A 56,311-nucleotide genomic window follows, 5' to 3' on the forward strand; every position below is an offset into this window, starting at 1 on the left:
ATCCAATGGCGGTATTTCTGCCTTGCTCCGTGTTGCTTGGGGTGACCATGGCAATCACGGCGGCGACGTTCAAAAAATACATCTGACGCTGCAATGATGCGTGTTCAATAGTGAAAGACCCACTTTGATCGATAGGCTTCAGCAAAGCGTTGGTCACGCACTACCACCAGCAATGCTCCGAGCAGATTAGTTCCGAGCTTGAGTTTTGTAGGACGGTGGGGATCGGGTCTAGCACAATGTCATCTACGCCATTTTTACGGCTGAAGGTATAGATGTTCCGTCCTACGTATCTCGACGTCACCGATATCGGCCACCCAGTTGGCCCAATACTGCCCATATACGCTACCTAACTATAGATGTTGCTGGTGAACTCCTCTGAGGAACACTCCGTCGTCAGGTTGAAGCCCCCCTAGCTGGCTATTGGCTGGAGCCGCATCAGGTTTTGCTCTAGCTCTTCTTGCTGTGTGACAAGTTACAATAATTTGCCCCGCTCGCCGGTTCTCCCGTGACAACGTCGCGCACGTCCAATAGATTACTCGGCCCGAAAGGCTCAGTGCTTTTCGTGCCTCAAGCCTAGTTAATGAAATAGCGAAATTTCAATGCCTGATTCCCATACCGATGAAGCCGTAATCCCCTCGTCCTTCAAGGCCGAATACGAAAAAGCCATCAATCTTTCAAAGCATGTGCCTCAAGCCAAAACCATCAGCGAGATGGTCCTCGATACCTTCCACACTTCGAAAGAGAGCGACCAGATTCGCGAACTGCGCGCGGCGATTCGCCAGGCACATGACAGTTTTGACGACGACAAAGCCTACGAGCTCATGGGTGTGCTCAAGCGTCTCAAGGACGAAGAAGCCGCCGATATCGCAGCCTTGGAAGACCTGAGCACTAAATTCCCTATCAGCCGGATTCTGTCGAGCTATAAGGACGACCCAGCTTTCCAAGAGCTGGTCTACGGCCTGGCGCTCAAAGTGCTAAATCATACCCATCAAGCCATCAGCAACCCTAGTGCCGGCAAGGGCAAGGTCCTTCGCGCCAAGAAAGAGGTCGAAGTGTTCACCATCAGCAAGGACGGCGCGAGCGTCATTTTGCCAATGCGCACGCCGCGCTCGAAACCGAATATGGACCGTGAAGCGTATGAGTTCCTCGGCTTTGCATTCATGGGCCACGGTGACCTGGCCGAACTGCAAAGCGAAATTTTTGTGGATGGCGAAGGTGCAGAGCAAGCCGCCACTCGCAAGAACATCGTTACCGCCATTCAGCAACAGACAGCATTTGAAGGGTATAACATTACTCAGCAGTAATCGCTTGCGGAGTCTTTAGGGCTGCAGCTTCCCGAAGGGGCAGAGTTATTTCTGGTAGAGGCCATCGCCTCCTGCTCAAAAATTAATCTGTCCCTTTGCTTTTTTGCGTTGGCCATTCCCCGCGCTCATGATTACGCGTTCTCAATCAGCTACTGGTGAGAGCCGACGGTTTCAAGCTTCCTGGCAAATACCGTTGTCAGCAAATGTCATTGAGAGTGAAATACACCCAGCCTCAACTCTCTACGGCGGTCGAAGGCCAGATAGCTGTAAGTAAATTCTCCAGTAATTTTTCATAAAAGCGATTCATCACACCTCAGGTTTCTTACTGAAGAATTCGACCTCTAACTTGATTCTGTTCCCAGATCCATATGGGCCAGCATCATGCCAACTACCGTCTTTCGCTGCTTGTTACTACTCTCGGTGACTATCGTCCATAGCAATAGCTATGCCGCCTCCGCCCATGAGCAGGGTCAGTTCAGTCTGATTCTGCAGCAACTCGACACTATCGAACGCCTTGCAAGGCAAGCTGAGGCAGCCAGTACGGCTGAACCCGACGATCGCTATCGCTTCGACTATCCCCGGCTGACTCAGGACATCCGACGCATCCGCCAAGGTGTACAGGACTATCTGTCCCCCTCTCGTGCTCAACCTCGCGATCCTGGTGAGCTGGTCGGCGATTACCGCCTCGACACGCCGCACGCGAAGCCCTCGCCATGAGCATGACTGACGCGCAGAGCTCAGCGTTCCAAAACGCCTCGGGCTTCTCGCCGCAGAGCAGTTCGACGCTCTGGCTGTCCCTGGTTCTGGTCCTGGCTTTGCTGTGGTGTGCCTGGGTGATGTGGACGGCTTACCGGGGATGGGCAGCAGGCAGTGTGCGCTTCGGCGCGTTTGGCGGCAGCGCCGCGCGCGTGCTGCTCACATTGTTGGTCCTGATGTTCTTCACCCTTTCCTAACCCCGGAGATCGCCGTCATGCTCAAGTGCCTTGTCCCCCTGAAAAACAACCTGCGTGATCGTGCGAGCCAGCGCTTGATCGGTCTGCTGCTGGTGCTCGGTCCAAGCCTGGCTTTTGCCCAATTACCCACCATGGAAGCCCCTTCGCGCGGCGAAGGTTCCGGGTTGATCGAGACGATCAAGAACTACGCCTATGATGGCGGCATCCTGCTCGGCCTGCTGATCGCCCTGCTCGCGTTTCTCGGTGTGGCTTGGCACTCCCTAACCGTCTATGCCGACGTGCAGAACCAGCGTAAGACCTGGAAAGACCTCGGCGCCGTAGTCGGCATCGGCGCCCTGCTAGTGGTGATCATCATCTGGTTCCTGACCAAGGCTGCCGCGATTCTGTGAGGTGGGGATGAACGACGCTATCGAACACCTTGCCGACGGAACCTTGGTCTTTCTACCAGAGCGGCTCAATCGTGATCCTGCCGTATTACGCGGTTTGACCAATGATGAGATGTGGATTGCTTTAGGTACCGGCGCAGTACTTGGCCTGCTTCTGGGCGTTCCTCTAGCGATCGCCAGCACTTCCATTGCCGTGGCGCCGACCAGCATGATCGCAGGCATGGCCGTGGTGTTATTTGCCGGTGGCACGCTTTTGCGTCGGGCCAAACGGGCCCGCCCCGAGACTTGGCTGTACCGCAAACTCGAATGGGTACTCGCCAGCCGTTGGCGTCTAAACCGCGGGAGTTTAATCCTGCACTCCGGCGCCTGGACGGTCCGCCGTTCGCGTCGACTGCGCCCTGCCCTGTCCCCGTGGCAACCATGAGCCGATTTCGGAACAAGGTGGATGCCCAACAGGCCCATATCTTCAGCCTGCGTCTGGCGGTAATTATCCTCGCCCTGGTCTGTGCCGGACTCTGGTATGGCTGGCGCTCGGCACCGACCGATCTGACTGTGCATGTACCACCGGATCTGCGCTCGGGCAGCACTCGCAAGTGGTGGGATATCCCCTCAGAGAATGTCTATGCCTTTGCCCTGTACATCTTCGGTCAACTCAACCGCTGGCCCTTGGATGGCGAGCAGGATTATCGCCGCGCTATCTATGGCTTGCAGTCCTACCTGACACCCTCCTGCAAGGCCTTCCTCGATGGCGACTACGAGTACCGCAAAGCCGCCGGCGAACTGCGCCAGCGGGTGCGTGGCGTCTACGAAATTCTGGGCCGAGGCTACAGCGAAGATCCGGAACTCAGGGTCAAGCAACTAGATCGCGACAGCTGGCTGGTCAAGCTCGACCTCAACGCCGATGAGTATTACGCCGCCGAACCGGTGAAACGGGTGGTGGTGCGTTATCCATTACGCGTGGTGCGTTTTGATCTGGACCCCGAACGCAATAAGTGGGGGCTTGCACTGGATTGTTATCAGGGCACTCCGCAAAAAATCTCCCTGCCTGGAGTTGAGCCATGAAGCGGATTTTTACCCTGGGACTCATCGTTGCACTGATGCTATGGGGAGCTGCAGCGCAGGCCGTCGAGCTGATGCACTGGGAGCGCCTCCCCCTCGCGGTCCCGCTGGTAATCAATCAGGAGCGGGTGGTCTTTGTCGATGAGAATGTTCGAGTCGGTGTGCCCTCATCCCTGGCGGGCAAGCTGCGTGTGCAATCAACCGGCGGCTCACTGTACCTGCGCGCGTCGGAAGCCATTGCCCCGACCCGACTGCAACTGCAATCGGTCGCGACCGGCGAGATCATCCTGCTGGATATCGCGGCTACGCCTAGTGATCAACCGCTGGAGCCCGTGCGTATTCTCAAGAATGCTCCGGTGCAGGCTACCGAGACGGAATCTAGCACCGTCCCTGTTCCAGCGCGTACGCCGATCCCGGTCGCTTTGACGCGCTACGCCGCGCAAAGCCTGTATGCGCAGCTGCGCACCGTCGAGTCCCTACCCGGCATACGCCGCGTACCGCTCAAGCTGCGCACCGAACTGCCAACCCTGTTGCCGACCGAAAACGTGTCCAGCATACCCATCGCCGCCTGGCGACTCGGTGATTACTGGGTGACAGCGGTGAAGTTGCGCAATCATGGTTCGGAGACGGTGCAACTCGATCCTCGCCGACTTCAGGCAAAGCTGTTCGCCGCATCATTCCAGCATGTTTTCCTCGGGCCTGTTGGAACCGCTGAAGACACCACAGTCGCCTACCTCGTCACCCGCGGCGCAGGTCTCGAACAAGCAGTCCTATTGATCCCATCTGTTACGCAAGGTGGCGGCCATGAACGCTAACGCACTGCTCAAATGGCTGGTACCGGGTGCGCTACTGGCCGTGGTACTGATCATCCTGAAAACCTGGGTCGCGGATGGCACTGGCAGCATGCCGAAAATATCAGGCGACCAGCAAAATATTGCTCTGTCTTCCGAACAGGCCAAGTCTCTAGGCATCGCGGGTGATACCCCCCGCGACACTGTCGCCACTCTGGTCGGCCAAGTGAAGGCGATGCGCAGCGATATGCTCGGCCTGAAGAAACAAAATGATTCGCTACAAACCGAGAACAACCGCCTGCGAGAACGGGAAAACAGTGTCGATTCGCGCATTCAGACCGCGCTCGGCAGTGTGACCCAGCAGGTCGACGAGGGCCGCCGACAAGCCAACGAAGCCCGACTCAAAGCTGAACAAGACAGTCGTCAGGCCCATGGGCTGCTGACAAAGTTGCAGGATCAGTTGTCCGGGCTGACCGGCAAGGGTCAGGATCTGCCGATCGGACTGGGGCTTCAGCCGGGCGATGGCGCTCAGTTCGAGGGGCCCCATCCTGCCGGTGACACGATACAGTGGATTGAGCCCTCGGATGCTCTGGCCACCGACGCCCGAGGCAAAGCCAAGACCTCCTCCGCACTGAGCCTGCCTACCGCCTTCAACTCGCTGGAAGGCCTGAAAGACAACGCTATTGATCGCAGCCAGAAACAGTTGCGTGCGGTCACCAAGAGTGAGCGTGACCTGACGCGATCCGTTGACCGTACCGACGGCGCAAAACCGATCTACACCATTCCCGAAAATGCCACGCTGATGGGCTCGGTCGCCATGACCGCGCTGATCGGCAGAATTCCAGTGGACGGCACGGTGAATGATCCCTACCCCTTCAAGGTACTGGTCGGCTCCGAGAACCTGACTGCTAACGGTATCGACCTGCCAGACGTCGCGGGGGCCGTGATGAGTGGCACGGCGTCCGGTGACTGGACCCTGTCTTGCGTGCGCGGGCAAGTCGAGTCGATCACCTTTGTATTCATAGACGGCACCATCCGCACGGTGCCTCAGCCACAGGCAATAGCCAGCCGCAATGCCTCCGTCACCCAGAGTTCGAACACCGACAAGATCCGCGGTGGACTCGGCTACCTGTCCGATCCGTATGGCATTCCTTGCATCGCTGGCGAGCGCCGGTCGAACGCCCAGCAATACCTCGGCAGCCAGAGCCTGGTCACCGCAGCCGGTGCCGGTGTCGCCGCCCTACTTGGGCATGAGCAGAACAACAGCAGCGTGATCAGTTCGGGCGGCAGTACGCTCGGGGTCACCAATAGCACTGGTAACAGTGCACTGAATTCAATCCTCAGTGGTGGGGTCAGCGACATCCGCGAGTGGGTCAACAAGCTGTATGGCGAGGCCTTTGCCGCCGTGTACGTGCCACCCGCCGCACAAGTCGCACTGCACCTCGACCATGAGATCACCATCGACTACGAGCCCAAGGGCCGGAGTGTTCGCCATGAACAAAACCATGCCTCCCTGCCTGACCTGGATTAGCTTGCTCTGTTTGGTCTTGGCGGGGTGTTCCACCGACAAGGAGGCGCTGCTGCCCCATGGCGAGCAAACCATGCTGGACATCTGGAACGCCGCCGGTTCGCAAGGCACTCAGCAGCAACTGCTGGATGCCCGGCAGCAGTTACGACGACCGCTGGCTCAGGCAGACCTCTCCGCATATTTCCAGGAACCGTACACCCGCACAGTAGCGAATGAGATCCGCAGCCTATTTCCCCGCCTACCCAATCCCGATCTGGTGCTGTACGTATATCCCCACTTGAGTGGAACCGAGCAGGCGCCGGTCCCGGGTTACTCGACGGTCTTTCCGTTTTACCAACGCGTGCAGTACGCGCAGCCCGGTGAACGTCAGGAAGACTTGTAGTGCGTACCGGCGATTCGGGCAACCGCACTCCTGCGTGGAAAGCCTGGCGCAACCCATTGCGCCCTCGGGCCACCCTGGCCGATGAAGCCGCACTGTACGCGCACAACCCCAGCTTCACCGATCACCTGCCTTGGGTCGAATACCTCGACACCGAGCAGTGTTTTCTGCTCGATGACAATCGTTCGGTGGGTGCGGTGTTCGAGTTACTACCCATCGGCACCGAAGGGCGAGAGCCCGATTGGCTGATGGCAGCCCGTGATGCCCTTGAGGATGCCCTGCAGGATAGCTTTGACGAGCTGGATCAAGCGCCTTGGGTGGCGCAGTTTTTCTGCCAGGACGACAACGATTTCACCCCCTACCTGAACCGGCTCACTGGCTATGTTCAGGATAGCGCGCGAGGCACGGTCTTCACTGAGGCGTATTTGGAACTCAGCCGCCGTCATCTGAAGGCCATCGCCAAGCCTGGCGGTCTGTTTGAGGATAAAGTGGTGACACGCCTGCCCTGGCGTGGCAATAACCGCCGGGTGCGCCTGGTGGTCTATCGCTGGCTTGAGTCTGACGCTGAGGAGGCAGGACTCACCCCGGTGCAATCCCTGCATCAGGCTTGCGAACGTATCGCGGCTTCGTTGCAGGCGTGCGGGGTGCAATCGACGCGAGTCGATGGCCGAGGTCTGTATGCCTGGTTGTTGCCCTGGTTCAATCCCGCCCCCAGGCTCACCGATGAAGCGCCCGAGGAGTTCTACCGCCGCGTGGCCTATCCGGAGTCGGGCGACGGTGAGTCGCTGGATCTGCCCTTCGATCATGACTTTTCCGAGCGGCTGTTCTTCAATGAACCGCGTTCGGATGTGCAACACGGACTCTGGTACTTCGACGATCAGCCCCACCGGGTCATGGTGGTGGACAAACTGCGCCGGGCACCGTTGATTGGTCAACTCACCGGAGAAACCCGTAAGGGCGACGCAGTGAATGCGTTATTCGACCAGTTGCCTGAAGGTACGGTGATGAGCCTGACCCTGGTGGTCAAACCACAGGATGTACTCGAGGACCAGTTAAACCGCCTGGCGCGCAAAGCCATCGGTGAAAATCTGGCCTCGACCCAGACTCGTCAGGATGTTGAAGAAGCCCGAGCGATCATCGGCCGCCAGCACAAACTGTACCGGGGAACGCTGGCGTTCTATGTACGCGGTCGTGATCAACAGCAGTTGCACCAGTGCACGGTAAGCCTTGCCAACGCACTGTTGGGGGCGGGTCTGCAGCCAGTACGCGATGGTGACGAGGTCGCGGCCTGCAACAGCTACCTGCGATGGTTGCCGATGATCTATAACCCATCTCTCGACACACGCAACTGGTACACCCGCCTGATGTTCGCCCAGCACCTGGCGAATCTGGTGCCGGTCTGGGGTCGCAGCACAGGCACAGGCCATCCGGGCATCACCCTGTTCAACCGCGGCGGTTCGCCGCTGAGCTTCGATCCGTTGTCACGACTGGACCGGGCCATGAACGGCCATCTGCTGTTGTTCGGCCCGACCGGTGCCGGTAAGTCGGCCACCCTAGTCACCCTACTGATGCAGGTCATGGCGGTGTATCGCCCTCGCCTGTTTATCGTCGAAGCTGGCAATTCGTTTGGTTTGCAGGGTGACTACTTCGCGACGCTGGGATTGTCGGTCAACAAGATGCAGCTAAAACCTGGCGCCTCAGTCAGTCTCGCCCCCTTCGCCGATGCCTGGCGCCTGGTCGAGCAACCGGATCAGGTGGCGAGTCTGTCGATCGATGAGCTGGACGAAGAGGCGGTAACCAGTCGCGAAGACCAGCGCGATATTCTCGGCGAACTGGAAATCACCGCCCGACTGATGATCACGGGCGGCGAGGCCAAGGAAGAAGCCCGCCTGAGCCGGGCCGATCGCAGTTTAATCCGCGAGTGCATTCTCGATGCGGCGCAGACGTGTGTCTCGGCGGGCAGACAGGTACTGACCCGCGACGTGCGCGACGCCTTGCTGCGCGTCGCCGCCGACACGCACTTGCCGGAGAAGCGTCGTGAGCGGGCCCAGGAAATGGGCGAATCCATCGACCTGTTCTGCCAAGGTTTCGAGGGTGAACTGTTCGATCGCGCGGGCACGCCTTGGCCCGAGAGCGATGTGACCATTGTCGATCTCGCCACTTACGCTCGCGAAGGCTACGAGGCACAGATGTCCATTAGCTACATCAGCCTGATAAACAACGTGAACAACCTTGCCGAACGCGACCAGTACCTGGGCCGACCGATCATCATGGTCACCGATGAGGGCCATATCATCACCAAGAACCCATTGCTGGCGCCATTCGTGGTCAAAGGTACAAAAATGTGGCGCAAGCTCGGTGCCTGGTTCTGGTTGGCGACGCAGAACCTTGCCGACTTTCCAGCTGCCGCGCAGACCATGCTCAACATGATTGAGTGGTGGATTTGCTTGAACATGCCGCCAGCGGAGATCGAGGAGATCGCCCGTTTCAAGAAGCTCACGCCGGCGCAAAAAGCCTTGTTGCTCTCCGCCAGCAAGGAGCCAGGCAAATACACCGAGGGGGTCGTGCTGTCGAAAAAGCTCGAAACGTTATTCCGAGCGGTCCCACCGAGCCTCTACCTCGCCCTTGCCATGACTGAGCCCGAAGAAAAGGCAGAACGCTGGACATTGATGCAAGAACACGGCTGCTCGGAGTTGGAAGCTGCCTATCGGGTAGCTGAGCGCATTGATCAGGCCCGTGGAATAGAGCCAATATAAGGAGGAAAAGTGCATCCGGCGTTGGCCAACCCGGCAGCTAACCGTTGAGCACTTTTTCAACGTAGGCATCCATGAACCAGCCAGGGACCTCGTCAACCTTGAACTCAAGGTCAGTCCCATCCGTGACTTCGGCAAGCAGCACGAGGTCGGCACCGGAGTTATCAAATATGTAGGCCCGGTTCGAAGCGGCAATAGCCGCAGGCAGCAGGCTCAGGCAACGGCCATAACGCTGGACAATTTTCTCTATGGGAACTGGATGCCCACCTGCCGCAACACGGTTCCTGACCCTGTTGATATTGATGTCAGGGTCGTCAGTTGCCACAAAGTAGAGGTAGGTTCGGTATCCAGACTCTCTCGCCTTGAGCATAAAAGCGATTTTGTCGTCGCTGGACATCACCGTTTCGAAGGTGAAAGACAGCTGTTTTTCGAGAAGCTTGTTCCGAATGAAGTCAGAGAGCACCGAGGCAAAATAGGAGTTCATCGCGACCGTCTGGAAATTCAGACCGTTGCTGCTAAAGCCTATTTTGGCCACTTCCTCATCTAGCTGGGAGGACCTGACCAGTCGATGTTCCCTAAGGAAAGCGAGGACTTCATCGCCCTCAGCTTCCAATTGAAAATCACTGAACTCCAGACGGCCGCTCTCTTTGGCAGCCTTCTCGATTTCATCCGGGTTAATGTAGATGCCGATCAAGTGTGAAGGGATGGCACTTTTCATCGTGCTCTTGCCGGAGCCGTTGGGTCCAGCAAAGACCCTCAACCGAGGAACAGTCATGAGCAGAGGCGCACCTTGATTACGCCACCCAGAGTCACTTTGTGCCTGGGTTTGGCCACCCGAATGACCTTGTGCTGACCGTCGGCAGTCGTTTCAACAAGCATGCCGTTCACGACCTCCATCACACTGCGGCCGGCAGCCAGCGCGTTGATATAGGCGGTATTGATGGCGCCTTCAGCCATGACCGGGATCTTATCCTCTAGTCGGCTCACCAGATCGTCACTCAACACTCGTTTGGCTTTCATATCGCGCTCCACGTTCTCAGAGCGTGCAGAATCTGCACTGAATCAGAATCTTAGCTACGTAAACCTGTTTGTAACAGGGCGAAAGCTACTTCTGTCAGTCCCCATTCTAGAGGAATGGCGTCTGGAACCATACCTTTCAAGAGATTTTCCCGTTCGATGCGGGACCGGCTGCATTTGAGGCATGTACCGGTCTTCGTGCAACGCCCAAATAAGGGAAGCGAACTCCCCCACCAAGCATTTCAGCCGCTGGACAAAAATGCGCCTCCTAGACGCCCCCGGTCTAGGCCTGCAATCTGCTGGTTTGTGCGATGTGGTCAGGTTGAATGCAAGCGGGCGATCAAGTCGATCGTAACCGCCCATGACCATGAGCTACAAGGTTACTGTGTCACGCTCCGAAGCCGTTGCTGAATCCTCAATAAAAAACCTGCTTCAAAAGCGTCCTGGCAGTCCCCCATAGGAAAGGTCTTGCGAGCTTGCGCCAGTTCCCACCACAGCGGGACCTCACTGTTTGACTCAAGCCAAGCCTGAGCGCATTGCACGCCACGCTCGATCATCGGTGCAAATTCGCTGCCCCACGGAGTCAGAATGCTTGCGCAACCGTCTGCAGCCGGAATTGAAATGTAGTTTTCGTCCATACACACCCTGAGTTTCTAATTTTATTGTTAGATGCTGGATCAGCCTCGAAATCATAAAAACCAAATGAACGCTCGATAACAGGCATCAGCATGGAATCACCGAGATCAACGCAAATGTAGACTATATCCCGTGGATTGAGAGTCCCTCGAGGCGCAATTTGCGCGCATGACTCAAGACTACGAACAGCTTCGCCTGCAACTGGCGGAGAACATCCGCTTGATGCGGCGCGTGAAAAAACTTACCCAAGAGCAGTTGGCACTCATGGCCGAGGTCGATCGCACCTACGTCAGTCAAATCGAACGATGCACGGGCAATCCATCGCTGCTGGTACTGTGCAAGCTCGCCAATATTTTAGAAATAACCGCAGATCAACTGCTTACAGAACCAGACACCCTTCGCAACTCCATTCACGTCAAATAATAGTCTCACGTCTCACAAATCCGATACATCCACCTTCATTTTTTCCACTGACAGTCTTCCGCCCGCAACCGAACCTGCCCAGGCCATACACCAAGAGCCTGGATCATGCCTGTTGCCTGCTCGTCAATCCCGCCCACAAAGCTACGGCCCTTGGCGCTGAGCGTCCTGCTAGCGTGCGGCCCAAGCGTGGCGCTGGAAACCGGCAGCATCACGTCCTCCGTGCTTTCGCCAAATTGTCTTGACTACAGGGTCGTCGGCATTTGTTTCTGGCTCCTCTGCACGCCCTTCGGCTGCACAGTCAAAACCTCGACCAAGGTTCGTCATTTCATTCCTGAACTGGTGGTTTCGAGCTATGCCAACACCGGCAGTAACCCCTGGACCGAGATGGCCGCCCTCTCCAGCCCTATCAGCGGCGCGGAGGGTGGCGGCAACCTGATCACGCCGAACGCCCGCCGCGACAACCTGCCTCGCTTCAAGAACGTCGATGGCATCGGCCACCCCGGTGGCTGGATCGCAACGCAACTGGCTTCGCAATCCGGCTATGCCTGCACCAGCGGTGCAACTGCATTCATGCCTTACTATCTGAGTACCCTGGACTCACTGGCCTGGCGCCATGGCATCCCGGAAAGTGTCTACCCCGAGTCGCTCATGCCGGGGATCCGTGAAGTCGGTCGTCAGGCCTCGGGAAACATGTGGGGCAACGTTTATCCCCGGCAGGGCTTTCTGGTACAGCCCGACGATTTCAAGGCGGCCGCAGTCATGGCGCAACGGGCCGGCGATGTGATTACCCGCAACTGGCAGCCGCATGTGTACTTACCACTCACGCCCTCCAAACGCGACGGCTACTGGCCGCCTGGCCCGATCGTTGAAAACGACGCTTCGACCCACAAATGGCAATTGCTCTACCCTCAGGTTCAGCCCACGTGCGCCATCTTCCCCAGCGATCCGGTACAGAGCGCGGATGGCGGCTACGCCTGGTCGCTGTGGCGTCCCTATAGCTGCTGCAAACGTGAGGGACAGACCTTCCTGTTCAGCATCGACTTCGAAGGAGGTGCGTCATGAGTCGGTTTTTCACGCGACCATGGTTCGGCGTGATGAGTCTGTTGCTCTGTGGACTATTGGCCATGGCCACGCATGTCCCCGCCGCCGAGGGCGATTACCGCCTGGGTACCCAGGGCGAAGTACTCGACGACCGGGTGATGTACACCATTGGTGGCGGCTCGGCAGTCGGCTCACCGAGTTCGCTCTACCGACCCAGTGGCCTTGGCACCGGCGTATCCTGGCGAGCGAACATGATGTGCGGAAACATGAGCCTCACCAATACCCTGCAGAACCAGCTGAACGGCGTCACCGAAGGTTTCCAGCAGATCATGGGCAGCATCGTGCAGAACGCGACCCAAGCGGTGATGTCGCTACCGGCGTTGATCATCCAGCGCGCCAACCCCGGCCTCTACGAGTTGTTGAGCAACGGGGTGATGCAAGGCCGCATCGACTTCGATCGCTCCAAACTGACCTGCCAAGCCATGGCCGAGAAGATGGAGGACAAGGTCGGTCAAGCCGGCTGGGGTGCGCTGGCCAAGAACCAGGAGATGCAAGGCAATCTGGAGCAAACCGGCGGTGATGCGGTGGCTGCGGTGAAAAACACCGAGGCCCGTAACGGCAACAATGGGGTGTCCTGGGTCGGCGGCCAGAAGGCTGGAGGTAGCGGGCAGACACCCATCCGGGTGACTTCCGACGTGGTGCGCGCAGGCTACAACCTGCTGCATAACCGGTCGGTGGATGACAGCACCTCGATCAGTAGCAGCGACTGCTTAGGCGGGGCTATTTGCCAGGCATGGACCTCGCCCCAAGAGGAATCCGAATGGGCTGTTCGCGTGTTGGGCGAGAGCGAAGTCTCGACCTGCGACACCTGCGAAACCCTTCGTGCGACCGCTGGCGGCGGACTGACGCCGCTGATTCAGGAGGCCTACAGCGAGCGACTGAAAGCCTTGCAAGGGCTGCTGTCTGGCTCACTACCCCCCACCCCTGACAACCTGGCTAAAGCCTCCAGCCCTATGCTGCCGGTAACCCGTGGTGTGATTGAAGCCCTGCGCGACGATCCCGACCAGGATCTGTTGGCACGGCGCCTGGCCAGCGAGACGGCCCTGTCCAGCGTACTCGACAAGGCGCTCCTGCTACTGCGTACCCTGCTGGCGGGCAGTCACGAACCGAACATCGCCTCCGCCGAGCCCGCCCAAACCGCCTTGACGAAAAACATCGACGTCCTGGAGCGCGAAATACGCCTGCTGCAGACCGAACTGCAGGTCCGGCAGATGCTGGCCACCAACACCGCCAGCCTGGTGCTCGATCGGCATGCCGGCGGTGCTGATGCTTCGCGCACCGTCGAGCAAGGCGACCCTGAGCCGGGCCGACTCAATGATGCTGACGCCAGGCGCAAGTGAGCCATGAAACGCTCACCGTTTTTCACTCTGCTTTCAGGTCTGGTGATTGCTGCGGTGATGATTCTGACCGCAGCACTGGTCGCCTGGATCGGCCGCACTGCGCTGGGTAGTTTCGAGGTCTGGCAGCAGGCATTCGAATCCGCACGACCTTATCTGCGGTGGTGGCGCGCCCTGCTCTACGCCGCCCTCTTTGCGCTCTGGTGGGATCTGCTTCGGCGCTACCGACATCGACCACAGGATCGACTGCGCGTGAAACGCATCGGAGCATTAGGGCTCGTGCTCTTTACCTGCGTCGAACTCACCCGACTGTGAGGTCACCACCATGCTCATGAGCACAAACAGCTACCTGGAGTTTTACCTCTCTCTGCTGGCCTGGATCATCAACAACGGCCTCTGGAGTGTCCTGTCCGACACCGGGCTATTCGCCGCGCCCTTTGGTGCAATAATCTTGCAGGAATGGTTGTCTGCCCGCCAGCAAGGCGCGGATGAAGGCAACAAGGGACTGCTCTCGGTGCCGCGGATCGAGAACCGGTTGTGGCTGGCCTACATTGTCGTGTTGTTCGGTTGCGCGCCTGTGTTTCCGTTGAGCCTCTCGTCAATGACGTTCGATGATGCGGCGAGTCAGCGCTGCGGCGTGAGTGTGGCCAAACCGACGGAAACCGCCTGGGGGACGACCTTCAATACTATCGGCGAACGCTCCGCCAATGTACCTATCTGGTGGTTTCTGGTGCATGCCTTGAGTAAAGGTGTGACCGCGGCGGCCACGGCTACCATCCCCTGCGCACCGAATATCCGGCAGATGCGCATGGAGATCGACAGCTCGCGCATCGATAGCCAGGTACTGCTGCAGGAAGTCGCCGACTTCACCCGCGACTGCTATGGCTATTCCCGTTCTCGGCTGTTCACCAACCGCCCGCAGCTGGATAAGGCACAAAGTCATGATGCCTCCTGGATCGGCTCAAACTATTTTCTCGATACGCCCGGCTACTACGATACGGATCGTTCACGCACGCCGCGAGTCAGTTGGCCCTATGATGAAAGCCGCGATGTCTCCTTGCCTCGATTAGAGAATGGCGCGGGCTATCCCACCTGCAAGCAGTGGTGGAGCGATAGCGGTGTCGGGTTGCGCGAGCGCTTGACCCAGCAGGTCGATCCTTCGCTGCTGACTCAGCTGAAAGGTTGGTTGACTGGCCGTTCGAGCAACGAGATCGAGGATGCCACCCTGCGCGAGCTGGTCAGCCCGCGCCAGCAATCGATGTCCATGTCGCCCGGACAGGTGTACCAGGACTATGGCTCCAGTGCTCGCGGCGGGTCGATCAATCAGGGGCTCAATAACCTGGCCACCAACACCGGGCTAGCCCTCGGTTCCTTCAGTAATTTTCCCGCAATGAATGCGCTACATGCCGCCCTGCCGATGGTGCAGGCTTTCCTGATCATGGGCGTCATCATTAGCTTGCCGTTAATTCTGTTGGTCAGTACCTACCAGTTGAAGACCGTCATGACAGTGACATTCGCTCTGTTCACCTTGCATATGCTGAGCTTCTGGTGGGAGCTTGCTCGCTGGGTCGACTCCAGCATGCTTGATACCCTGTACAACCAGGTTTCGGCTTCCAATCAGGTACTGTTGTCGCTGCCCACATCCGGGTTTATGGAGGGGACGGTCACGGCACAGGTAATTGAGTATGTGATGGGAGCGATGTTTATCGTGTTGCCTATGGTCTTTCTAGCGGCAATGAGCTGGGCCGGATATAGCGTAGGTTCAGGGGTAGAGGGAATGCTCAGCCGGGGAACCCACTCTGCGCAGGCAGCGAGCTCTAGCGGGAGCTCTCAATTGATGAGCGGAGCAAGAATTATTTCAGGCAAATCGGGCTCAAAATAACCACGAGGCTACTTCAGAGAACCCCATTTATCGTACCGCTCAGGCCAAGACGTTCTATGCATTGGATCATCGAGATCGTCAATATCTGGAGTGTCTGAATCTTGAACTGGGATAGCTGCTAATGCGACGAATGTGCACATCAGCACAAACAACCAGAAGCTAACAAAAAGAAATGCTCCGAGCAGAGCCAACTGGGCAGTCAAAAAGCTCCCGCGAACAAGTAATTTAGCTGCGGGCATACCTGCCGTCTCCGCACGCTCAACCACGCGGGATTCAAACGTTTTCAACTTACGGTAACCACGCTTCACCGACATACCACAGGCGTACACCCAGCGGTGGGCACGTGAATCCTGAACAGGTTGCTGAGTCGGCATGGTCTCGCCCTCTTCTGAGCGTTTTCATGGTTGAGACAGGAGTAATAGCCTACTACTGAAAACGGCCCGTGCCTGACCGCTTATCAGTTTGCCCAGCCGAAAAATCTTCACTGGAAGTCAGAAGACAAGCCTCGTGAGCCAGCCTCTCGATAGTGATTGACCCGTATCAATTGTCCGGCTAAATACAAGGTACAGATCGCTGTTATCAACAGCACCTGCCCAGATAGCCAGAGCCTTCAAGGCTACGTCACTTCGGTGATGGTTCTCCCCAAGTGCGATTAGCGTTCGGTAGCTCGCACGGTGACCGCCACTGCGGTGATGAACGCCTACTGCTCTCCTGAGCGCCTTTCGAGCTCTGCTCATGAGGTAAGCCCTTTTGATTTTCTTCAACCCACTGCGGGGAAGTCTTTCCCCGCACGGGACAGGTTTCTTCGCGTTTTCAACGGAGAAATACCATGCCCGACTCACTTACACCGGAAACACTGAACACCCTTCGGTTGCCCATCGTGTTCACTCCTGGCGCGTGGCAACGTGCAGTACTGCTCGAGCGCTCCGATCACTCTGAGAAGCTGAAGGTCAATCGGCTGAGCAACGTATTGCGCGCAGCCTTCGAAGCCCACCTAGCCTATCCACACGACCCCTATGTGCTGTTCGATGTAGTCCACATTGAACCAACAGATCACTTAGACCACGACCCGTTGCTGCAATTGAGTCTGAGCCTACTCCAAGAACCTGGTCAGCCTGGCGCCTTGCTGATAGCGCTTGCAGGAGAACACCAGCGCTAAGCGCAATTAGCGGCGCCACCTCCACATTCGGACGGCATGCAAGACCTGCATCAATCCAGTACATCACCCAACCGGGGAACCCTCCCCAACGGGCACGGCGTTCCTCCGTTTTTCCCTCGAGGAAATTGCCATGCGCGATATCTACCAAGACGTAACTGACAAGATCGTTACCGCGTTAGACCAAGGCGTTGCTCCCTGGATCAAACCCTGGTCCTCAAGTGGCTCAGTTGACATCGGTCATCAACCCTACCCCATCAACGCCATCACGCGACGTCCGTATTCGGGCATCAATTTACCGCTGCTCTGGGCCGAGGCCAGGTTGCAGGGGTTCACTCAAGATCGTTGGCTGACTTTCAATCAAGCCAAAAAAGCTGGCGGGCACATCCGTAAGGGTGAGCACAGCACCCTGGCGGTGCTCTACAAGCCGATGGAGCGCGAGGAACAGACCGAGTCAGGCCAACCCGTACTCGATGAAAACGGTCAGCCCAAGGTCACTCATTTCGGCATTCTCAGGACACATTCTCTGTTCAGCATAGAACAAACGGAGGGGCTCGAAATGCTCAATGAAACCCTGCTCGAGACGGAACAAAGTGATCCCTTCCAGCCCAACAGCGCCGCGGAAAATCTGCTGTTAAGTTCAGGTGCACGCATCGTTCATCGGCCTGCCGACGAAGCCTTTTACCACCCGATCAGGGATCTCATCCAACTGCCGACAAAAGCACAATTTCACGATGAAGGCGGGTACTACGCCACGTCACTTCATGAGCTGACGCACTGGACCGGGCATCACTCTCGGTTGCAGCGCGAAGGCATGACGTCAGCCTGTCCGTTCGGCTCGCCAGGCTACGCGTTTGAGGAGTTGATCGCCGAGATGGGCGCTGCTTTTTTATGTGCCTACGCCGGTATACAGGGGGAGCTGCGACACGAGGGCTACATCGACTCCTGGCTCGGCCTGCTCAAGGCTGACAAACACGCGATCTTTCGCGCCAGTGGTCAGGCTCGAAGCGCCTCGGAGTATGTACTCAACCTGGAGCAGCAACTGAAGCGAGCGGTCTTGGACGACTCACTCTGCATGAACGATGGAGTTTGATCGTTACCTCACCGCTGCAATCGCATCACAGGGCCCAACGCGAGTTGGGCCCTTTTTTCTGCGCCCAGAAAACCCCATGCCGCGGGGCTCTGATGCAAAGAGTCAGGGATGGGCACACCCGCACCCTGTCATTCCGCATCCAGGTTCTGCACCAGAAAATCCACCAGCTCGAGCGGACCTCGGCTATCGATTACCTTGTAGATCAGATCACGCTTACTGCGCGGCAACTTCTTGACCACGCTCTTCGCCGAGGCCCGGACGGCTTCGTCGGTCCCATGGATACGTGCCGCGAGCAGCAGCACGAGCGTGGCGTCAGTGAGGTTCATGGCAAGACCCAAAAAATAGGCACCGCAGTGTACCGACTCTTGTCTTTGCCGTACTAGCCCCAACAAAACGATTCCTAGCCGTATCCATATTCCGATTGCCGCGCAAAGGGACACGCGCCAAAAGGACGGTAAGGGTTGGAAAGGAATGGGGGGGCAAGGGTAAGAGCCCTATCCGAAAAGGCTAAAAGGCCACTGACCCAGCCACTTCCCGGAGGTCACAATGCTCAGCCTGTTTCGCCGCAAAAGGCAGAAGCCCTCTCCGCCACTGACCGTCAACGTCGCCGAGGGTTACCTGCCCATCGAGTCGGCTCACAGCTTGTTAGCTGCGGAGCACCGCCGCCAGTTGCTCGATCGCATCTGGCAGTACACCGCCCTCTCCCACGCGCAGTTCATCCAGCTCTATTTAAATCCGATCCATCGCTACGCCGAACAGGTCCAGCAACTCCCGGCCAGCGAGACCCACCACCATGCGTATCTCGGCGGTATGCTCGACCATGGACTGGAACTGGTCGCTTGCAGTTTGAAACTGCGTCAGTCGTATCTGCTGCCCACCGGCGCTGCGCCCGAAGACCAGGCCGCCCAAACTGACGCCTGGTCGGCGGGTATTGCTTATGGCGCCCTGCTGCATGACGTCGGCAAGATCGCCGTGGACCTGCTGGTCGAGCGCCAGGATGGCCGTCTTTGGCACCCTTGGCAGGGTCCGCTGGATCAGCCCTACCGCTTTCGTTACCTCAAGGGTCGTGACTACCACCTGCACGGTGCCGCCGCCAGCTTGCTCTACACCCAAATTCTTGACCGACCTATCTTGGATTGGCTCAGTGGATTTCCGTCACTGTGGGCCAGCTTGCTGTATGTCCTGGCGGGTCAATACGAACGTGCCGGCGTGCTGGGCGAATTGGTCATTCAGGCCGACCGCGTCTCCACCGCACAGAACATTGGTGGCAACCCGAGCAAGGCGCTGCAAGCGCCGATTCATTCGCTGCAACATCACTTGATCAGCGGACTGCGTCATCTGGTTCAATACGAGCTGAAACTCAACCAGCCAGGTGCCGCGGGATGGCTGACCCAGGACGCACTCTGGCTCGTCAGCAAGACGGTCACGGACAAGCTGCGAGCCTATCTGCTGTCGCAATCGATTGAGGGCATCCCCTCCTCAAACATCGCCGTGTTCGACGAACTGCAATCGCATGGATTAGTCGAGTCGACTCCAGAAGGCAAAGCCATCTGGACCGCGCTCGTGGCACAGGGAAACTGGCAGCAGACCTTTACCTTTTTGCGCCTTCAACCGGCGTTGATCTGGGGGAACGAAGACCGCCCAGAAGCTTTCAGCGGAACGGTGAGCGTGGCAGTCGATGACCACCCGACTGACGCTCCGGTATCACCACCAGCCCCCAAGGCTGTCAATACAAAGTCAACTCAAAACCCATCGCAGCCAGATCCCATGGCGCTGGAGGATGCCGACTACCTCGGAACGCTATTGGATATGTTCGAAATGGGTGAAACCGAGGCGCGTGATACGCCGTCACAAAATGCGTTCGAAATATCAAATCCCACTTCGGACAACCCTGGCCAGGCATTCCTGAATTGGGTCAAGGCAGGCATCCAGAGCCACAAGCTGATCATCAACGACAGCAAGGCTAAAATCCACACAGTGAGCGGCACCGTGCTATTGGTCACACCAGGTCTGTTCCAACGCTACGCGCAGGAGTTTCCTGGCATCTCACAAAGTGTCGATCAAGAGATTGAAGAATGGCGTTGGGTACAGAAGCAGTTCGAGAAACTGAAGGTCCACAGGAAGCATGAGGATGGCTTGAACATCTGGACGTGCCAAATCGAAGGTCCTCGGAAGAAAGCTACCCTGAAAGGCTATCTACTTGAAGAACCAATGCTATTGTTTGAAACAATGCCATCCGACAATCCCTTTCTTAACATAGAAAAGTTAAAAGAGAACAAACTATGAAAAAAACAATGGAAGCCCTCGACATTATACACTCTCTTTTTGATCATGTTCACTCATCTACATTTGAGACTCTAAACCATTCTCGCGAGGATACAATGAAGCTGATTGAAACCTGGGTTTCAAATCGAGAATCGTTGCCGACAGATAAACAACTCGTTCCAAAGTTTTCTCAATTTATAGTCTCTGCATGGGCACTGAATGCTGCCCAAGATAATGGTGAGTTAAGTGAAATGGGGGACTGGATAGGCTGGTCACTATCGGATTCAATCACTAACGAACACACGCAAACTCTGAATATAGATAGGCTTATTGAATTCCACACCTCACCATCCATCAACACTTGGATAGGTTTCATGCCAACCATGGTCGCTTACCTAGCAGGCTTCTATTACTACGCCCGAGAGCGCAGCGCGATGAAGTTGATTGCAGAAGAATTCTGGACCCTATCGGTCAAAACATTTCACCAAGTTATGAATCAGCATCCCGACCTGATCGACCCTCCTGAGATATTTCTCGGCGTATGTATGCTCTGCTGGGCGGGAAAAGAATCGCCAGATCATGCCCGAGAGTTCGCGCCTTACATTGAAAATCTAATCGAGAGTGAGGTGCTACCCGGAAGAATAAAATCGTTATTATGCCTTTCTCTTGCAACAACTGCAGGACAATTTTCTAGCCTACAGCCACAGGTCTGGGCAGAAAGAGCGTTGACTGAGTTCGAAGGGTATCTTGTTGGAGAGCAAAAGCTCCAAATGATGGCATCTCTATTTCATTGGAACGAAAAATATTTGTCTGCGGAACCGATCCTAGCTGAGATGGAGCTGGTGCAAGCAAAGAACCGCAGCACGTTGGGTGAAATTAGATTCCTGCGTGATGCGGCGTTGAGGATCGGCGCCGTCCAACCTTACTTCGCGAAATGCATGGCCACTGCCGACACTAAGAATATTTTAGAAGGCCTTCAAAACTGGTATCAAATTCGTCATCCCGGAGAAGAGCTATCACCAGAGAAAATTCTTGTCACAATGCCATTCGGCGAACATAGTTCCACAGCCGTTTTAAATGAGAAAAAGTACGAAGTCTTACGTAACAATCAAACTTTGCTTGAGAGAGTTGTTAATTTAACAAATGCATTTCTTGGAACGGCGAAGACTGTCGCTTACGCCGACAACACAAAGTTAGTTATACCTGACCGACCTGGAGTGCCGAACCAGCAGAAGCAGGAAACCTGGGATGCAGCATTGCTAGACTCTTATTGCCCGCAGAATATTTTATTTGATGAAGAGCCGTTGTGCCAGCTCATTTTTGCTACCGAATGCCACCCGATTCAAGCTACTCAGCTTTTAGCATGGGGTAAGACTTGGCCGATTGCAGCGTCCTTGTCTAATCCTCGACCAGACCGTAAACCAATGCGGGTTGCTTTATGGAGCGGTGGGGGAAGTATGACGGAAAAGATGGAGATCGAATTGGTCAAACATATCTTTCAAAAATCAGGGGCTAGTGTGGAAGTTTTTGAACCCACAAATTGCTCACTTGAAGACTTTATCACCGCTTATCAAGATCCAAGCTTTGATATTTTTTGGGTAATGTCCCACGGCGAGTTCGATCATTGGTCGCCAAAAGACGTAAAATTGCAAATTTCCCATGAAGGACAGAGTGCAGCACTAAAGGATATTTGGGGAAAAGCCCCACCAGAAAAATTTCGACGCCTACTAGTTCTAAACGTATGCGATGGAGCCCGCTTTGAGGAAAGAGGTCTTCTCCCAAAAATAGGTCTCGCGGCAGGTCTAGCTGGTCCCGAGCAAGCTACGATTTCTCATTTGTGGCCAGTGATGGGCTTCCCATCCGCTGCATTTGGCGTTTACCTCGCCCATTTTTTAATGGTTGACCGCTCCTACTTTGAAGCTTATCAAGAGGCAGTCAAAGCACTTCAAATGTCAGCGGTAAGTATTGCAGATGATTTACGCAATCGCTACGGCAATGAGTTTGAGCTAGTACAAAAGCTGGCCAATCGTGATGAAGACTATTCGATAATGCAAATTTTCGGTTCTGCCGCCTTCTATCAATGACTAAAAACCACAATCGTAAAAGGTGATTGTTGACCTACTACAAACTTGAGCCCCTAGACCATTTAAGCCCCCCTCGTCCACTTTGCAGGGGGCTTATAGATCGCTCCTTATACACAACTGACTTAGGCAAGCTACATCTCGGCAATCGCCCATTTCATAATATTTCGCTCAAACGGAGACAGCGGCATCCTATCCAGACGGCTCGCCAAGTGCCGTAACTTGTTCAGCAGGTCATTCAGGTTGTCAGATGGAAGGATCGAATTCTTAATCCGCGTCGAGACCTGCGTGGGGATACCATATTCGTCCAGTGCCGTCAGTAAGGGATCGTGAAAAAGGTTCTCCATCTGCTCAGAGAAGAAGCTGAAGTCTCCTGGCTCAATATTGCGCTGGGTGAAAACATCCGCCTGGATCTTGCTGATGGCCATAAAATCACGAGGAAGGCGGTAGCACAGGACGTTACGGATAAACTTGAGTCGAAGGTTGATCGCTTCGCTCGCAGTGGTACCTGCTCGGTTAGTGTCGATCGCATTCTGCAGATACGCCGAGAAGTCCTTCTCCATCCGGACAGAGTTGATATTAAAGGCGAGCTGAGGGCCTGAGATGATTCCATAATCCATAAGTTTGGTCTGAAGGTGATCACAGACTAGGGTGCACACGTATTCGAGTTGGTTTTGTTCGGGGTTTCCTTTCCAAGTGAGCATTCGACGACTCACTGGAAGGTTTCTGATAATTGATTCGGCGATCTCTATCTGCCGGTCAACCGGGATATGCCGATTTTCGACGAGGGTGGCTGTGGACAGCAACGGTGTGGCATACACCCGATCCAACCGTTGGCGGGAGATCTCCGTGAGGTACTCCGGCTCTAGCTTCATCAAAAGCCCCATTGGCGAGTCTTCGTTCTGCAGTCCGATCGGATAGTCTACGGTGAGATCTTTTTCTTCCGGCGGTGCCTCCAGCATGTAAACCTTGCCGATGAAGTAGCGGTTCATGCGGCCCGCGCGGCCAGAAATATTCTTGAAGGTGAAGAAATCGAACGGTGTGTTACTGACCCTACGGTCATAAATGATGACGTTTTCTGCTGAGGTATTGACCCCCTCAATCATCGTAGACGTGCAGATGATGTGCTTGATTGTCCCCTCGTTGAAGAGCTTCACAAAATACTGCTGCAGCGCCCTAGGGACGCCACCATGGTGAATGGCGATACCGAGCGATATGGCCTTGGCGACGTTCCACTGTGGGTGGTACTCCTTCGCGATCCATTGAGCAATGTCTTGGGTCTGCGCGAGCGGCGAAAGCCCGCCTTTTTCGATAAGGAGCTGTGCAATCTTGTTTGCGCTTGCCGGCGACTGAGAGTAGATGAGCGTGGGAGTGGTAATTTTGCGGCAGAGTTCTAGGAGTTTGTCCTTGCGCGCATCTCCGTTGGTCGGCAGATTGAAATGCTCAACATCAACGGCCACTGTGGAAAAATTGGAGGGGATGAAATTGTACTCGTAAGCGTCAAGACCGTGGATATTTTGGATATGAGGGCCCAGTAGATAGAACTGCGCCCCCTGTCTCGCCAGCTTGTGGAAAGCCAAGCTCAAATCAATCGCACGGCTGCCGGCTTCCGAGTCGCTGGACAGATCAAGTTTGTAGAATTCATCTACGACGAAAAAACCGACGTCCTGTAGATCGTCACGCTGGAGAACCCTCTCCTGGGTCAGCAGATAGACATTTACTTGCGCGTCGTCGGCTTCCTGAGTCGGATGCGTAATGACATTGCATCTCTGTTTGAAACGCTTGACCAGACGTCGGCGCGTTTCGTCGATGAGGGCGATGGTTGGGACGATGACCACGATCTTGCGAAATTTTTCCTGGGCCAGAATGGCGTCTATCACCAGGCTTTTGCCGACGCTTGTGGAGGCACTCAGCACGACGTTACGTCCTTGCATTAGCAAGCTGAACACATGAGCCTGGAGCCGGTGAAAAACCATGCCCGCTTCAACTCCATCCACCCGATGCAGCTCGTAGGCAAGGCGGTCTGAAATCGATACTTCATCGAGGTACGGGGTGATGTAGGGAAATAGCCCCACTGCGCGGATCATGCTCAGCAGCAGGGATTGCTCAACTTCATCAAACAAGGCGAATTTATCGAGTGCACGGATGACGAGGTCTCGCCCTTCCCACTCTGGGTTCCCCCGGTTCACGGCAACACTGATGGCTTGGAGAAGCTCGATCCTGAAACTTGAATCGTCACCGAGTCGTTCGAGTCGTTCCTTAACTACTTCATATCTCATGTCAGCCTAAATCCTGCAACGTGAGTTGAACTCTTTGATCAAGTTCTGGATGCTTTCGATAGGAACAAGAAATACTGCAATTCGGATCTGATCCATTTTCTTCGGCAGTTGGGCTTTCAATGAACTGTAGTGGTCATTGATCTCGTGCTTCAGCCGATCAATATAGTTAGATAGGTATCCAGAGGATAAGGCATCACTGTCGTAAGCCAGTAATACAGGAAAGCACAGCACCTTCAGCATCTCTTCGGTAGGCGCGTTTCGTTCCAATGCTCTATTGAAATCATCCGAATTGGAGCGAAGGTGATTCGGTTCGCGCAGTGAGATGATGATCTCGCGCTCGTTGGTCAGTGCGGCTTTGTTAATTGTGGAATCCAGCGTGCTGCAAACCTGCGCCATAGTCTGGGCCATGGTTCCCACTGTAATCATCCTCGACAAACCCAGCCAGAGTTGATCGCCCTCGCCTGAGCGCTGAATAACATGGGCGTTCCCAAACTCGGATAAGCCTGTCTTTGAGGCAAAAAACACTTTGCAGGCGATCGGCTCGCTATTTTCCTTATTCCTCAGGATCACATGCAGGATCAATTCTGCAATTAACTTATCGCGCTCCATGCCATTCTGAGTGAACGTAGCAATCGCCTTCGCCAGAATCGTCTGCGCATGGTGAACCTGAAAATTCACGATCTCGCTGGCTTGCAGACAGAACTCGGGGAGCCACTGAACCAGGTGCTCAGCGAGCTCCTTATGCCTCCATTCGCCAAAGTCATACTGGACGTCGTACCCGGTCAGGCTGCGTAGTAATCCCTCCTCGGTTGCGGCATGGAACTCGACCAGAAAAGGTGGAGGCTTGGATTTATAAGGCTTCGAGTAGGTGATGTTTTTGCTGTCAGCCGCCGTCAGGAGTGCATCGAGGCGATCCATGGCAGCGGCGCGCGTAATGAGCTTTTGTGTAGATTCGGAGATAACGTTCGCAGTTGCCGCATCATCGGCCCAGCCCAGAAATTCCGCGTAGATTGCCTGCTGTTGTTTGTGCGTGGGCCACGAGCCTTGAAGATCGATGATTTCTGCCAGCTTGCGCAAATTCACCGACTCCAGCGCATCCACATCGCCACAGATCTGCCACACAAAATTATCTGCCCAATAGCAAAAGTCGCGCCCCCTGGGTGAACGTGTTTTCTTGAACTTCTTAGCAAGAGCTGCTCCACGGCTGGTCGCAAGGTCAGGCAGAGTTCGCTTTTCAAGCTCCAGCTTGAAGCAACTCAAAGCTTTGGCGGTATCGCGCTTGGTGACCATTCGGAACAGAGCTTTTCCAGGACGACAGTCACACAGAAGTGACTTCTGCAGTAGCGAAGTGTCAGCCCGGCCGTTGTCCAGAGCGGTTGCTTCACTCTGGTTCCACTTGCTGTCGCCCTCGGTAGTTTTGACCTGAATATATTCGTTAACCGTCTCACCAGACTGGCGAGAGACCAGCACGATGTCGTCAGCAGTCTCACACTCGACCTGCTGGTAACTGCTATCGCGGAGCATCTTCAATATGAAGGAAACTGCAACGTGATCCTGATACTTGAAACCTTGCCTTGCCGCAGGCCCGCCCTTGTTCGATGGGATCTTGATAAGCACCATGACGTCCCTGTATCGCTTGAATCGAGCCAGTCACGTCGGCATGCTGAGCTCACTCAGGGATAGCAGACGCGCGTGTTAGTGTGAAAGCTACCACTAATGGCAATTGGCCGACTATCCCTATTCCACAACCCATCACCCTCGCGACGCCAGAGCCGCGACACTGAAACCATTCATGGAGGAAACATGCAGATCACATTGCAAGGTGAGGACGACCTGGAACAGGCGCTTCGCGAGATACATCTACGAGCTTGGTAAGCGTCTACGATTATTTGTCGACATCGTCGAACACCGAGCGCTTTGTCACGACGGGGGTGGAAGGCGGAGCGTCCTCCTTCTTTTGCGTCACGATGTGCGTCCAATCCGCTTCGTCTTCGGAGCTTTCATCATGCTGGCGCTTGCGCTCTTCAAGCGCCTCGACTGAGCGTTTCACGTGATCTCGCGCGTCGTCGATCAAAGCCGTGGCGTCCGCGTCGGCACCAATCGTCTCAATGCGATCAAGCACGCTGAGAAGCTTTTTAAAGTGGCTGTCAGGCTCTTCGTCCAAGTCAGCGGCGGCGGCGATCTCATCGATCCTCTCTTCGAGCGACGGCAGCACAGTTGTCCGCAGCGCCAAGCCCACACCGATAAGCCTTAGCGGCGGTATGACCGCTAGCATCTGTGGCTCGTCGAAGAAGGAGACGTCGAGACCGTTGAGCACGGCAGATTCCAGCCTGTCGGCTACCTCAGAGCGCAGATCGTTAGGCAAGACGCTGAGGTGATGAGCACGTGCATAGGTGGCGATTCGGGGATCGTTGCTAGCTAGATCAGATTGCCAGCAGGACCGTCGAAGTAGATTGGGAAATTGCTCGACGGCTTTGACGAACACGGCCTCGCTCGAACGATAGGAGAGGAAGTGAAACAGCATCCAATTGCGGTGCAATTCGTCGGGCGTGCGGCCAAGTCGTGCGACCAGAGCGTCGTCGAGCGTTGTCTGGATGACAAGCGCATCTCGAATGAGCGGCGAGCCCTCGCACGTGAAGCTGCTGAGAATGGTGTCGATAGTCGCGCCTCGTATGAGCGCCGCCATCATATGGGGCTTCTGGCGCAGAATCTCCGTAAGGGCATCGGAGATCGTCGGATGGGCGAAGGTCCATTTTGATCCGGAAAGCTTCAGGAACGAGCCCTTCAGCTCAGCAAAACAATCCTGAATCTTAGTGAGAGTGTACCCAGTCAGCTCAGCGACCGCCTGTGCGGCCGAAGCGTCATGATCGCTAGGATCGAATCCGGCCTGATGGACATACACGAGGATGAGCGCGGCCTGCAGCTGATCATCTAAGGCGTTGACGGTATCAATCAGATGCTCTGTCGGCTCCTCCATAAAGCGTACGAGTGAGCTTTCGCGGGGCGCTAGGCCCTTGGTGAAGTTTGGGTCGCCGAGACGTTCGGCGATCCCTGGGAGAAAATCGCGAACCGCAGCGACAGCGGCTAGATGCGGTTTGATGCTCGATCGCCAGCTCTGGCTCTGCTCACCGAAATTCACATGATTATAGAGAATCTGCGTCTTCTCTTCGAACGTCAACTCGCCGACATCCACCACGGCGCTGCCGTCTGCAAATTGGGCAAGGTTGCGCTGCCCGAGCCGGCGCCGCGCCGCTTCATAGATATGTTTTCGGGAAGTTAAAAGAAATCGATTGCCATGCTTGATCGCGGCCCGCAGCTTGGAGAAGGCAGACGTCCAGTCCTGCACATAATCGTCGCGTAGCACATTGGAGCCAAAGGCATCGTCGATCCAGAAGAAGCGCCCCGGATCATTAGGATTCCAACCGGCCTCAAAGTCGCGCGGGCTGGTCAGAGCAAGTACCGTGTTGTCTGGATTCTCCGACGCTATGGTCGACACGATGGCGCCAATCGCCGATTTACCGCTGGAGGGATTACCGAGTAGCAACACTACGCCGTGCTCAGAGATCGCGCTGACCGCATCGCGATGAGCCTGCGTAGGCACATAGGTGCGAAGCTTTGGAATCCAGCTGTCAAGCAACGCCCGGCTCTGCTCGCTGAGCCGCTCATCTACGATCGATGTGAGGTCGCCTAGGCCGTAGACCTGCGGAACGAGGGCCCGGAGGCGCGCGCTGCTCCTGATAACACGGACGATATACTGGCGACCGAGAATGTGCGGCTTACGCACGCCAAGCGCGCGGAGTTTGGCACGCATTGCGGCTGCGACGGGCGCGTCTACGCTCATGTTCGTCATGAAGGCGTAGGTCTCTGCTTGACCGGCTTTGACCAGTTCCTCGACATGAGCAATCTCGGCGGTGAGATCACTGAGCTTCAACGCCTTTGCGGCATCGGACGTATGCTTGCATTGCACGGTTCCGATCAGCAGGGCGTCGTTTTCTGCAGAAATGAGGAAGACCGCGTCCTGACCGCCGTCTTGAGCTTCGCGGAAGATTTCCACGGGCCGGCCAAGCACGACCTCGCATACCTGGGAGCATAGATCCTGAAATGCGCGCCAGCCGATGGTGTGAAGCGCTAGATCGCTCCAAGGGCCGTTTGCTCTACGTTCGGGCAGCACAGAAGACTTGATTAACACACTCTCGCCCTTCATGCAGTGGCAACAACACGTGGAACGCCGACCGGAGCAGGAGGGATCTTCGCGTCTGTGAGGTCGCAATTTGCATCCAAATCAAGACGGTACTTATAGAAGCAGCGCTTTGCCACCTCTCTAGCTGACGGCAGACTATTAGGAGGATCCATGGAAAGCCTAGCGCCGCACATCACTAGGAGGCTGGCGGCGTTCATAGAGGCTAGTAGTCGAGTGATTGTCTCAGGCGTCAAGCACCCCCCCCACGGAGAAATATCTCGCCTACCTGATTCAGCCGCGATTTCGTCGATCCAGTTGATCGAATTAGTAGCACTCACCGTTGTTCCTCACTTTGGCTTTCTCAAAGCCCTTCTTCCCTGATCAGTGATCGAAGGAGTCATGCCGCAGTGCGTCACTCCTTGGTCTCCTCAAATCTATCCTGTCCGACCTTGATCGCATAGCCTGACTTCGGACTGCTAATCAGCAGGTACCCGCTTCAGGCTCAGAAAATCCGTTGAAGGTCGCCCGATTTGCGACACGTAAGCTTCAGGCGCAGGGAGCGGAACGCCGACCTCTAGTGCATCTAATAAGTCCGCCCAGTATTGCATCATCCTACGTCTCGGCTCGACGTATTCTGCATGATTGTATGCAGCCCGAATTTGGTTGGCATCAGCATGTGAAAGCTGCGCCTCAATCCACTCTTCTACAAAGCCAACCTCGTTGAGCGCCGTTGAGATGGTGGCCCTGATGCCATGACCGGTGAGCCTCCCTTTGTAACCCATCCGGCTAATCGCGGTGTTAAGGGTATTTTCACTGATCATTTCCTGCGGTTCGTATCGGTGAACCAGCAGATACCGTGCACCACGCGCCCTTAACTGCATCAGCCGCTGCACAATTGCAATTGCTTGAGTAGACAGCGGAATCACATAAGGTGGAATCTCATTTCCCTGTGTTCGCACACGACTTCGGAGCTGCTTCACACCCTCCGGCGGCACCAGCCAGATCCCCTTGTCGAAGTCGAATTGGTCTGGCGTCGCCGCCCGTAGCTCTCCTGTACGCACGCCCGTCAGCAGCAATAGACGAATACCAATGCCAGCGCTTCGAACCCGTCGTAGGAACTTGCAGAGATAAGCCATCCCCATCAGTTAACGTATAAGGTTTGCTGGCGGGTTTGGCTTGCTTGATCGCTGTATCTGTCAGAGCCATCAGACACCTCCTTTTGCATGAAGGAGGTGAATACAACCCAGCGGTAGACGAACCAATACGAAAATTGATGCGCAAGGAATCGTAAAAGGCTGTGCCAGCGGTGTACTTAAATGTGTACTTAAAAACCGTGGCTGGAGATGGATTCCAGTGGAATTCAGAAAACGAAAAAAGCGGCTCAAGGCCGCTATTTCCGTGGCTTCCAGGCGTTCAGTGGGCCTTAATGGAAGCAAATATGGCGCAGCGGACGAGACTCGAATACAAATACGCCATCTCAGATCGCAGCGCTACCAAGATCCAAGATATCCGTGGGAGTAAATGTGGGAGTAATTTTGTAGGCCTGAAAAAGCCCAACCTGAAAAGATTGGGCTAAGTCATTGAAAAATATGGTCGGGACGGAGTGATTCGAACACTCGACCCCTAGCACCCCATGCTAGTGCGCTACCGGACTGCGCTACGCCCCGACTAGGCGTGTTACTGGGTTCGCTTCGCAATGAAGCGATCAGGAATATACCGCAAGCTTTTGAAATGTGGAAGTATTTTAAAAGCCTGAATCATTTTTTCAGAACCACCAGCACATCTTCGAGTTCGGAGATCATTTGGCGGATCAGTTGCTTGTATTGGGTGGTGTCGTCTTTGGCTTCATCACCGGACATGCGCTGGCGCGCGCCGCTGATGGTGAACCCCTGGTCGTACAGCAATGCACGGATCTGTCGGATCATCAGCACATCCTGGCGCTGATAATACCGACGGTTCCCGGTGCGTTTGACGGGGTTGAGTTGAGGAAACTCCTGCTCCCAATAGCGCAGCACATGCGGTTTTACCGCACAGAGCTCGCTGACTTCACCGATGGTGAAGTAGCGTTTGCCTGGGATGACGGGTAGCTCGTCGTTATGACTTGGTTCCAGCATAAGCCTCAACTCGGGCCTTCAACTTCTGCCCTGGACGAAAGGTGACCACACGGCGAGCCGTGATCGGGATTTCTTCTCCCGTTTTTGGATTGCGGCCAGGCCGCTGGCGTTTGTCTCGCAGGTCAAAATTGCCGAAACCGGACAATTTGACCTGTTCGTTGTCTTCCAGAGCGTGTCTGATTTCTTCAAAGAACAACTCGACCAATTCCTTGGCCTCGCGTTTGTTCAGACCTAACTCTTCGTACAGACGTTCCGCCATCTCAGCTTTCGTCAAAGCCCCCATACGTCACTTCCTTAACGTGGCGTTCAACCTTTGTTCGAGCGAGGTGAGGATATTTTGTGTCGTGGTATTCACCTCATCGTCATTAAGAGTGCGCGATGGATGCTGCCAGGTCAAGCCAACTGCAAGGCTTTTTCTATGCGGATCAATGCCTTTACCCTGATAGACGTCAAATAGCCTGAGGTCCGTCAGCCATTCGCCTGCATTTTCACGGATGACATCCAGAACGGCCGTGGCGGACACTTCACGATCGGCGATCAGCGCCAGGTCGCGACGCACTTCCGGGAAGCGCGACAGCTCGCTGAATTTCGGCATCTTGCCCAAAGCGACTTCGGCCAGGACCAGTTCGAAAACGAAGACCGGACGGTCGAGACCGAGGGTTTTCGACAGTTCCGGGTGAAGGGCACCGACGAAGCCCACCAGTCGACCTTCGCGCTCGATGCGCGCCGTCTGGCCCGGGTGCAACGCTGGGTGGCTGCCTGGCACGAACGAGAAATCGTTCAGTGCTCCGGCAAACCCCAATACGGCTTCCACGTCCGCTTTAACGTCGAAGAAGTCCACTGCATCACGGCCTTGGGCCCAGCCTTCCGGCAAGCGGCTACCGCAAACAACACCGGCAAGCATCGGCTCTTGCTTCAAGCCATCCAGCTGGCCGACGAAACGCAGGCCGCTTTCGAACATACGCACGCGGTCTTGCTGGCGGTTCAGGTTGTGGGAAAGTGCCTTCACCAGGCCTGGCCACAACGACGAACGCATGGCGGCCATGTCGTTGGAGATCGGGTTGGCCAACAACAGCGGCTCGACGCCTGGGTTGAACAGTTCGAACTGCTTAGGATCGATGAAGCTGTAGGTCACCGCTTCCTGATAGCCACGGGCAACCAGCAGACGGCGCAGCTCAGGCAGGTGCGCGCGCGCTTCGGCCTTGGGTTGCGGCGCCAGGCGCGCTTGCGGGTAGCGAACCGGCAGACGGTTGTAGCCGTAGAGACGGGCCAGTTCTTCGATCAGGTCGACTTCGAGGCTGATATCGAAGCGATGGCTTGGCACCTCAACGCGCCACTGTCCGGCTTCACCGGCGGCAATGCCCAGGCCGAGGGCCGAAAGCAGACGCTCGATTTCCGCTGGCTCGATCACCAGGCCGAGCATTTGCTCAACGCTTTTGGCGCGCAGGGTGATCGGTGCAATCGACGGCAGGTATTGTTCGCTGACGGTTTCAGTGATCGGGCCCGCTTCGCCACCGGTGATTTCCAGCAGCAGGCCAGTGGCGCGCTCCATGGCTTCACGCGCCAGTTTCCAGTCCACGCCACGCTCGTAGCGGTGCGACGCATCGGTGTGCAGGCCGTAGGAACGAGCCTTGCCGGCGATGGCGATCTGGTCGAAGAATGCGCTCTCAAGAAAGATGTCACGCGTGGTTGCGGACACACCGCTGTGTTCGCCACCCATCACACCGGCAATCGCCAGGGCGCGGGAATGGTCGGCGATCACCAGGGTGTCGGCACGCAGGCTGACTTCCTGGCCGTCGAGCAGAACCAGCTTCTCGCCTTCTTCCGCCATCCGCACACGGATGCCACCATTGATTTCGGCGAGATCGAACGCGTGCAACGGCTGGCCGAGTTCAATCATCACATAGTTGGTGATATCGACGGCGGCGTCGATGCTGCGCACGTCGGCGCGACGCAGGCGCTCAACCATCCACAGCGGCGTTGGCTTGGACAGGTCGACGTTGCGGATCACACGCCCCAGGTAACGCGGGCACGCGTTGGGTGCCAGTACTTCGATCGAGCGCACTTCATCATGCACCGCAGCAACTGCGGCAACCACCGGCCGGGTGACGGGCGCGTCGTACAGCGCGCCTACTTCACGTGCCAGACCCGCCAGGGACAGGCAGTCGCCGCGGTTCGGGGTCAGGTCGACCTCGATGCTGGCGTCTTCCAGTTCCAGGTAGACACGAATGTCCTGGCCCACGGGCGCGTCGGCCGGCAGTTCCATCAGGCCATCATTGCCCTCGCCCACCTGCAGTTCCGCCTGGGAGCACAGCATGCCGTTGGACTCAACGCCACGCAGCTTGGCTTTCTTGATCTTGAAGTCGCCCGGCAGTTCGGCGCCGATCATGGCGAACGGGATCTTCAGGCCCGGGCGCACGTTAGGCGCTCCGCACACGACCTGGAACGTCTGCGCGCCATTGCTGACCTGACACACACGCAATTTGTCGGCATCGGGGTGCTGCTCGGTGCTCAGCACCTCACCCACGACCACACCGCTGAATACGCCGGCGGCCGGAGTAACGCTATCGACCTCAAGACCGGCCATCGACAGACGAGCAACCAGCTCGTCGCGGCTTACCTGCGGGCTTACCCAGCCACGCAGCCATTGTTCACTGAATTTCATCCTGCTCTCCTAAAGATTCGTTACGACTAGCGAAATTGCGCGAGGAACCGCAAGTCGTTGTCGAAGAACAGACGCAAGTCGTTCACGCCGTAACGCAGCATGGCCAGACGCTCAACGCCCATGCCGAAGGCAAAGCCCGAGAACTCTTCCGGGTCGATCCCGGACATGCGCAGCACGTTGGGGTGAACCATGCCGCAGCCCATCACTTCCAGCCAGCCGGTCTGCTTGCAGACGCGGCAGCCTTTACCGCTGCACATCACGCATTCCATGTCGACTTCGGCGGAAGGCTCGGTGAACGGGAAGAACGATGGACGGAAACGCACCGCCAGCTCTTTCTCGAAGAACACCCGCAGGAACTCTTCGATGGTGCCTTTGAGGTCGGCGAAATTGATATCGCGATCGACCAGCAGGCCTTCGACCTGGTGGAACATCGGCGAGTGGGTAATATCGGAGTCGCTGCGGTACACACGGCCTGGGCAGACGATGCGGATCGGCGGCTTGTTCGCTTCCATGGTGCGGACCTGTACCGGCGAGGTATGGGTGCGCAACAACATGTTCGCGTTGAAATAGAAGGTGTCGTGCATCGACCGGGCCGGGTGATGGCCTGGGATGTTGAGCGCCTCGAAGTTGTGATAGTCGTCTTCGACCTCAGGGCCTTCGGCGATGCCGTAGCCGATATGGGTGAAGAACTGCTCGATACGTTCCAGAGTCCGGGTGATCGGATGCAGACCGCCCGAGGCCTGGCCACGGCCAGGCAAGGTTACGTCAATGGACTCGGCGGCGAGCTTGGCCGAAAGTTCGGCCTCCTCGAGCGACGCCTTGCGCGCATTGAGAACCTCTGTGACACGCTCCTTGGCGACGTTGATCAGCGCACCGACTTGCGGACGCTCTTCAGCCGGCAAATTCCCCAGGGTCTTCATCACCTGAGTCAATTCACCCTTTTTGCCAAGGTAGTGAACCCGGATTTGCTCCAGGGCATTGATATCTTCAGCGCTTTGCACAGCCTCAAGAGCTTGAGCGACGAGCGCGTCCAGGTTTTCCATGTACAGACTCCAGATACAAAATAGGGGAAGAGCTTGAAGGCTCTTCCCCTATTTATGACGTTTAACACCTTGGGCCACAGGAGTAGCCCAGGGTGACTGTCGGGGGTACTTAAGCCAAGGTGGCTTTAGCTTTCTCGACAATCGCAGCAAACGCCGCTTTTTCGTTCACTGCCAGATCAGCCAGAACCTTACGGTCGATCTCGATGGACGCTTTTTTCAGGCCAGCGATGAAACGGCTGTAGGACAGACCGTTAACACGAGCACCAGCGTTGATACGAGCGATCCACAGAGCGCGGAACTGACGTTTTTTCTGACGACGGTCACGGTAGGCGTATTGGCCTGCCTTGATTACCGCTTGCTTGGCGACACGGAATACGCGTGAACGCGCGCCGTAGTAGCCTTTAGCAAGTTTCAGAATTTTTTTGTGACGTTTACGGGCAATGACGCCACGCTTTACACGAGCCATGAGTTACTTCCTCTATTCTTGATCCAAAAATTAACGAAGGCGCAGCATGCGCTCGACTTTTGCCACGTCAGACGGATGCAGCAAGCTGCTACCGCGCAGTTGACGCTTACGCTTGGTCGACATTTTGGTCAGGATGTGGCTCTTGAAAGCGTGCTTGTGCTTGATACCGTTAGCAGTTTTCAGAAACCGCTTAGCAGCACCACTTTTAGTCTTCATCTTTGGCATGTTCGGATACTCCGCATTCAGTTGATAAACATAATCAGAAGGCCTGCCGTGCCCTATTGATTACTTCTTCTTTTTCGGGGCGATGACCATGATCAGTTGGCGTCCTTCCATCTTAGGATGCTGTTCGACCGAACCGTACTCGAGCAGGTCAGCTTCAACCCGCTTGAGGAGTTCCATCCCCAGCTCCTGGTGGGCCATCTCACGGCCGCGGAATCGCAAGGATACCTTGGCCCTGTCCCCATCACTCAGGAAACGTACCAGGTTGCGCAGTTTTACCTGGTAATCCCCTTCCTCCGTCCCTGGACGAAACTTGATTTCTTTTACTTGAATCTGCTTCTGGTTCTTCTTCGCCGCAGCAATCTGCTTCTTCTTTTCGAAGATCGACTTGCCGTAGTCCATCACCCGGCAAACAGGTGGGACTGCGTCGGCGGAAATTTCCACCAGGTCCAGTTTGGACTCTTCAGCGATACGAAGCGCTTCATCAATCGAGACGATGCCAATCTGCTCGCCGTCAGCGCCAATTAACCGAACCTCGCGTGCCGAGATATTCTCGTTGATCGGGGCTTTCGGTGCAGCTCGTTTATCTTGTCTCATTTCACGCTTAATAATAATTACTCCGAATCTGGGCGACCACGCCGGGAAACCGCTTGCGCGAGGAACTCAGCGAACTGGGCGACGGGCATCGAGCCCAGGTCAGCACCTTCACGAGTACGCACAGCGACAGTCTGCATCTCGACTTCCCGATCTCCGATAACCAAAAGATAGGGAACCTTGAGCAAAGTATGCTCGCGGATTTTAAAGCCGATCTTTTCATTTCTCAAGTCGGACTTGGCACGAAATCCGCTTTCGTTGAGAGTTTTTTCAACTTCAGCAGCAAAATCGGCCTGTTTATCAGTGATATTCATGATCACTGCCTGGGTCGGAGCCAACCACGCGGGGAATGCGCCCTCGTAGTGCTCGATCAGGATACCGACGAACCGTTCGAACGAGCCGAGGATCGCCCGGTGCAGCATAACCGGGTGTTTACGGCTGTTGTCTTCGGAGACGTATTCGGCTCCCAGACGGATCGGCAGGTTAAAATCGAGCTGCAAAGTACCACATTGCCAGACACGACCAAGACAATCTTTCAGCGAAAACTCGATTTTCGGACCGTAGAAGGCGCCCTCACCCGGCTGCAGATCATACGCAAGGCCCGCGCTGTCTAGCGCAGCGGCCAGTGCGGCTTCGGCGCGATCCCACAATTCATCGGAACCGACGCGTTTTTCCGGACGAGTGGACAGCTTCATTTCGACTTCGGTAAAGCCGAAATCGCGATAAACGTCCATGGTCAGCTTGATGAACGCAGCGGATTCGGCCTGCATCTGCTCTTCGGTGCAGAAGATGTGGGCGTCGTCCTGAGTGAAGCCGCGCACGCGCATGATGCCGTGCAGCGCACCCGACGGCTCGTTACGGTGGCAGGCACCGAACTCGGCCAGGCGCATCGGCAACTCGCGGTAGCTCTTCAGGCCTTGGTTGAACACCTGCACGTGGCAAGGGCAGTTCATCGGCTTGATGGCGTAGTCGCGGTTTTCCGACTGGGTAGTGAACATGTTGTCGGCGTAGTTGGCCCAGTGCCCGGATTTTTCCCACAGGCTGCGGTCAACGACCTGGGGAGTCTTGATCTCCAGGTAGCCGTTTTCGCGCTGAACCTTGCGCATGTACTGCTCGAGCACCTGATACAGGGTCCAGCCGTTCGGGTGCCAGAACACCATGCCCGGCGCTTCTTCCTGGAGGTGGAACAGGTTCAGGCGCTTGCCGATCTTGCGGTGGTCGCGTTTCTCGGCTTCTTCGATGCGCTGGACGTAGGCGGCCAGCTGCTTCTTGTCAGCCCAGGCCGTGCCGTAGATCCGCTGCAGTTGCTCGTTCTTCGCGTCGCCGCGCCAGTAGGCGCCGGACAGCTTGGTCAACTTGAACGATTTGAGGAAACGCGTGTTCGGCACGTGCGGGCCACGGCACATGTCGACGTATTCTTCGTGGTAGTACAGGCCCATGGCCTGTTCGTCCGGCATGTCTTCCACCAGGCGCAGCTTGTAGTCTTCGCCACGGGCAGTGAACACGTCGATCACTTCGGCGCGCGGCGTGACTTTCTTGATCACGTCGTAATCTTTTTCGATCAGCGCGTGCATGCGCTGTTCGATCGCGGCCAGATCGTCCGGAGTAAAAGGACGCTCGTAGGCGATGTCGTAATAGAAGCCATCGTCGATGACCGGGCCGATCACCATTTTCGCCGTCGGGTACAGCTGCTTGACCGCGTGGCCAATCAGGTGTGCGCAAGAGTGGCGAATGATCTCCAGCCCCTCTTGATCCTTGGGCGTGATGATTTGCAGGCTGGCATCGGCGGTGATCAGGTCGCTGGCGTCAACCAGCTTGCCGTCGACCTTGCCGGCCACGGTGGCCTTGGCCAGGCCGGCACCAATGGATGCGGCGACCTCGGCTACGGAAACCGAATGATCGAATGAACGTTGACTGCCATCGGGAAGAGTAATAGTTGGCATGGCGCCTCCTCTCCTAGTGGTGACCCCTACCAAAGGTCACGTGGGTTGGGATGAGCCAGTACAAGATCCAATACCAGGCCGTTCAGTGATGAACGCCTGCCTTACAGCGGCAGGAGCCTTTCGGCCAACCGGTGATCGAACCAGAGTGACTGGAGTGGACGAAAAAGAAACATGGCAAGGCGGCATTTGGCGCGCCCGGAAATAGCCAAGCACACGATGCTAGCACAGATGAACGGTCATCGCGCCCACGGCGCCACAGCCAATAACAAATTCCCGCTTTTATAGCGGCAAAAGTGAACTTGAGCTGTACGTCCCCCGTCAAATCCGCCGAGAATCGCCATTCGTCCTCACGACTTTAGGAGCATTTAATGATGCGTTTTTCCTCGACCTTCGCGCTTGCAGCATCCCTTACCCTTCTCTCCCTCGGCGCACAGGCCGCCGCCCCTTCGAACTGGCCTGCGGGCGCCAGGGACGCATTCGTCAAAGACTGCAGCTCAGCCGCCAGCCAGAACGTGGACATCAAAACCGCCAAAGATCACTGCGAATGCGGCGCCGACAAGATCAATGCTGAATTGAGCACCGCGGAAATCAAGGAACTCATGACCAACCAGAACGCGAGCCAGGCGCTTAAAAACAAAGCAGTCTCGGCTATTTCGTCCTGCAAAGTCGTGAAGAAAAAGTAAGAATCGCTGCAATTCGGATGGCAGTTTTTCGGTAAAAGCCCTCTTAAAACTGCCATTTCGCACAAAATACGCAGCTTTTACGGCTTTTTTTACCAGCTGATATTTCGTGCGAAAGCCCCGTAGATCGGGGCTTTCAGCCAACCGAAGGACTAAACCCGGGGCTATTGATTAGCAAACAGTGCCTTGGGGGGGCTCCCAAGCCGAACATTTCGACTATGATAGCCCTGTGTGCCCAGTTGGCCTGAGCAGCACAGCACTACTGAAAATATATGTTTCTTGGAGATACACCATGTCTAATCGCCAAACCGGCACCGTTAAATGGTTCAACGATGAAAAAGGCTTCGGCTTCATCACTCCTCAAGGTGGCGGTGACGACCTGTTCGTACACTTCAAAGCTATCGAAAGCGACGGTTTCAAAAGCCTGAAAGAAGGCCAAACCGTTTCCTTCGTGGCTGAGAAAGGCCAAAAGGGTATGCAAGCTGCACAGGTTCGCGGCGAGTAATTCTCCGCTGAGCTAAAAAAACCCCGTCCATGTGACGGGGTTTTTTATGGGCGCTGCAAAAGCCTGTGGCTATCAGCCGCAATTGACCCGGGTGATCACCAGGTTGTCGTCGGTGTTGAGGTTAAGGCGGTCGGAGCGGTATTCCAGGGTGATCATATCGTTAGGCTTGAGAATTCGGGCGTTCTGCGCACCGGCACGGGTACGCGCTTGCTCCAGCAACTGGGGCGAGGCTTTCTGGCCGATCGTGAACTCGGCGGCCTTCGCCTCACAGCGGCTATGACCGGCATCGGTCACGGCGGCATCTTTGGCTGGCTCAGAGGTACCCGGGGTGCTGCAACCCGCCAACGCGAGTGCCGCCAACAAAGTACCGAATGATGCGAGCTTCCAAGGCATGAAGCCTCCTATGATAAAAAATGGACAGAGATCGTGCGACAGCGATCAGGCGGATTGGTTTCAAGACGTAAATCGCCTGCTGGCAAGTCTGCCTGACTCAGGGCAGGCATTCGCCCGATCAATCGTCACCAGATATGAACGAATTCAGTAGATGTCGATGTAGTCAAACGGTGGCTTTGGCCAGTTCTGTTTCAAGGCATTGAAAATCTGTGTGACCCAGACCTCATCGCTGGCGGCCACGTTTCCGACGTAACCGGAGCCCTTGGCCCAGGTTTCCAGGCGAAACAGCAACCCATCGATATCGACGCCGCCGACGGCCTTGCCGGAGGAGATGTAGGCAATACCTGCCCTGGTGACTCGCAATTGAGTGTGTTCATCGTCACTGGCACTGGCAAGCAGTTGGCGCACGGCGGCCAGTGTCAGGTTCTCGGGGTTGTTCAAGTCGATCTGCACGCGGTGTTCCCCGGTCATTAAAACAGGCTGACAGTGTCGCACACTGCTTGCCTCATTTCGAAATACCTCATGCATAAGTAGCAGTGCCAAACGCCGTACAAAATGCTTAACTGCCGACGTAAGAACCGCGTTTTAGCGCATCACCCCGTACTTCCAGCTCGTGAGACACCCATGACCACCGTAACGCTCCAAGCCGACATCAAAGCCAAGTGGCCCCAAGGGCAGAGTTCCTACAGCCCCGGAAGCCCGGAAGAATTGGCGATCATCGGTATCGACCTGTTGGTCAAGGAGTTGGGCACCCAGGCCGCGCAAGCGTTCATTGGCCAGGTTTTCGAGAAATACCCGGCCGATCACATGGGCGCACACAACCCCGGGCGCGATTAAGCACCGGCCGGCGAGCGCCGACCGGCAATCACCTTACTTCAGGCGCGCCAGGCGCTCGGTCAACAGATCGAAAAAGCCCTGGGCGTCGCCATTCTCAACCCAGAACACATTCTTTTCCTGCTTCAGGCCGTCATACCAATCGACGATGGTCTGGCCAAAGGTCGGCCCTTCGCGGCTGTCCACCACCATATTGGCCTGACGCCCGCTGAACAACGAAGGTTTGAGCAGATACGCGATGACTGTGGCGTCATGCACCGGGCCGCCAGGAATGCCGTAGTGCTCCATATCGCCTTTGACGTATTCATTGAGAATATCGCCAACGACTTTGCTCGCGTTGTTGTTGATGTCGGCGATCTTCTTCAGGCGCGCTTCACTGGTCAGCACCTTGTGGGTCACGTCCAACGGCAGATAGGTCAGCTTGACGCCACTCTTGAGCACAATCTCGGCTGCGACCGGGTCGGCGAACAGGTTGAACTCGGCCACCGGCGTGATATTGCCGCCGTTGAAGTGCGCGCCGCCCATCACCACCACTTCCTTGATGCCCTGGGTGATCTCAGGCGCCTGGGTCAGCGCCAACGCCAGGTTGGTCTGCGGGCCAAGCATGGCGATGGTGATGCTGTGCGGCTTGGCGGTGCTCAGCGTCTTGATCAGGTAATCAACGGCATTGCCTTCGGCCAGGGCCTTTTTCGGCTCATGTACGGCGACACCGGAAATGCCTTCCTTGCCATGGATATTTTCGGCGTAGATCGGCGTGCGCAGCAGCGGTTTCGGCGCGCCCGCGTACACCGGGATGTCCTCTCGCCCCGCCCATTCACGAGCCAGGCGCGCGTTACGCGAGGTCTTGTCCAGGCGCACATTGCCGGCGACGGTGGTCAGCGCCCGAATGTTCAACTCCTCCGGGGAGGCCATGGCAAACAGCAAGGCCACTACATCGTCGGCACCAGGGTCGGTGTCGATGATCAGGTCGATTTTTTCCGCCGCTTGGGCGCTCACTGCGGTGAGTGCGGACAAAAGCAAAACACTCCGGAACAGATTTCTCAGGGTTGGATGATTACGCGGCATGAAACACTCCTTGTCGTTGGGAAACTCTAGAACGTGACGCCGGACACCAGTGCGACATTGCAATAAGGCTGGCACTCGCCCGTGCGGACAATGGCACGCGCGCTGCGGCTCAGTTGCTTGAACGCGTCATGACTGAGCAGACGCCGCTCGCCGAGCGCCGCCTGGTCGGTCAGGGCATTGAGTGCGCTGAGTGCCGGCGGTTGCTTGAGCAGGATTTCTTCGGCCAGCACGTGGCTTTCCACCTGCATTTCGCTGAGCACAATGCGCAAGGTGCTGATGAAGTCGGGAATGCCCTGGGTCAGGGCCAAGTCGATCAACTCGACGCCCGGCGGCACGGGCAGGCCCGCATCACCGATAACCAGGATGTCGCCATGCCCGAGGGAGGCGATCAGGCGTGACAGGGCGATATTGAGCAGCGGTGTCTTTTTCATGAGGGCACAAAACCTTGAACGTCGTGCAGCGTAGGAATAGAGGGTTGCGCGCCGGCGCGGGTGACTGACAGCGCGGCCGCCACCTGACCAAAACGAATCGCCTCGGCTTCGCTTTTGCCATGGGCCAGCGCTGCGGCAAAACCGCCGACGAACGTGTCGCCGGCAGCCGTGGTGTCCACCGCCTTGACGTTGGGCGCTGCCAGGTGCTCAAAACGGTTGCCATCGCTGAACAGCGCGCCCTGAGCGCCGAGGGTGATGATCACTTTAGCGGCGCCGGCCTTGATCAACTGCGCCGCGGCGAGCTTGGCGCTGTCCAGGGAGTCCACCGCCACGCCGCTCAGGGCGGTGGCTTCGCTCTCGTTGGGGATCAGGTAATCGATCGAGGCATACCACTGCGCCGGCAAAGGACCGCTGGCCGGGGCCGGATTGAGGATCACCGTCTTGCCCAGTTCACGCCCGCGCTTGAGCGCATACCCGACGGTCTCCAGCGGCACTTCAAGCTGACAGACGATTACGTCGGCGGCCTGCAATACCGCATCGGCCGCCTGCAACGAAGCGGGCGTCAGCTCACCGTTACTGCCGGCAACGATCACGATCGCGTTCTGGCTGCTGTCGTCCACCACAATCAACGCCACACCGCTGGAACCGTCGACACGGCTCACAGCCTGGCAATCGATGCCTTCGACCAGCAACGCATCGCGCAATTGGACGCCGTAGGCGTCAGAGCCGACGCAGCCGATCATCGCCACCTCAGCCCCCAGCCGCGCCGATGCGACGGCCTGGTTCGCACCCTTGCCACCGGGGACGGTGGAAAACGATTGGCCGATCAGGGTTTCACCGGCGCGGGGCAACCGGCTGGCGCGGGTGACCAGGTCCATGTTCAAGCTGCCTACTACCACTACTTTTGCTGGCATACATCAGTACTCATCAATTCGGTTCAGCGGTATTGGGCGAACACACCGGCAAGTGGCGCCGTCGACTCACGCAAGACAATACTCGGCGTCACGATGCGTTGATCGATCGGCAGTTGGGGGGTCGCAATTCGTCGCAGTAACAACTCGGCCGCCGTCTCGCCCAATTGCACGATCGACTGCCCGACCGTGGTCAGCGCCGGGTACACGTAGCGGCTCATTTGGATGTCATCGAAGCCGATCACCGACAATTCGCTCGGCACGCGGATGTTGCGCTCGGCTGCCGCACGCAACACGCCGAAACCGATCATGTCGTTACTGGCGAAAATCGCGCTCGGCGGGTTTTCCGCCAGCAACTTCACTGCCGCGGCATAACCGCCGGTGCTGGTGAAGTCGCTTTCCAGGGTGCGATTGGCGGCAACGTCGATACCCGCCTCGCGCAAAGCGCGGTGATACCCCGCCAGACGCATTTGTGCCACGCGGGTATGGCCGGGGCCGCCGATGCAGGCGATGTCCCGATGGCCCAGTTCAAGTAAATGCCGGGTCGCCAGGTAGGCGCCCTGCTCGTGATCTATACGCACCAGGTCGACATCAATACCGTCCAACGCCCGGTCGACAATCACCATGGGCGTGCGGACCGCGCTCAAGCCCGCGGCCAGGCCGCTGTCGTCGCCGCCCACCGAGGTCACGATCAAGCCATCGACGCGCTTCTCCAGCAACACTCGCAAATAGCTGCGTTGCTTTTCGGCGTTGTCGTCGGAGTTGCAGAGGATCACGCAATAGCCATTACGCTCGCAGTAATCCTCGATCCCCCGGGCCAGCTCGGCGAAATACGGGTTGAGGCTGTTGGGCACAAGCAGGCCGATGGTGGCGGTGGTCTTGGCCTTGAGCGAACGCGCCACGGCGCTGGGCACATAGTCCAGTTGCTTGATCGCCGCTTCCACCTTGAGGCGCACCGGCTCGCTGACCGGGCGCGTCTTGTTCACCACATGCGACACGGTGGTGTAGGAAATACCTGCAAGTGCTGCCACATCCTTAATCGTCGCCATGGTTCAGCCCCGCCGACTGGCGCGTTGACTGCGGTAGGTATCGAGGACCACGGCAATCACAATCACGGCCCCGGTGATGATGCGCTTGGTGGGTTCAGTGGCACCGATCTGCGCCAGGCCAGCCGCCAATACCGAAATAATCAACACACCGAAGAACGTACTGATCACCGAGCCGCGCCCGCCCATCAGGCTGGTGCCGCCGATCACCACGGCCGCGATCACTTGCAGTTCCAGGCCGGACCCGGCGTTCGGGTCTGCCGCCTCCAGGCGCGATATCTGGAACAGCGCCGCAACACCCGCCAGCAGGCCCATCAGGCTGAACACCAGGATCTTGTAAGGTTTGGGATTGATCCCGGCCAGACGCACGGCCTCTTCATTGGTACCGATACCGATCAAGTAACGGCCGAATACCGTGCGAGTCAACACCAGTTGGGCGACGACGATCACCAGCAAAGCGATGATGAATGAAGGCGAAATCCCGAAGGCGATCGGATTGGACAGCCAGGCAAAGGAGTCACCGATATAAGCCGTGCGCGAGCCGGTCATCTGGTACGCCACGCCGCGTGCCATTTCCAGTACGCCAAGGGACACGATAAACGACGGAATCCGCCAGGCCACGGTGATCGAGCCGGTGATGGTGCCGGCCAGCGCGGCGCAGCCCATGCCGAGCACGGCGGCCGGCAACACGCTCCAACCCCAGCCGAGAATCGCCACGCTGACCGCCGACGCCGCCAGGGCCAGGACCGAACCCACCGACAGGTCGATACCGCCGATGATCAGGATGAAGGTCATGCCCACCGCCAGCACCATCAGGTCCGGGATCTGGTTGGCCAGGGTGCTGAAGGTGTCGTAGGACAAGAAGTGATCGCTGAGCACCGAAAACAGCGCAATCATCGCCAGCAACGCACCCGCCAGCCCCAGGTAGGTGCCCAGGCCGTAAAAATTGCCGCCCGCTTTACCGGGGGAAGTTGTTGTTTTCATTGGGCATTCCTAAGCACTGTATCGTTGAGCAGCGCGTCACGTTTCTGATAGCCGGCGAAGGCGGCGGCAAGCAATTCATCCTGGGTCCAGCGGTCGCGCTCGAAGGTCTCGATCAACCGCCCGGCAGAGAGCACGCCGATGCGGTCACAGATCAACATCAGCTCGCGCAGGTCGCTGGACACCACCACCAGCGCTTTGCCCTGGCGGGTCAACTCGCCGAGCAAGGCGTAAATGTCGAACTTGGCCCCCACGTCGATGCCACGGGTCGGCTCATCGAACAGCATCACCGAGCAGTCGCGCTCCAGCCAGCGGCCAATCACGACTTTCTGCTGGTTACCGCCGGACAATTCGGACACCAACTGCGCCGGACTGGAACTGCGGATACGCATGGCGTCGATCTGACGCTTGGCCAGGGCGGTTTCGTCGCGACTATTTACCACACCGCCGCCAGAAATTTCCGGCATGTTGCCCAAGGCGATATTCGCGCTGATGGATTGCGTCAGCAGCAGGCCTTCGCCCTTGCGGTCTTCGGTGATCAGGGCGATGCCGTGGCCCACTGCGTCGACCGGCGAGCGAATGCTCACCACTTGGGCCGGCGACCCCAGGGCAATGGTGCCGCTGTCGGCCAGGTCGGCACCGAAGATCAGGCGCAGCAATTCCGTGCGGCCGGCGCCGATCAGGCCGGAGATGCCATAGATCTCGCCGGCACGCACTTCAAAGGAGACGTCGCGGACCTTGTCCGCACGGGTCAGCCCTTTCACCGTCAAGGCCGGGCCGCCGATGGTACGGGGCCCCAGGTCAATGTGCTCGCCCAGCTCGCGGCCGACCATCAAGGTCACCAGTTGCTCGCTGTTGTAATTGGCCATCGGCTCGACGCAGACCAGTTTGCCGTCACGCAGTACCGCAATGCGTTGGGCGACACGGGCCAACTCTTCGAGCCGGTGCGAAATATAAATGATCGCCACGCCCCGGGCCTGCAGGCGGGTGATTTGCTCAAACAGCATCTCGACTTCACGGGCGGTCAACATAGCCGTGGGCTCGTCGAGAATCAGCACATGGCAGTCGCCGATCAGGTTGCGGGCGATCTCGACCATTTGCTGATGGCCGATACCCAGGCTGCCGACCAGGGTGTCCGGGTCAATCGCATCCAGGCCGACCTGCGCCATCGCTTCGATCGCCGCGCTACGCAGCTGCTTGCGGCTGATCCAGCCACAGTGGCTGGGCAAGTTGTCCAGGAACAGGTTTTCGGCCACGGTCAGCGTCGGCAGCAGGTTGAGTTCCTGCATGACCATCCGCACGCCCAGCTCTTCGGCCTGGGTGCGACTGCCGGGGCGGTAGTCCTTACCGTTGAATTGCATGTGCCCGGCGGTCGGTGTGACCAGCCCGCCGATAATCTTCGACAAGGTACTTTTGCCTGCGCCGTTTTCACCGGTCAGCGCCAGCACTTCCCCGCGATTGAGCGTCAAGGTGATGTCGGACAGAACCGGCTGGGCATAAGTCTTACCGATACCGCTGACCGAGAGGACAGCGTTCGGGGCGGAAGATGACATAGGAAAATCTCCAGGCGTCCGCTCAGGGTGAGCGGACGCTGTTGGGTGCAGCCGGGATTACTTCTTGAGGACGAGTTCGACCGGGGTTTCGATCACGCCGTCTTGAGCGTCGACCTTCTCACCCTTGACCAGCTTGAGCGCGTTCTGGATACCGAACACGGCCTGCTGTGCGGCAGCCTGGTCGGCGGTCGCCAGGACACGGCCGTCCTGCAGCATCGGCTTGATCGCGGCGATGTTGTCGTAGCCTACGACCAGAACCTTGCCGGCCTTGCCTGCCGCACGCACGGCCGAGACGGCGCCCAGGGCCATGTTGTCGTTACCGGCCAACAGCGCCTTGAGGTCGGGGTATTCGCTCAGCATCGCAGAGGCGACCTTCTGGCCCTGGTCGATTTCCCAGTTGCCCGATTGGGTGGAGACGATCTTCATGCCGGCCGCGTCCATCGCATCCTTGTAGCCTGCGGTGCGCTGCTGCGCGTTGGTAGTGGTCGGTACGCCTTCGATGATGCCGACCTTGTCACCCGCGGCCAGTTGCTTGGCCAGGTAATCACCCACCAGCTTGGAGCCTTTGCGGTTGTCCGGGCCGACGAAGGGAATATCGAGGTTTTTGCTTTTCAGCACGCCCGGGTCCAGGCGGTTATCGATGTTGACGACCTTGATGCCGGCATCGGAGGCTTTTTTCAGCACGGTGACCAGTGCCTTGGAGTCAGCCGGTGCGATGACGATGGCGTTCACTTTGGCGAGGATCATCTGGTTGACGATATCGATCTGCGCGCTGGTATCGGTTTCGTTCTTGATACCGTTGGTGATCATGTCGAAATCAGCGGCGTGGGACTTCTGGTAGTCCTTCGCGCCCTCTTGCATGGTGACGAAGAATTCATTGGCAAGGGATTTCATCACCAGGCCGACCTTGGGTTTGGCGGCGGTGTCGGCGGCGAATGCAGAAGAGAGAGGCAGAGCAGCAGATGCGGCGGCAAGCACAGCGACAGCAAGAAGACGTCCAGCGAATGGCAGCTTCATGGGTTCACTCCGATCTTATGATTATTGGGAGCAACGCTTGCACCGAAGAACACTTCGGCAGCCCACCCACCCGGGCGACTGATACGAGCTTTCAAGACGTTCAGGGCGTACCCGCGAAACATCTCGCAAACGTTTGCGTTAAACAAACTATGAGAACCTTGCCAGGATTTGTCAACGGAAGAAAACCGCCCTCCACCCAAGCCCTCTAGCGCCTGCGTTCCAGCCTGTCTCGCGGGGTTATTAAACATCACCGTCGCCGGATCGTTCTCTAAAACGACAGGCAGTGCCGCCGATGTCATACGCCTCCGGCGACTATCCCGTCATTATCTTCGGACAACCGAACGCAACACCCACGCTTTGTTCGGAAAGCCGGACAAGTGCATGGACAAACCTTCTTAAAGATAAATTTAATTTGTTTTAAATCAATACTTTAGATAATAAACACGGAGGCGTTCAGGCTGGTACAAATCCTGCTCCCTTCCTGCACCTCGAGGCGTTCAGAACCGCCCGAGCGCTCTAGATGAACTTGCTACCGCACTCATCAAAAACCAGAGAGAAAAATAATGAAATCTGCACTGAAGACCTTTGTTCCGGGCGCACTCGCCCTCCTGCTGCTGTTCCCCGTTGCCGCTCAGGCAAAAGAAGTCGAAACCAAAGCCAAACTCTCCAACGTGGTGATCCTCGCCACCGGCGGCACCATTGCCGGCGCCGGCGCCAGCACCGCTAACAGCGCCACCTACCAGGCAGCCAAAGTCGGCATCGAGCAATTGATCGCCGGTGTTCCCGAGCTTAGCCAGATCGCCAATGTGCGCGGCGAGCAAGTCATGCAAATTGCCTCCGAAAGCATCAATAACGAAAACCTGCTGCAATTGGGTCGCCGCGTCGCCGAACTGGCTGACAGCAAGGACGTCGACGGCATCGTGATCACCCACGGCACCGATACCCTGGAAGAAACCGCTTACTTCCTGAACCTGGTGGAAAAAACCGACAAACCCATCATTGTTGTCGGCTCGATGCGCCCAGGTACCGCCATGTCGGCAGACGGCATGCTCAACCTGTACAACGCCGTCGCCGTCGCCGGCAGCAAGGATGCCCGCGGCAAGGGCGTGCTGGTGACCATGAACGACGAGATCCAGTCGGGTCGCGACGTGAGCAAGATGGTCAACATCAAGACCGAAGCGTTCAAGAGCCCATGGGGCCCGTTGGGCATGGTGGTTGAAGGCAAATCCTACTGGTTCCGCCTGCCGGCCAAGCGTCACACCATGGACTCCGAGTTCGACATCAAGACCATCAAGAGCCTGCCCGACGTCGAAATTGCCTACGGCTACGGCAACGTAAGCGACACTGCCGCCAAAGCCCTGGCCCAGGCCGGCGCCAAAGCCATCATCTTTGCAGGCACCGGCAACGGTTCGGTGTCCTCCAAGGTCGTCCCGGCCCTGCAGGAACTGCGCAAGCAAGGCGTGCAGATCATTCGCTCGTCCCACGTGAATGCCGGCGGTTTCGTGCTGCGCAACGCCGAACAGCCTGACGACAAGTACGACTGGGTGGCTGCCCACGACCTGAACCCACAGAAAGCGCGGATTCTGGCAATGGTTGGCCTGACCAAGACCCAGGACAGCAAAGAGCTGCAACGGATGTTCTGGGAATACTGATTCCTGGTAACACCTGTGCAGGGGCGGATTCGCCCGCCCCTGCTTCCCCGCAAAACCCTCGCTACATATCTCCCCGCCCTACATCAATTCGCTTGAATCACTGTCAGACGAGCTTGTTGAATTTTAAGCAGTTGCGAAATCGCCTACAGTTAAATACTGTATGCACGTACAGCTTACTAAGGAATACTCCGTGGCAAAGTCCTCTTCCGCAGCGCCAACCCCGCCTGATGCTTACGAACGCCTGGCCCTTCGTGTGCAAAAGATCATCAATTCGACCAACGCCCAGAAAGCCAAGGCAGCCTTGATCTTCCGCCTGCCGGATGAACCGGAGGACGAATGGCAACGTCTGCTGGAGGAAATTGCGGAGAACGACAACGTCACACTCGCCTACCGGGACGACGGTGGCGTGCAGATTTTCTGGGTTGTGCCGAAGGAAGATTGATTCAATGAGTGTCCGTTTTACTGCTGTGTTTTTGTGTCTGTTTTTTGCCATCGCCGCCCACGCCCAAGCGCCCCGAACGTTCAGCGAAGCCAAGAAAATCGCCTGGAAACTCTACGCACCACAATCCACCGAGTTCTATTGCGGCTGCAAATACACGGGCAACCGCGTAGACCTGAAAGCCTGCGGCTACATCCCACGCAAAAACGCCAGCCGCGCCGCGCGCATCGAGTGGGAACATATCGTGCCGGCCTGGCAGATCGGGCATCAGCGCCAGTGCTGGCAGAATGGCGGGCGCAAGAACTGTACGCGGTATGACGATGTGTTCAAACGCGCCGAAGCCGACCTGCACAACCTCGTGCCGAGCATCGGCGAGGTCAATGGCGACCGGAACAACTTCAGTTTTGGCTGGCTGCCGGTGCAAAGCGGGCAGTACGGTTCATGCCTGACCCAGGTCGACTTCAAGGCCAAGAAGGTGATGCCGCGTCCGTCCATTCGCGGGATGATCGCACGGACGTATTTTTACATGAGTAAACAATACGGCTTGCGCCTGTCGAAACAGGATCGCCAACTGTACGAAGCCTGGAACAAGACCTATCCGGTGCAGACCTGGGAGCGCCAACGCAATCAGACGGTAGCCTGCGTGATGGGGCGCGGCAACGAGTTCGTCGGCTCGGTGAATCTGAAAGCCTGCAACTGAAACCGAGCGGGAAAAATCGGTATTTTCCCGCCCAATCGGCCGGTTACTGCGCGACCTTGTGTTCGATGATCTGCGACTCGGTGTCGTTTTTCTTGGCACGGGCAAGTTTTTCCGTCAGCAAGGCCTGCTTGGCTTCAGCCTCGGCCCTGGTTTGGAATGGCCCCAACAGCACCACATCCTTGCCGTCTTCCTTCACGATATAAAAATTGAAACCATGCTCCAGCAACCAGGCGGTCAGGTCGGTGATCGCCTGCAGCTTGTGATCCGGCGGACCCACGCGCAGGTCCCACTCCTGAGCGGCAATCGCACCGGTTTGCGGCTGGCTTTCAGTCACGGCGGGCTTGGCCCTGGGCTCTTCGACACGCTTGCCTTCACCGCAACCGGCCAATGCCAACACCGCCATTGCCATCGCTACTTTACGCACTGCCCTGCTCCTTTAAGGATAAAGAGGCAACTTTATCATCCACTGTCTATTCTGGCCGTCATAAACGTTGGGTTAAACAATGCGAATCATGTATCGCAGACCTGTATGATGACGCCATGGGAATTAATGTCGCCTCTATGCGTCCTAAAAGAGGCAGTCACAGGGAAGCGCTTAGCAGTAAGCTACACACATCCGACACCTGCCCTGTCTGAAACATGTGTCCTTAAAAGTAATCAAGGAGAAGTCCATGCTGATACTCACCCGTAAAGTTGGTGAAAGCATAAACATCGGTGATGACATTACGATCACCATCCTGGGCGTCAGCGGCCAGCAAGTACGAATCGGCATCAATGCACCGAAGGATGTTGCCGTGCATCGCGAGGAAATCTACCAGCGCATCCAGGCCGGCCTGACGGCGCCGGACAAAAACCAGACGCCTTGAAGCGCCTTCAGTAGCCAGCCTTTTCGTTCACGGTCACGGCTGGCGAAAACCCTATTGGCCTGCTCGCGTTCTTTTCGCGTTCAGCGTATCCGGCCCTTTCATCGTCGCTAAAAAGATGAAACTGTCATTACGCCCGGAACTTGTTACATGATTTGCAGCCGAACCTCGTGAGAACCTCTTCCGCCATACGAGTGCACTCAGGAGCACGTCGATGAGGCCTAGCACGAAGCGACCTTTTGCCGCCCGTTCCTGGATGATCGCCCTGTTCATCGGGCTCGTCTTTGCAGGATTGGAATGCGGCTTGAGGTTCGAAATCAAAGATATCTACGTCACCGATGTGCCGTCATGGCTGGACTTGACGCTGTTGCTCGGCGGCTACCTTTTTGTGTTCTGCCTCAAGCCGATCCAGAAAACCGTCCAGCGCAAAATGTGCCAGCGCGCAGCTCCCGGCGAACACCGGAGAACTACCCACTGACGGCTGATGCCTGGCTATCAGATCGCCGGTATTTACAGCCCTGCAGCAGCACCTATGCTTGGCCTTGCACGGTCGGCTGAAAGGCGTTGAAGCAGATGGACACCCTGAGCAAATCCCAAATCGAATCTGCACTGGCATCGCGCTTGCCCAGCTATAAGGTCGTCTGCACATTACATGCTGACGGCACCCTCTCAGCCATTCTCAGCGGCCCGAACACCGACCACTTCGCAATCACCGGCATCGTGCGCGCACACTATCGCGGCGAAGAAGCGATTGCCCGACTTGCCAATGAGATACTCAGAGAGATGGTGCTGTCGCGCCAGGGCGTGAAAAATTATCCTTTGCACACGCCCGGCGCCCCAGGCACGTGTGAAGAAGGCCACGGCCGATAGAACGCGCGCCCTTTCCCTCTCACTCCATTCGGCGCTCGACGCGCAGCAGGCCTTCAGCGTCGCGCCGCACCTGAAACTGCTCATACCCGTCGATCCAGGCATGCGCAGTCACCATGGGTGTCAGGTGCGTCGAGGTCACGACCATCACATCCGCGCCCGCCGCCTCCCCCGCTCGGATCCCCACCGTCGCATCTTCGAATACCAGGCAGTCCTGGGCCGCGACACCCAGACGCTGCGCACCCAGCCTATAGCAGGCGGGATCCGGCTTGCCGTTGGCGACATCCTCGGCCGTCACCCACACCGCCGGCGGACTGATGCCCGCCGCCTGTAGGCGCCGTAGCGCCAACTCCCTGGGGGCGGACGTCACCAACGCCCATTGATCGCTGGGCACATCATTCAAGAACGCAACAGCACCGGGAATCGCCACCACACCCTCGACATCATTCAGCTCGGCCTCGGTGATCCATTGCGCCTCAGCCTCAGGATCGACCCCAGGCAACGCCTGACGCCTGATCGTATCGATCGCCCGCGCGCCATGAATGGTGGTCAGGAACGCCGCCACATCCAGGCCATGACGTTCAGCCCAGATACTCCACACCCGTTCGGCAGCCGCAATGGAGTTAAGCAAGGTGCCATCCATATCGAACAGGAAGGCGCGATAACGCTGGGCAAATACGGCTGAACCGGGGATGGACACGGTGTGGCTTCCTCGCAGGCGACGACAAAAATAGACTCGAGGCAATCTACGGATCACCTCGACGCTTGTAAACGCCAACAGCGCTCACGCGACGCATCCCCGGCGCTACAGCGGCAGAGCCCAGGGCGGGGCGACGTGTTTCGAGTGGTTTTTTCCAAGGCGGGAGAATTGTTGCTGCAGACCGACAAACCGTGGGGGGGGGGGTGATCGCCTTGTGTCGGCCCGGCGTGAAGATTCTCATTCAGCCACTACACTCAACAAAGCAACCGCACGTTCTGTGCATCGTTCAGGGCAAGATTGCCGACAAAGAGGCTAGCCACTATGTACGCCGGACAAACGCATATGGAAACGTTCAATGGCGAAATTCTCGGCCAGATGTTCGTCCAGATCATCTGTCTGCTAGCGGTGGCTCAGCTTTTCTTCTGATCGCCCGCTTCACCGTCCGCCGCGAACGGGGCGTGGCAAAACGACGCCCAAATTTCAGACAACAAAAAAGGGCTCACCTTTCGGTGAGCCCTTCCAGACCGCCCAGCAGAGCGGATTTTGTTTGGTAGGCGCGATTGGACTCGAACCAACGACCCCCACCATGTCAAGGTGGTGCTCTAACCAACTGAGCTACGTGCCTGCTGTGAGGCGGCATTCTACGGAATTCCGGAGGGCTGTCAACATCTTTTTTGCAGCTAACCCTATGAATATGCGAATTTTTTATTTTCGGCCCGTACACCCGTATTTTTCGGGCGGCTGGCAGGCGATTTTCAACTCAGGTAGGATCGGGGCACTCGTAAAAAATATAAAACAGAGGTTCCAGGATGGCGAACACCCCCTACCCCCAGTCGTATTACGCCGCGTCGGCGAATGCGGCTCCGCCTCGCCCAGTGCTGCAAGGTGAAGTCGAAACCGATGTGTGCGTGATCGGTGCTGGCTACACCGGGCTCTCCAGCGCGCTGTTTCTGCTGGAGAACGGTTTTCGCGTGACAGTCCTGGAGGCGGCCAAGGTAGGGTTTGGCGCGTCTGGCCGCAACGGCGGGCAGATCGTCAACAGCTACAGCCGCGATATCGATGTGATCGAGCGCAGCGTCGGGCCGAAGCAGGCGCAGTTGCTGGGACAGATGGCGTTCGAGGGCGGCAGGATCATTCGTGAGCGGATCGCCAAGTACCAGATTCAGTGCGATCTGAAGGACGGTGGAGTATTCGCCGCGCTGAACAGCAAGCACATGGGTCACCTGGAGTCGCAGAAGCGCTTGTGGGAGCGTTATGGCCATACGCAGCTGGAGTTGCTGGACGAGCGGCGCATCCGCGAGGTGGTGGCCTGTGACAATTACGTCGGCGGCCTGCTGGACATGAGCGGCGGACATATCCACCCGCTCAACCTGGCGCTGGGCGAAGCAGCAGCCGTAGAGTCCCTCGGCGGCACGATTTATGAGCAGTCAGCCGCATTGCGCATCGAGCGCGGCGCCACCCCAGTAGTACACACCGCCGAGGGCAAGGTCAGGGCGAAGTTCATCATCGTCGCCGGCAATGCCTACCTGGGGAACCTGGTGCCGGAATTGGCGGCCAAATCGATGCCGTGCGGCACGCAGGTGATCACCACCGCACCGCTGGGGGACGAGCTGGCCAAAACGCTATTGCCACAGGACTACTGCGTCGAAGATTGCAACTACCTGCTCGACTACTACCGCCTGACCAGTGACAAACGCCTGATCTTCGGCGGTGGCGTGGTCTATGGCGCGCGGGACCCGGCCAATATCGAAGCAATCATCCGCCCGAAGATGCTCAAGGCCTTCCCGCAACTCAAGGATGTGAAGATTGACTACGCCTGGACCGGCAATTTCCTGCTGACCCTGTCGCGCTTGCCGCAAGTCGGTCGCCTGGGCGACAACATCTATTACTCCCAAGGCTGCAGCGGCCACGGCGTGACGTACACGCACCTGGCGGGCAAGGTACTGGCAGAGGCCCTTCGAGGCCAGGCAGAGCGTTTTGACGCGTTTGCCGACCTGCCGCACTACCCGTTCCCCGGCGGGCAACTGTTGCGCACGCCGTTTGCCGCGATGGGCGCCTGGTATTACGGGCTACGGGATAAGCTGGGGTTCTGATGGGAAGGCTTGCCTGGGATGCTGGCACGGCGCACTCAGCCGACATCATCGCAGGCAAGCTTGCGTCCACAGGGGACTGAGGTAGCTTGCCGACACGCGCTGATCAATGCTGAATCGCAGACACAAAAAACCCCGGTCTTTCGACCAGGGTCTTTGCTATCGGGTCAAAGGCAGCCAACGGCTTTCTTTGTGCTGCAAGGCGTTCAGTGGGCCTTGAAGCAGATATGGCGCAGCGGACGGGACTCGAACCCGCGACCCCCGGCGTGACAGGCCGGTATTCTAACCGACTGAACTACCGCTGCGTATCGCTTGACCGGCCGAGCGTAAACCCTCAACCGTCTTTAAACATCTGGCTGATCAGCCTTGGCTGTTCAACCTCAAGCCCGACGAATCGAACCTGGAAAATATGGCGCAGCGGACGGGACTCGAACCCGCGACCCCCGGCGTGACAGGCCGGTATTCTAACCGACTGAACTACCGCTGCGCGTCGGTGCAACCTTTAACGTTGCGTCTTACCCTAGGGCAAAACTCTCAAGAAGTGGTGGGTGATGACGGGATCGAACCGCCGACCCTCTGCTTGTAAGGCAGATGCTCTCCCAGCTGAGCTAATCACCCTTTGCTTCGTTGAGGCCGCGAAATTTACGCAGATAGCGGACCTAAGTCAATAGCCTGCTTGAAGTTTTTCTGAAAAAGACAAAATAGTTTCAAGATGGCTACCCACCCTACTCGCTGTAAATCATCTTCTTGCTCATGCCGCCGTCCACCACAAACTCCTGGCCGGTGACGAACCCGGCCTGGCGCGACAGCAGCCATGCCACCAGCGCCGCCACGTCCTCCACCGTGCCAACCCTGCCCGTCGGATGCTGGGCGTGGTCGGCGTCGGTCAGCGGCTCTGCGCGACGGGCTGCCGGATCACGCGCATCGATCCAGCCAGGGCTGACGGCGTTGACCCGCACTTCCGGGCCAAGGCTCATCGCCAAGGCGTGTGTCAGGGCCAGCACGCCGCCCTTGCTCGCCGCGTAGGCTTCGGTGTCCGGCTCCGACTGCCGAGCCCGGGTCGAGGCCAGGTTGACGATCGCACCGCCATGGGCGCGCAGGTACGGCGCACAGTGCTTGGCCAACAGCATCGGGCCGCTGAGGTTCACCGCCAGCACGCGATTCCAGGAGGCCAGGTCAAGGCTTTCAAGGGTGATATTGCGCGGGTCGGCCACCGCCGCATTGCACACCAACGCATCCAGGCGCCCGAACTGCCCAAGCACTTCAGCGACGCCCTGGGCGACTTGCTTCTCGTCGGCCACGTCCATGGTAATAAACCAGGCGTTCTCGCCGAGCACCTTGGACACCTTGGAGCCGCGCTCGCGGTCCAGGTCGGCCAACACCACCTGCCACCCCTCGCTGATCAGCCACGCCGCGATCCCCAGGCCAATGCCCCGGGCAGCGCCCGTCACCAGCGCGACGCGGCCGTTACCGCCCGCAGCCGCTTCCATGGACCACTCGATCACAAGGCCGCCAGCCCACGGGCCAGATCAGCCTGCAAGTCAGCGACGTCTTCAAGCCCCACCGCAACACGGATCAGGCTGTCGCGAATACCCGCCGCTTCCCGCTCCTGCGGCGCCAGGCGGCCGTGGGACGTGGTGCCGGGATGGGTAATGGTGGTCTTGCTGTCACCCAGGTTGGCGGTGATCGAGATCAGGCGTGTCGCGTCGATAAAGCGCCAGGCGCCCTCTTTGCCGCCTTTCACTTCAAAACTCACCACCGCACCGAAGCCGCGCTGCTGGCGCTGGGCCAATGCGTGCTGCGGATGGCTCTTGAGGCCGGCGTAGTGAACCTTCTCGATACCGTCCTGCTGCTCCAGCCACTCGGCCAGGGCCTGGGCGTTCGCGCAATGGGCTTTCATCCGCAGGCTGAGGGTCTCCAGGCCCTTGAGGAAG

At 57.3% G+C, this 56,311-nt stretch carries 59 protein-coding genes, 5 tRNA genes and 2 pseudogenes (2 of these 66 cut by a window edge); 30 read left to right on the top strand and 36 right to left on the bottom strand.

The features are described from left to right. From JN756_RS21470 to JN756_RS21520, 11 genes are all read left to right on the top strand, one after another. A protein-coding gene (locus JN756_RS21470) for a TIGR03747 family integrating conjugative element membrane protein (RefSeq protein WP_201021318.1) crosses the window boundary here: on the top strand, positions 1–86 show its final stretch. 646 nt of this gene lie to the left of the window's left edge; the window shows 86 of its 732 coding nt (coding positions 647–732); its start codon lies beyond the left edge, outside the window; the stop codon is at positions 84–86. 513 nt (positions 87–599) lie between these two features. Continuing rightward, positions 600–1,304 (top strand): hypothetical protein, encoded by a 705-nt coding sequence (locus JN756_RS21475; RefSeq protein WP_201021319.1) that lies wholly within the window; start codon positions 600–602, stop codon positions 1,302–1,304. A 381-nt stretch (positions 1,305–1,685) separates the two neighbouring features. Next, positions 1,686–2,021: an integrative conjugative element protein, RAQPRD family gene (locus tag JN756_RS21480; RefSeq protein WP_201021320.1), complete on the top strand. Its 336-nt coding sequence runs from the start codon at positions 1,686–1,688 to the stop codon at positions 2,019–2,021. Beyond that, positions 2,018–2,257, top strand: coding sequence for a TIGR03758 family integrating conjugative element protein (locus JN756_RS21485; protein WP_201021321.1), 240 nt, complete (start codon positions 2,018–2,020; stop codon positions 2,255–2,257). Before JN756_RS21480 ends, JN756_RS21485 begins: the two co-directional genes overlap by 4 nt. Before the next feature lie 17 nt (positions 2,258–2,274). Further along, positions 2,275–2,646, top strand: a complete 372-nt coding sequence (locus JN756_RS21490; protein ID WP_201021322.1) for a TIGR03745 family integrating conjugative element membrane protein — start codon at positions 2,275–2,277, stop codon at positions 2,644–2,646. Positions 2,647–2,653: 7 nt separating this feature from the next. Further along, entirely contained in the window at positions 2,654–3,067 is a 414-nt protein-coding gene (locus tag JN756_RS21495; protein ID WP_201021323.1) for a TIGR03750 family conjugal transfer protein, read from the top strand. Beyond that, a complete protein-coding gene (locus tag JN756_RS21500) occupies positions 3,064–3,705 on the top strand; it encodes a PFL_4703 family integrating conjugative element protein (RefSeq protein WP_201021324.1) in 642 nt (213 codons plus the stop codon). The genes JN756_RS21495 and JN756_RS21500 overlap by 4 nt, the downstream gene beginning before the upstream one ends. Then, positions 3,702–4,517 (top strand): TIGR03749 family integrating conjugative element protein, encoded by an 816-nt coding sequence (locus JN756_RS21505; protein WP_201021325.1) that lies wholly within the window; start codon positions 3,702–3,704, stop codon positions 4,515–4,517. Before JN756_RS21500 ends, JN756_RS21505 begins: the two co-directional genes overlap by 4 nt. Then, positions 4,507–6,024 (top strand): TIGR03752 family integrating conjugative element protein, encoded by a 1,518-nt coding sequence (locus JN756_RS21510; RefSeq protein WP_201021326.1) that lies wholly within the window; start codon positions 4,507–4,509, stop codon positions 6,022–6,024. The genes JN756_RS21505 and JN756_RS21510 overlap by 11 nt, the downstream gene beginning before the upstream one ends. Further along, positions 5,987–6,403: a TIGR03751 family conjugal transfer lipoprotein gene (locus JN756_RS21515; RefSeq protein WP_250690850.1), complete on the top strand. Its 417-nt coding sequence runs from the start codon at positions 5,987–5,989 to the stop codon at positions 6,401–6,403. Before JN756_RS21510 ends, JN756_RS21515 begins: the two co-directional genes overlap by 38 nt. After that, positions 6,403–9,156 carry a conjugative transfer ATPase gene (locus JN756_RS21520; protein WP_250690851.1) on the top strand — a complete coding sequence of 918 codons (2,754 nt, stop codon included), beginning with the start codon at positions 6,403–6,405 and terminating at the stop codon, positions 9,154–9,156. The genes JN756_RS21515 and JN756_RS21520 overlap by 1 nt, the downstream gene beginning before the upstream one ends. 37 nt (positions 9,157–9,193) lie before the next feature. Here the strand turns inward: JN756_RS21520 and JN756_RS21525 are convergent, their stop codons facing one another. From JN756_RS21525 to JN756_RS21535, 3 genes are all read right to left on the bottom strand, one after another. Further along, entirely contained in the window at positions 9,194–9,928 is a 735-nt protein-coding gene (locus tag JN756_RS21525; protein ID WP_201021327.1) for an ATPase, read from the bottom strand. Next, entirely contained in the window at positions 9,925–10,173 is a 249-nt protein-coding gene (locus JN756_RS21530; protein ID WP_201021328.1) for a hypothetical protein, read from the bottom strand. Before JN756_RS21530 ends, JN756_RS21525 begins: the two co-directional genes overlap by 4 nt. A 377-nt stretch (positions 10,174–10,550) precedes the next feature. Then, complete coding sequence (locus tag JN756_RS21535; RefSeq protein ID WP_201021329.1) at positions 10,551–10,808, bottom strand: LasR-specific antiactivator QslA; 258 nt, start codon at positions 10,806–10,808, stop codon at positions 10,551–10,553. 166 nt (positions 10,809–10,974) lie between these two features. On the opposite strand from JN756_RS21535, the gene JN756_RS21540 reads away from it, so the two are divergent. From JN756_RS21540 to JN756_RS21560, 5 genes are all read left to right on the top strand, one after another. Further along, the gene (locus tag JN756_RS21540) at positions 10,975–11,229 is read left to right on the top strand and encodes a helix-turn-helix domain-containing protein (RefSeq protein WP_201021330.1); all 255 of its coding nucleotides are present in this window, start codon (positions 10,975–10,977) and stop codon (positions 11,227–11,229) included. Positions 11,230–11,334: 105 nt separating this feature from the next. Further along, complete coding sequence (locus JN756_RS21545) at positions 11,335–12,291, top strand: TIGR03756 family integrating conjugative element protein (RefSeq protein WP_201021331.1); 957 nt, start codon at positions 11,335–11,337, stop codon at positions 12,289–12,291. A gap of 32 nt (positions 12,292–12,323) precedes the next feature. Next, positions 12,324–13,670 carry an integrating conjugative element protein gene (locus JN756_RS21550; protein WP_442966395.1) on the top strand — a complete coding sequence of 449 codons (1,347 nt, stop codon included), beginning with the start codon at positions 12,324–12,326 and terminating at the stop codon, positions 13,668–13,670. A gap of 3 nt (positions 13,671–13,673) precedes the next feature. Next, complete coding sequence (locus JN756_RS21555; protein ID WP_201021333.1) at positions 13,674–13,982, top strand: hypothetical protein; 309 nt, start codon at positions 13,674–13,676, stop codon at positions 13,980–13,982. A 10-nt stretch (positions 13,983–13,992) separates the two neighbouring features. Continuing rightward, a complete protein-coding gene (locus tag JN756_RS21560) occupies positions 13,993–15,549 on the top strand; it encodes a conjugal transfer protein TraG N-terminal domain-containing protein (protein WP_201021334.1) in 1,557 nt (518 codons plus the stop codon). A gap of 8 nt (positions 15,550–15,557) precedes the next feature. On the opposite strand, the gene JN756_RS21565 is transcribed toward JN756_RS21560, so the two are convergent. After that, positions 15,558–15,923 carry a DUF3742 family protein gene (locus tag JN756_RS21565; protein ID WP_201021335.1) on the bottom strand — a complete coding sequence of 122 codons (366 nt, stop codon included), beginning with the start codon at positions 15,921–15,923 and terminating at the stop codon, positions 15,558–15,560. Between the two features lie 455 nt (positions 15,924–16,378). Here JN756_RS21565 and JN756_RS21570 point away from each other — a divergent pair, with 455 nt between their 5' ends. Together JN756_RS21570 and JN756_RS21575 are read left to right on the top strand one after the other, a co-directional pair. Next, entirely contained in the window at positions 16,379–16,708 is a 330-nt protein-coding gene (locus JN756_RS21570; protein ID WP_102624950.1) for a hypothetical protein, read from the top strand. Between the two features lie 130 nt (positions 16,709–16,838). Then, a complete protein-coding gene (locus JN756_RS21575; protein WP_201021336.1) occupies positions 16,839–17,798 on the top strand; it encodes an ArdC family protein in 960 nt (319 codons plus the stop codon). Positions 17,799–17,926: 128 nt separating this feature from the next. Here JN756_RS21575 and JN756_RS21580 read toward each other — a convergent pair whose 3' ends face one another. Then, on the bottom strand, positions 17,927–18,124 hold the full coding sequence (locus JN756_RS21580) for a DUF7740 domain-containing protein (RefSeq protein ID WP_201021337.1): 198 nt from the start codon (positions 18,122–18,124) through the stop codon (positions 17,927–17,929). A 220-nt stretch (positions 18,125–18,344) separates the two neighbouring features. On the opposite strand from JN756_RS21580, the gene mobH reads away from it, so the two are divergent. Then, positions 18,345–20,084, top strand: a complete 1,740-nt coding sequence (mobH, locus tag JN756_RS21585) for a MobH family relaxase (protein ID WP_201021338.1) — start codon at positions 18,345–18,347, stop codon at positions 20,082–20,084. Continuing rightward, the gene (locus tag JN756_RS21590; RefSeq protein WP_201021339.1) at positions 20,081–22,147 is read left to right on the top strand and encodes a hypothetical protein; all 2,067 of its coding nucleotides are present in this window, start codon (positions 20,081–20,083) and stop codon (positions 22,145–22,147) included. Before mobH ends, JN756_RS21590 begins: the two co-directional genes overlap by 4 nt. Positions 22,148–22,278: 131 nt before the next feature. Here the strand turns inward: JN756_RS21590 and JN756_RS21595 are convergent, their stop codons facing one another. From JN756_RS21595 to thrS, 14 genes and pseudogenes are all read right to left on the bottom strand, one after another. Continuing rightward, positions 22,279–24,423, bottom strand: coding sequence for a DEAD/DEAH box helicase (locus JN756_RS21595; RefSeq protein WP_195788052.1), 2,145 nt, complete (start codon positions 24,421–24,423; stop codon positions 22,279–22,281). A gap of 6 nt (positions 24,424–24,429) precedes the next feature. Continuing rightward, complete coding sequence (locus JN756_RS21600; protein WP_195788050.1) at positions 24,430–26,043, bottom strand: HamA C-terminal domain-containing protein; 1,614 nt, start codon at positions 26,041–26,043, stop codon at positions 24,430–24,432. A gap of 265 nt (positions 26,044–26,308) precedes the next feature. Then, positions 26,309–28,477: an nSTAND3 domain-containing NTPase gene (locus JN756_RS21605; RefSeq protein WP_201021340.1), complete on the bottom strand. Its 2,169-nt coding sequence runs from the start codon at positions 28,475–28,477 to the stop codon at positions 26,309–26,311. A 602-nt stretch (positions 28,478–29,079) separates the two neighbouring features. Next, positions 29,080–29,694, bottom strand: a pseudogene (locus JN756_RS21610) (tyrosine-type recombinase/integrase); the annotation flags it as partial. 19 nt (positions 29,695–29,713) lie between these two features. After that, positions 29,714–29,809: pseudogene (locus JN756_RS32230) on the bottom strand (Arm DNA-binding domain-containing protein); the annotation flags it as partial. A 384-nt stretch (positions 29,810–30,193) separates the two neighbouring features. Continuing rightward, positions 30,194–30,270: transfer RNA gene (locus JN756_RS21615), tRNA-Pro, on the bottom strand. 90 nt (positions 30,271–30,360) lie between these two features. Beyond that, positions 30,361–30,717: a MerR family transcriptional regulator gene (locus JN756_RS21620; RefSeq protein WP_003174972.1), complete on the bottom strand. Its 357-nt coding sequence runs from the start codon at positions 30,715–30,717 to the stop codon at positions 30,361–30,363. Further along, a complete protein-coding gene (gene ihfA, locus JN756_RS21625; RefSeq protein ID WP_002553164.1) occupies positions 30,698–31,000 on the bottom strand; it encodes an integration host factor subunit alpha in 303 nt (100 codons plus the stop codon). Before ihfA ends, JN756_RS21620 begins: the two co-directional genes overlap by 20 nt. A gap of 3 nt (positions 31,001–31,003) precedes the next feature. Beyond that, entirely contained in the window at positions 31,004–33,382 is a 2,379-nt protein-coding gene (gene pheT, locus JN756_RS21630) for a phenylalanine--tRNA ligase subunit beta (protein ID WP_017847665.1), read from the bottom strand. Positions 33,383–33,408: 26 nt separating this feature from the next. Then, positions 33,409–34,425 (bottom strand): phenylalanine--tRNA ligase subunit alpha, encoded by a 1,017-nt coding sequence (gene pheS / locus JN756_RS21635; protein WP_017847666.1) that lies wholly within the window; start codon positions 34,423–34,425, stop codon positions 33,409–33,411. A 109-nt stretch (positions 34,426–34,534) separates the two neighbouring features. Further along, the gene (gene rplT / locus JN756_RS21640) at positions 34,535–34,891 is read right to left on the bottom strand and encodes a 50S ribosomal protein L20 (RefSeq protein WP_002553161.1); all 357 of its coding nucleotides are present in this window, start codon (positions 34,889–34,891) and stop codon (positions 34,535–34,537) included. Positions 34,892–34,921: 30 nt separating this feature from the next. Then, complete coding sequence (rpmI, locus tag JN756_RS21645; RefSeq protein ID WP_002553160.1) at positions 34,922–35,116, bottom strand: 50S ribosomal protein L35; 195 nt, start codon at positions 35,114–35,116, stop codon at positions 34,922–34,924. A 60-nt stretch (positions 35,117–35,176) separates the two neighbouring features. Further along, a complete protein-coding gene (gene infC / locus JN756_RS21650; RefSeq protein ID WP_169850653.1) occupies positions 35,177–35,728 on the bottom strand; it encodes a translation initiation factor IF-3 in 552 nt (183 codons plus the stop codon). After that, positions 35,728–37,650, bottom strand: a complete 1,923-nt coding sequence (gene thrS / locus JN756_RS21655) for a threonine--tRNA ligase (protein ID WP_017847667.1) — start codon at positions 37,648–37,650, stop codon at positions 35,728–35,730. Before thrS ends, infC begins: the two co-directional genes overlap by 1 nt. Before the next feature lie 368 nt (positions 37,651–38,018). Between thrS and JN756_RS21660 the strand changes: the two genes are divergently transcribed. Both JN756_RS21660 and JN756_RS21665 read left to right on the top strand, forming a co-directional pair. Then, positions 38,019–38,333: a hypothetical protein gene (locus JN756_RS21660; protein WP_082107723.1), complete on the top strand. Its 315-nt coding sequence runs from the start codon at positions 38,019–38,021 to the stop codon at positions 38,331–38,333. A gap of 289 nt (positions 38,334–38,622) precedes the next feature. Beyond that, a complete protein-coding gene (locus tag JN756_RS21665; protein ID WP_003234260.1) occupies positions 38,623–38,835 on the top strand; it encodes a cold-shock protein in 213 nt (70 codons plus the stop codon). A gap of 72 nt (positions 38,836–38,907) precedes the next feature. Here the strand turns inward: JN756_RS21665 and JN756_RS21670 are convergent, their stop codons facing one another. Together JN756_RS21670 and JN756_RS21675 are read right to left on the bottom strand one after the other, a co-directional pair. After that, positions 38,908–39,228 carry an I78 family peptidase inhibitor gene (locus JN756_RS21670; protein WP_017847669.1) on the bottom strand — a complete coding sequence of 107 codons (321 nt, stop codon included), beginning with the start codon at positions 39,226–39,228 and terminating at the stop codon, positions 38,908–38,910. A 144-nt stretch (positions 39,229–39,372) separates the two neighbouring features. Beyond that, positions 39,373–39,681, bottom strand: a complete 309-nt coding sequence (locus JN756_RS21675; protein ID WP_026140116.1) for a hypothetical protein — start codon at positions 39,679–39,681, stop codon at positions 39,373–39,375. Positions 39,682–39,852: 171 nt separating this feature from the next. Here JN756_RS21675 and JN756_RS21680 point away from each other — a divergent pair, with 171 nt between their 5' ends. Further along, positions 39,853–40,065 carry a hypothetical protein gene (locus tag JN756_RS21680; RefSeq protein ID WP_017847671.1) on the top strand — a complete coding sequence of 71 codons (213 nt, stop codon included), beginning with the start codon at positions 39,853–39,855 and terminating at the stop codon, positions 40,063–40,065. Between the two features lie 33 nt (positions 40,066–40,098). Here JN756_RS21680 and JN756_RS21685 read toward each other — a convergent pair whose 3' ends face one another. From JN756_RS21685 to JN756_RS21715, 7 genes are read right to left on the bottom strand one after another with little or no spacing between them, the layout of a single operon-like run. Next, complete coding sequence (locus JN756_RS21685; protein WP_201021341.1) at positions 40,099–41,127, bottom strand: nucleoside hydrolase; 1,029 nt, start codon at positions 41,125–41,127, stop codon at positions 40,099–40,101. Between the two features lie 26 nt (positions 41,128–41,153). Continuing rightward, on the bottom strand, positions 41,154–41,558 hold the full coding sequence (gene rbsD / locus JN756_RS21690) for a D-ribose pyranase (RefSeq protein ID WP_201021342.1): 405 nt from the start codon (positions 41,556–41,558) through the stop codon (positions 41,154–41,156). Next, positions 41,555–42,472: a ribokinase gene (gene rbsK / locus JN756_RS21695; RefSeq protein ID WP_201021343.1), complete on the bottom strand. Its 918-nt coding sequence runs from the start codon at positions 42,470–42,472 to the stop codon at positions 41,555–41,557. Before rbsK ends, rbsD begins: the two co-directional genes overlap by 4 nt. Before the next feature lie 23 nt (positions 42,473–42,495). Then, a complete protein-coding gene (locus JN756_RS21700) occupies positions 42,496–43,518 on the bottom strand; it encodes a LacI family DNA-binding transcriptional regulator (RefSeq protein ID WP_104902760.1) in 1,023 nt (340 codons plus the stop codon). A gap of 3 nt (positions 43,519–43,521) precedes the next feature. After that, a complete protein-coding gene (locus tag JN756_RS21705; protein WP_046382649.1) occupies positions 43,522–44,499 on the bottom strand; it encodes an ABC transporter permease in 978 nt (325 codons plus the stop codon). Continuing rightward, positions 44,496–46,049: a sugar ABC transporter ATP-binding protein gene (locus JN756_RS21710; RefSeq protein ID WP_201021344.1), complete on the bottom strand. Its 1,554-nt coding sequence runs from the start codon at positions 46,047–46,049 to the stop codon at positions 44,496–44,498. The genes JN756_RS21705 and JN756_RS21710 overlap by 4 nt, the downstream gene beginning before the upstream one ends. A gap of 57 nt (positions 46,050–46,106) precedes the next feature. Continuing rightward, on the bottom strand, positions 46,107–47,066 hold the full coding sequence (locus JN756_RS21715) for a sugar ABC transporter substrate-binding protein (protein ID WP_026140120.1): 960 nt from the start codon (positions 47,064–47,066) through the stop codon (positions 46,107–46,109). 563 nt (positions 47,067–47,629) lie between these two features. On the opposite strand from JN756_RS21715, the gene JN756_RS21720 reads away from it, so the two are divergent. The 3 genes from JN756_RS21720 (at position 47,630) to JN756_RS21730 (ending at position 49,857) form a co-directional block, all read left to right on the top strand. After that, positions 47,630–48,718 (top strand): asparaginase, encoded by a 1,089-nt coding sequence (locus tag JN756_RS21720; protein ID WP_017847679.1) that lies wholly within the window; start codon positions 47,630–47,632, stop codon positions 48,716–48,718. Positions 48,719–48,908: 190 nt separating this feature from the next. Further along, positions 48,909–49,160: a DUF1654 domain-containing protein gene (locus JN756_RS21725; protein ID WP_017847680.1), complete on the top strand. Its 252-nt coding sequence runs from the start codon at positions 48,909–48,911 to the stop codon at positions 49,158–49,160. Between the two features lie 4 nt (positions 49,161–49,164). Then, positions 49,165–49,857: an endonuclease gene (locus tag JN756_RS21730; protein WP_169864902.1), complete on the top strand. Its 693-nt coding sequence runs from the start codon at positions 49,165–49,167 to the stop codon at positions 49,855–49,857. 43 nt (positions 49,858–49,900) lie between these two features. Here the strand turns inward: JN756_RS21730 and JN756_RS21735 are convergent, their stop codons facing one another. Next, positions 49,901–50,281, bottom strand: a complete 381-nt coding sequence (locus JN756_RS21735) for a hypothetical protein (RefSeq protein WP_026140121.1) — start codon at positions 50,279–50,281, stop codon at positions 49,901–49,903. Between the two features lie 247 nt (positions 50,282–50,528). Here JN756_RS21735 and csrA point away from each other — a divergent pair, with 247 nt between their 5' ends. The 3 genes from csrA to JN756_RS21750 all read left to right on the top strand — a co-directional run bounded on the left by csrA (position 50,529) and on the right by JN756_RS21750 (position 51,590). Continuing rightward, positions 50,529–50,723: a carbon storage regulator CsrA gene (csrA, locus tag JN756_RS21740; RefSeq protein WP_003192511.1), complete on the top strand. Its 195-nt coding sequence runs from the start codon at positions 50,529–50,531 to the stop codon at positions 50,721–50,723. Between the two features lie 211 nt (positions 50,724–50,934). Then, on the top strand, positions 50,935–51,198 hold the full coding sequence (locus JN756_RS21745; protein WP_046382646.1) for a hypothetical protein: 264 nt from the start codon (positions 50,935–50,937) through the stop codon (positions 51,196–51,198). A gap of 95 nt (positions 51,199–51,293) precedes the next feature. Continuing rightward, positions 51,294–51,590 (top strand): hypothetical protein, encoded by a 297-nt coding sequence (locus tag JN756_RS21750; protein ID WP_017847684.1) that lies wholly within the window; start codon positions 51,294–51,296, stop codon positions 51,588–51,590. 19 nt (positions 51,591–51,609) lie between these two features. On the opposite strand, the gene JN756_RS21755 is transcribed toward JN756_RS21750, so the two are convergent. After that, positions 51,610–52,287 carry an HAD family hydrolase gene (locus JN756_RS21755; RefSeq protein ID WP_057005678.1) on the bottom strand — a complete coding sequence of 226 codons (678 nt, stop codon included), beginning with the start codon at positions 52,285–52,287 and terminating at the stop codon, positions 51,610–51,612. 548 nt (positions 52,288–52,835) lie between these two features. Further along, positions 52,836–52,912, bottom strand: a tRNA-Val gene (locus tag JN756_RS21760). Between the two features lie 184 nt (positions 52,913–53,096). On the opposite strand from JN756_RS21760, the gene JN756_RS21765 reads away from it, so the two are divergent. Next, complete coding sequence (locus JN756_RS21765; RefSeq protein ID WP_057005679.1) at positions 53,097–54,380, top strand: NAD(P)/FAD-dependent oxidoreductase; 1,284 nt, start codon at positions 53,097–53,099, stop codon at positions 54,378–54,380. Between the two features lie 225 nt (positions 54,381–54,605). Here JN756_RS21765 and JN756_RS21770 read toward each other — a convergent pair. The 5 genes from JN756_RS21770 to JN756_RS21790 form a co-directional block, all read right to left on the bottom strand. Then, a tRNA-Asp gene (locus JN756_RS21770) sits at positions 54,606–54,682 on the bottom strand. Positions 54,683–54,787: 105 nt separating this feature from the next. Further along, positions 54,788–54,864 (bottom strand) — tRNA-Asp (locus JN756_RS21775). A gap of 55 nt (positions 54,865–54,919) precedes the next feature. After that, positions 54,920–54,995, bottom strand: a tRNA-Val gene (locus JN756_RS21780). A gap of 107 nt (positions 54,996–55,102) precedes the next feature. Next, on the bottom strand, positions 55,103–55,867 hold the full coding sequence (locus JN756_RS21785) for an SDR family oxidoreductase (protein ID WP_017847688.1): 765 nt from the start codon (positions 55,865–55,867) through the stop codon (positions 55,103–55,105). Between the two features lie 11 nt (positions 55,868–55,878). Next, on the bottom strand, positions 55,879–56,311 hold the end of the coding sequence (locus JN756_RS21790; protein WP_017847689.1) for an O-succinylhomoserine sulfhydrylase. The gene runs 779 nt beyond the window's last position; 433 of the gene's 1,212 nt are visible here — the last part of the coding sequence; its start codon lies off the right edge, out of view; its stop codon occupies positions 55,879–55,881.

The organism is Pseudomonas sp. Y39-6, from assembly GCF_023651955.1.
In the GTDB taxonomy this organism is placed as follows: Bacteria; Pseudomonadota; Gammaproteobacteria; order Pseudomonadales; family Pseudomonadaceae; genus Aquipseudomonas; species Aquipseudomonas veronii.

Coding starts and splice junctions, on each gene's coding strand:
- JN756_RS21475 (WP_201021319.1), top strand. CDS start 600: ATGCCTGATTCCCATACCGATGAAGCCGTAATCCCCTCGTCCTTCAAG.
- JN756_RS21480 (WP_201021320.1), top strand. CDS start 1,686: ATGCCAACTACCGTCTTTCGCTGCTTGTTACTACTCTCGGTGACTATC.
- JN756_RS21485 (WP_201021321.1), top strand. CDS start 2,018: ATGAGCATGACTGACGCGCAGAGCTCAGCGTTCCAAAACGCCTCGGGC.
- JN756_RS21490 (WP_201021322.1), top strand. CDS start 2,275: ATGCTCAAGTGCCTTGTCCCCCTGAAAAACAACCTGCGTGATCGTGCG.
- JN756_RS21495 (WP_201021323.1), top strand. CDS start 2,654: ATGAACGACGCTATCGAACACCTTGCCGACGGAACCTTGGTCTTTCTA.
- JN756_RS21500 (WP_201021324.1), top strand. CDS start 3,064: ATGAGCCGATTTCGGAACAAGGTGGATGCCCAACAGGCCCATATCTTC.
- JN756_RS21505 (WP_201021325.1), top strand. CDS start 3,702: ATGAAGCGGATTTTTACCCTGGGACTCATCGTTGCACTGATGCTATGG.
- JN756_RS21510 (WP_201021326.1), top strand. CDS start 4,507: ATGAACGCTAACGCACTGCTCAAATGGCTGGTACCGGGTGCGCTACTG.
- JN756_RS21515 (WP_250690850.1), top strand. CDS start 5,987: ATGAACAAAACCATGCCTCCCTGCCTGACCTGGATTAGCTTGCTCTGT.
- JN756_RS21525 (WP_201021327.1), bottom strand. CDS start 9,928: ATGACTGTTCCTCGGTTGAGGGTCTTTGCTGGACCCAACGGCTCCGGC.
- JN756_RS21530 (WP_201021328.1), bottom strand. CDS start 10,173: ATGAAAGCCAAACGAGTGTTGAGTGACGATCTGGTGAGCCGACTAGAG.
- JN756_RS21535 (WP_201021329.1), bottom strand. CDS start 10,808: ATGGACGAAAACTACATTTCAATTCCGGCTGCAGACGGTTGCGCAAGC.
- JN756_RS21540 (WP_201021330.1), top strand. CDS start 10,975: ATGACTCAAGACTACGAACAGCTTCGCCTGCAACTGGCGGAGAACATC.
- JN756_RS21545 (WP_201021331.1), top strand. CDS start 11,335: ATGCCTGTTGCCTGCTCGTCAATCCCGCCCACAAAGCTACGGCCCTTG.
- JN756_RS21550 (WP_442966395.1), top strand. CDS start 12,324: ATGAGTCTGTTGCTCTGTGGACTATTGGCCATGGCCACGCATGTCCCC.
- JN756_RS21555 (WP_201021333.1), top strand. CDS start 13,674: ATGAAACGCTCACCGTTTTTCACTCTGCTTTCAGGTCTGGTGATTGCT.
- JN756_RS21560 (WP_201021334.1), top strand. CDS start 13,993: ATGCTCATGAGCACAAACAGCTACCTGGAGTTTTACCTCTCTCTGCTG.
- JN756_RS21565 (WP_201021335.1), bottom strand. CDS start 15,923: ATGCCGACTCAGCAACCTGTTCAGGATTCACGTGCCCACCGCTGGGTG.
- JN756_RS21570 (WP_102624950.1), top strand. CDS start 16,379: ATGCCCGACTCACTTACACCGGAAACACTGAACACCCTTCGGTTGCCC.
- JN756_RS21575 (WP_201021336.1), top strand. CDS start 16,839: ATGCGCGATATCTACCAAGACGTAACTGACAAGATCGTTACCGCGTTA.
- JN756_RS21580 (WP_201021337.1), bottom strand. CDS start 18,124: ATGAACCTCACTGACGCCACGCTCGTGCTGCTGCTCGCGGCACGTATC.
- mobH (WP_201021338.1), top strand. CDS start 18,345: ATGCTCAGCCTGTTTCGCCGCAAAAGGCAGAAGCCCTCTCCGCCACTG.
- JN756_RS21590 (WP_201021339.1), top strand. CDS start 20,081: ATGAAAAAAACAATGGAAGCCCTCGACATTATACACTCTCTTTTTGAT.
- JN756_RS21595 (WP_195788052.1), bottom strand. CDS start 24,423: ATGAGATATGAAGTAGTTAAGGAACGACTCGAACGACTCGGTGACGAT.
- JN756_RS21600 (WP_195788050.1), bottom strand. CDS start 26,043: ATGGTGCTTATCAAGATCCCATCGAACAAGGGCGGGCCTGCGGCAAGG.
- JN756_RS21620 (WP_003174972.1), bottom strand. CDS start 30,717: ATGCTGGAACCAAGTCATAACGACGAGCTACCCGTCATCCCAGGCAAA.
- ihfA (WP_002553164.1), bottom strand. CDS start 31,000: ATGGGGGCTTTGACGAAAGCTGAGATGGCGGAACGTCTGTACGAAGAG.
- pheT (WP_017847665.1), bottom strand. CDS start 33,382: ATGAAATTCAGTGAACAATGGCTGCGTGGCTGGGTAAGCCCGCAGGTA.
- pheS (WP_017847666.1), bottom strand. CDS start 34,425: ATGGAAAACCTGGACGCGCTCGTCGCTCAAGCTCTTGAGGCTGTGCAA.
- rplT (WP_002553161.1), bottom strand. CDS start 34,891: ATGGCTCGTGTAAAGCGTGGCGTCATTGCCCGTAAACGTCACAAAAAA.
- rpmI (WP_002553160.1), bottom strand. CDS start 35,116: ATGCCAAAGATGAAGACTAAAAGTGGTGCTGCTAAGCGGTTTCTGAAA.
- thrS (WP_017847667.1), bottom strand. CDS start 37,650: ATGCCAACTATTACTCTTCCCGATGGCAGTCAACGTTCATTCGATCAT.
- JN756_RS21660 (WP_082107723.1), top strand. CDS start 38,019: ATGATGCGTTTTTCCTCGACCTTCGCGCTTGCAGCATCCCTTACCCTT.
- JN756_RS21665 (WP_003234260.1), top strand. CDS start 38,623: ATGTCTAATCGCCAAACCGGCACCGTTAAATGGTTCAACGATGAAAAA.
- JN756_RS21670 (WP_017847669.1), bottom strand. CDS start 39,228: ATGCCTTGGAAGCTCGCATCATTCGGTACTTTGTTGGCGGCACTCGCG.
- JN756_RS21680 (WP_017847671.1), top strand. CDS start 39,853: ATGACCACCGTAACGCTCCAAGCCGACATCAAAGCCAAGTGGCCCCAA.
- JN756_RS21685 (WP_201021341.1), bottom strand. CDS start 41,127: ATGCCGCGTAATCATCCAACCCTGAGAAATCTGTTCCGGAGTGTTTTG.
- rbsD (WP_201021342.1), bottom strand. CDS start 41,558: ATGAAAAAGACACCGCTGCTCAATATCGCCCTGTCACGCCTGATCGCC.
- rbsK (WP_201021343.1), bottom strand. CDS start 42,472: ATGCCAGCAAAAGTAGTGGTAGTAGGCAGCTTGAACATGGACCTGGTC.
- JN756_RS21700 (WP_104902760.1), bottom strand. CDS start 43,518: ATGGCGACGATTAAGGATGTGGCAGCACTTGCAGGTATTTCCTACACC.
- JN756_RS21705 (WP_046382649.1), bottom strand. CDS start 44,499: ATGAAAACAACAACTTCCCCCGGTAAAGCGGGCGGCAATTTTTACGGC.
- JN756_RS21710 (WP_201021344.1), bottom strand. CDS start 46,049: ATGTCATCTTCCGCCCCGAACGCTGTCCTCTCGGTCAGCGGTATCGGT.
- JN756_RS21715 (WP_026140120.1), bottom strand. CDS start 47,066: ATGAAGCTGCCATTCGCTGGACGTCTTCTTGCTGTCGCTGTGCTTGCC.
- JN756_RS21720 (WP_017847679.1), top strand. CDS start 47,630: ATGAAATCTGCACTGAAGACCTTTGTTCCGGGCGCACTCGCCCTCCTG.
- JN756_RS21730 (WP_169864902.1), top strand. CDS start 49,165: ATGAGTGTCCGTTTTACTGCTGTGTTTTTGTGTCTGTTTTTTGCCATC.
- csrA (WP_003192511.1), top strand. CDS start 50,529: ATGCTGATACTCACCCGTAAAGTTGGTGAAAGCATAAACATCGGTGAT.
- JN756_RS21745 (WP_046382646.1), top strand. CDS start 50,935: ATGAGGCCTAGCACGAAGCGACCTTTTGCCGCCCGTTCCTGGATGATC.
- JN756_RS21750 (WP_017847684.1), top strand. CDS start 51,294: ATGGACACCCTGAGCAAATCCCAAATCGAATCTGCACTGGCATCGCGC.
- JN756_RS21765 (WP_057005679.1), top strand. CDS start 53,097: ATGGCGAACACCCCCTACCCCCAGTCGTATTACGCCGCGTCGGCGAAT.
- JN756_RS21785 (WP_017847688.1), bottom strand. CDS start 55,867: ATGGAAGCGGCTGCGGGCGGTAACGGCCGCGTCGCGCTGGTGACGGGC.